Below are 55,403 nucleotides of genomic sequence, written 5' to 3'. Positions count from 1 at the left end.
CCTACGAGCCGGAGCCGGTCGAATACCCGGAGCCGGTCTCCTACGTCGAAGATCCCTATGTGTCCGACATGGATCTGTCCGTCGCTGATGACCCGGAGCTTGGTCGTGTCGATGAAGCGCCTGTCGAGGCGCGGATCGAGCCGGAGATCGCCCTTGATCTCGCCGACGAACTCGAATTCGCTGTCGCTGATGCCGATGTGCATCCGGTAGAGCATATGGCGCCTCAGCAGCCGACCCAGGCCGAGACGCCGCGGCTGCGGCTGCCGCTCGCGAATTTTTCTGCCCAGCCGGTCCGACGCCCCGAGCCTCAGCTTGCAGTCGAGCCGCCGCGCGAAACCTCAGCATTTGATCTGCCGGACTTTGATGCGCCAACCGCGCCCTCGATTTCCGTCGCGCAGGAGCCGGTGGCGCTCGATTTCGGCAAGGCAAGTTTCGACTGGGCCTCTGGCCCTGTTGAGCCCATTCCGGCAAGCGCTCCGATAGCGGAGCGGATCGAACCGGTTGTTGCTCCGGCCGTTTCTGCTGGTTTCGATGACTTTGCCTTGGAGCCCGAGCCTCGTGCAGCCCAGCCGGTCGCAGCACCTGCTCAACTACAGGCGGCTGCTGCTGTCGAGCGCGACAATGCCGAGTTCAGCTTCGATTTCCTGAACGAACTGTCGATCGACGAGGATGTAGAGGTTGCGCCCCAGGTCGCAGAGCCTGTCGCTCAGCGCGCTGCCCCTGTGGTTGCCGAGGAGGAATTCGATCCCTTCCAGGATCAGGAATTCGATCTGCAGCTCGACGATATCGAACTTGATCTTTCGGAGCTCGATGTCGCGCCGCAGAAGCCTGCGCCACAGCCTGCGCCGGTCGTAAGTTCGGCTGCATTTGCGGCTGCTGCTGCCCCAGCGGTCGCGCCGGCCCGGGTTGAGCCTGCGGTGACAACGGCACCATCATACGCTGCTGCGCCTTCGGTGCCTGCCTATGTTGCTGCACCAACCGTTTCGGCTTCCGCCTTCGCTGCGGCCGTCGCTCGTCCGGCGGTCGAAAACCAGGTTCCAACGCCAGTTCAAGCAAGCGCGCCTGTGCGCCCCGCAACGCCGGTCGACGACAGCTTTGCGTTCGATCCGTCCGAGATTTCCGAGCAGGACGATCTGCTGGAAACCCTGAGCGGCATGGATGTGCCGGACGTGCCGGTGGCTGACGCACGCCCCGCGCCGGCGACCCAGCCGGACTACGACATCGATATCGATGCGGAACTCGCAACCTTGTTCGAGGAGCCCGTGGCTCCGGCAGCACGTCAGCCGAACGCAGCGTCAGTTAGCCGCGTTGCTGCAGCAGTTGCACCGGCAACTGCCGTGGGTGCCCGCGCGCCTGCCGCGCCGCTTGACGATTTCGATGCCTTCGAGAAGGCGCTGGAGGAAGATTTCCGCACTTCGATGACTTCGTCGGGTGCTCTGGAACCTGAAAGCCGCGGCCACATCACCATTTCGGGTGAGGGCCAGGGCTTCCGTTTCCGTAACATCAAGCCCTACCTGATGGCCGGCACGGCCGTGATCGTGCTGCTCGCTGGCGCGGGTGGCCTCTATGCCTGGCTTGGAAGCGGTGCCGTCGGCACGCTGACCGGTGGTGAGCCGCAGGTGATCGCTGCCGACAAGTCGCCGGTCAAGATCGTTCCGGACGATCCGGGCGGCAAGTCCGTCCCGAACCAGGATAAGGCCGTTTATGATCGTGTGGCCGGCAATGGGGTCGAGGATCCCAAACAGCCCAGTCTGATCTCTTCGGAAGAGCAGCCTGTCGACGTGGTCCAGCGCACGCTGATCCCGGAAACGCTGCCGATGGATGGTGGAAGCGAAGCCCTGGCCACACCGGTCGGCGAAACCGAGGATCCGCGTCTTCTGCCGGACGGCCAGTCGCCGCAGGCAGCCGCGGAAGACCCGGCAACGATCACGCCGCGCAAGGTGCGCACGATGATCGTTCGTCCCGACGGTACGCTGGTTGCACAGGAAGTCCCGGTCGAATCGGCTCCGGCTCCGGTCCAGACGGCGTCCGCGCCTTCGTCTCAGCCGGCAGCCGACGCGCCGGTGCTCGCGCCGCCGAGCGTGCCGAACAGCAATGCCGGTGATACCGTCAGAACGGTCGACACCCGCCTCGTGACCCCGGATGGTGCGACCGATGCGTCGGCGACTGCGCCCGCAGCCACGGCGACCGCTGCAGCTGAACTCGCCGCCGCAACCCCGGTCGCGGCAGAGACGGTATCGGCTCCGACCGATGCGACCACGTCGCGCGCACCGGTCCCGACGACCCGCCCGGCAGACCAGCCGGTCAATGTGGTCGGCACCGTGACGGAACAGGGCAATCTTCGCACCTCTGCTCCGGCTGCGACTGCACCGGCACAGCCAGCCGCTCAGGCTGAGGTTGCTGCCGCATCTCCGGCCGCAGCAACGCCTGCACCGGCTTCGACTGCGCCGGCTGGAAGCTTCGGCGTTCAGATCGCATCCTTGCCGTCCGAAGCCGACGCACAGAAGAGCTACCGCAGCCTGTCCTCCAAGTTTGGCAACGTGTTGGGTGGCAAGCCCTGGGAAATCCGTCAGGCGGACATCCCCGGCAAGGGCACCTTCTACCGCGTCCGCATCGTCGCAGGCTCCAAGGATGAAGCTGTGGCGCTTTGCGAGCAGTATCGTGCCGCCGGTGGCAGCTGCCTCGTTTCGCGCTGAGCTCGGCCCTGATTTTCAGATCTTGAAGAGGCGGAACCGCGTGTTCCGCCTCTTTTCTTGTGTATGAGGGGCTGTGGCTCTCCTCCGGTCCCTTCGGCTTTTACGTCCCCACCGATATGGTCTTCCCATGACAGCACAGTCCCGACCCGCCAAAGCCATGATCCTCGGTTGCCTCGGCCAGCGCTTGAGCGCCGACGAGAAGGCCTTTTATCGCGATGAACAGCCTTGGGGTTTCATCCTCTTCGGTCGCAATATCGGTGAGGCCGAGCAGGTCAGGGATCTGGTTGCCGAGATGCGCGAGACCGTCGGTGGCGGAGCAGAAGTGCCGGTCCTGATCGACCAGGAAGGGGGCCGTGTGCAGCGCATCCGCGAGCCAATCGCGCCGCGTTATCCTTCCGGCGCCGATCTCGGTGCGCTTTATGACCGGGACGCTGCGAAGGGTCTTCGCGCCGCCTGGCTTATGTCGCGTCTGCATGCCTTCGATCTCTATCGCCTCGGAATCAATGTCGATTGCCTGCCCGTCCTAGACGTGCCGATCCAAGGGGCAAGCAATGTCATCGGCAATCGTGCCTATTCCAACGACCCCAATGTCGTCGCGAAGATCGGACAAGCGGCAGCAGATGGTCTCAAGGCTGGCGGCGTCCTGCCGGTTATGAAGCACATGCCGGGTCACGGTCGCGGCATGGCCGACAGCCATCACGAGCTCCCGGTCGTCACCGTACCTCGCGCCGAACTCGAGGCGCATGACTTCGTGCCCTTCAAGGCGCTGGCCCAGGAGTTGATGGGCATGAGTTGCCATGTGGTGTATACCGACATCGACCCCGATCATCCGGCCTCGACCTCGCGCATCGTCACCGAGGAGATCGTGCGCAAGGCGATCGGCTTCGAGGGGCTGCTGATGTCCGACGATATCTCGATGAATGCGCTGGAAGGCACGATCGGAGAGCGGGCAGTGCGCATCGCCGCTGCCCTCGATGTTGTCCTGCATTGCCATGGCCATATGGACGAGATGAAAGCCGTTGCGGCTGCCGTGTCCGAGCTGTCCGGCAAGGCACGGGAGCGTGCCGATGCCGTGGAAGCAGCTTTCGTCGGCCCGGACGCTTCCGACGAGCAGGCGCTGCGCGACGAATTCGCCAACCTCATGGCGGTGGCCTGATGGTGCGCGGCCCTGTCCAGCCGACGGTCCTGAACCGGCCCTCCCAGGGGGAGACGCCGGTCCCGACGCCGATGGACAGCCTCTGGCAGGACACTGCCGAGGAGAGGGCCGCGAGTGACCCCGCTTTGCTGATCGATGTCGCGGGCTTCGAAGGGCCGCTGGATCTTCTGCTCTTCCTCGCCCGCAACCAGAAGGTCGATCTTGCCCGCATTTCGGTGCTGGCATTGGCGGAGCAATATCTGCTTTTCATCGAGAGCGCCCGGCGCATCCGCATCGAGCTTGCCGCCGATTATCTGGTGATGGCCGCCTGGCTGGCTTATCTGAAATCGCGTCTTCTGATCCCCCAGCAGCCGAAGGACGATGGCCCCTCGGGGGAAGAAATGGCCCAGACGCTTGCCTTCCGCCTGAAGCGGCTGGAGGCGATGCGCGAGGCCGCGAGCCGGCTGATCAATCGCAATCGTCTCGGGCGTGACGTCCACCCGCGCGGCGCACCGGAGCATGTGCCCTCGCGCGCGGTGAGTGCCTATGAGGCATCGCTCTACGACCTGCTGACCGCCTATGCCTCACTTCGTCAGCGTCAGGCGATCACGCAGGTTACCATCGAGAAGCGCCGGGTCTGGTCGCTCTCGGATGCACGCGGTATCCTGACCCGCATGATCGGCGAGATTTCCGACTGGACGGCGCTCGACCATTTCCTGCTGCGTTATCTTCCGAGCCCTGAGGAGCGGGTGACCGCGATTGCCAGCGCCTTTGCAGCCTCGCTCGAACTGGTGCGCGAGGGACGCCTCGAAATCCGCCAGGACGGCGCCTTTCAGCCGATCTACATGCGCAGCGGCCCCAGGGCCGAGGCACTCAAGGCGGTGGAGTAAGCCCATGGCCGATGTCGAGGACCTTGATCCCGAAGAGGGCATGGAGCCGGAGGAGGGCGGTCATGCCGCCTCGCTGCGCGGCGAACTCGATCGCCGCGAGGCGTTGCGCATCGCAGAAGCCCTCGTTTTTGCATCGGCCCAGCCGGTCTCGACGACGTTCATCGAGGAGCGGCTTCCGCGCGGCATTTCCGCAACCGATATCCTTCACCAGCTGAAGGAGGACTATGCCGCGCGCGGCGTGAACCTCGTTCAGGTCGATGACCACTGGGCGTTCCGTACGGCGGCAGATCTGTCCTTTGCCATTCGTAACGACGAGGCCGAGGTCAAGAAGCTCTCGCGTGCCGCCCTCGAAGTGCTGGCGATCATTGCCTATCACCAGCCGGTGACGCGCGCTGAGATCGAGGACATCAGAGGCGTCCAGACCTCGAAGGGCACGCTCGACGTGCTGATGGAGGCGGGCTGGGTGCGGTTTCGCGGGCGGCGTCGTTCGCCGGGCCGTCCTGTTACCCTCGGCACGACCCGCGATTTTCTCGATCATTTCGGCCTGGAAGAGCTGCGCGATCTGCCGGGTCTCGAAGAGTTGAAGGGCGCAGGGCTGCTCTCTGGCCGCATCCCCGCCAACTTCAATATTCCGCTTCCCATGGCCCATGACGATCTGACCGACGAGGAAGATCCGATCACGCAGCTCGACCTCGAAGAACTCGGCCTCTTGACTCCGGGCGGTGAAGCAGAGGAATAGGGTCAGCTTTTTCAACGGTGACCGGTGATACCTGATCGTGCGGCGACATATCCGCACCGATCAGGCGTAAGCCGCGCGGACGGCAGAATGAACCCAGCGAAGATCCAGCATGGAGACGGCCAGCGCACGGCGGGCGTGACCTTTGCCGCGCGCCTGACCTTCGAGGACATTCACCACCGTTACCACGGCAAGGAGACGATCCGTGGCGTTACGCTGACTGCCGAACCCGGCGAGGTGCTTTGCCTCCTCGGTCCCTCCGGATCGGGCAAGACGACACTGCTGAGGATCGCAGCCGGCATCGAGGCGCAGGCCGCGGGCCGCGTCCTGATCAACGACCGCGAAGTGGCAGGACCGACAAGCTTCCTGCCGCCGGAGAAGCGTGGCATCGGCCTGATGTTTCAGGACTTCGCTCTCTTTCCCCATATGTGCGTGCTCGACAATGTCCGTTTCGGGCTGACCGCCTTGCCGCGCAAAGAGGCTGTGGCCGAAGCCATGGCCGCACTGGAGCGCGTGGGCCTCGCGCATTATGCCGAGAAGTTCCCCCATGCCCTTTCGGGCGGCGAGCAGCAGCGCGTGGCTCTCGCGAGAGCACTCGCACCTCGGCCAAGCGTGCTTTTGATGGACGAGCCGTTTTCCGGCCTCGATTCGCGCCTGAAAGACACCGTGCGGGCCGACACGCTTGCAATTCTTCGTGAGACCCGCGCGACTGCCGTCGTCGTCACCCATGACGCCGAGGAAGCGATGCGTATGGCAGACAGAATTGCGTTGCTGAAGAATGGTCGGCTCGTTCAGGTCGGCACTTCGGACGATCTCTATCGTCGGCCCAACGACATTTTCGCGGCTGCCTTCTTTTCTGAAATCAACGAGTTTTCCGGGAAAGTGCGTGGCGGTCGCGTCGAGACGCCCTTGGGAGCAGCCGATTCCGGAGACATCGCCGAAGGCGCTGACGTCGAAGTTGCCGTGCGGTTGTCGGGTCTGTCCGTGCGCGACAGTGGCGGTGCCATTCCGGCCCGTATCATCGCGCGCCGCTTCCTCGGGGTCGTTGAACTCCTCGATCTCGCAGTCCCTGGCACCGAGCGGCCGGTTCGCGCGCGGATCCGGGCCGACATCTTGTCCCCGGGTGTGCGCGACGTGACGATTGCGGTTGAGCCCAAAGACATTTTGGTGTTTGAAAAGACACCGGAAAGCCCCTACATCGGGGAAACAAAAATCTAAGGAGTGGCAGGCATGGGTTCGTTTAGCATTTGGCACTGGATCATCGTTCTGGCGATCGTCCTGCTTCTCTTCGGTCGCGGCAAGATCCCGGAACTGATGGGTGACGTGGCCAAGGGCATCAAGAGCTTCAAGAAGGGCATGAGCGACGAGGACGAGAACCAGACGGCCTCGAACGCACAGCCGACCACCACGAAGACGGTCGACCACAAGGCCGACGAGGTAAAGTGATCGGTTAAAGCCGATCGGACGGGCAGTTTTTCGACTTCCCGTTCTTCGTTGAAATGTTGGAAGACCGGCGCCCGGATTGAGGCGCCATTGCGTGGCATCAGGAGCCCGTTTGCATGCTGGATATTGGCTGGACCGAGCTTTTGGTGGTCGCCGTCATCCTGATCGTCGTGGTGGGCCCGAAGGATCTGCCGCCGATGATCAGGGCCTTTGGCAAGATGACCAAGCGCTTGCGTCAGACGGCGGGCGAATTCCGCGCCCAGTTCGACGAAGCCTTGCGCGAGGCCGAGCTGGATGATCTGAAGAATTCGGTCAACGACATCCGCTCGCTCAACCCTGCGAACACGATCCGCGAGACGCTCAATCCGCTGCGCCAGATGGGGCAGGAGATCAAGTCGGACCTGGAGCGTTCCACGCGCCTCGACACCAAGTCGGCTCCTCTGGATGATGGCTACGAGGACAATTCGATCCTCCCCGATGTGCCGCTCGGCCTTGGAGAACCGCCCCAGGAATTGAGGCCGGTGACGCCGCCGCCGCCGGTTGCGAACCCAGCCAACCCGTCCACGCCCGCGCCGGTTGCGGCAACGGCGCCGGCAACATCGGCCCCGGCCTCAGCGCCGGTCGTTGCGAAAAAAACCGCGGTCCGCAAGTCGGCGGCAGGCAAGACCGCATCTGCGTCCGAAACTGCAGTGCCGGCCAAATCTGCAGGCAAAACGGCCAAGCCAGCAGCACCCGCTGCCAAGGCGCCCGCCAAACTGTCTGCAGCTAAGGCCGAGGTCGCCAAGCCTGTCGCTGCGGAAAAGACGGCTGCCAAGCCGGCGCCCCGGACACGCAAGACCAAGAGTGAGGACCGCGCATGAGCGGCGATATCGACGACAAGCCCCAGCCGCTGATCGAGCATCTGATCGAGCTGCGTTCCCGACTGATCTGGGCGCTTGGCTCCTTTTTCGTCGCCTTCATCGTCTGCTTCTACTTCGCCAAGCCACTCTTCAACATGCTGGTGGTACCGTACAAGTGGGCGGTGGCCTGGGCCGGCATGGACCTGAGCAAGGCCGAGCTGATCTACACGGCGCCGCAGGAGTTCTTCTTCACCCAGGTGAAGGTTGCGGCCTTTGGCGCGATGGTCATTGCCTTCCCGGTGATCGCCTCGCAGATCTACAAGTTCGTCGCTCCCGGGCTCTACAAGAACGAGCGTGCCGCTTTCCTCCCGTTCCTGGTTGCGTCGCCGCTGCTCTTCCTGCTCGGCGCGTCGCTCGTCTATTTCTTCTTCACGCCCATGGTCATGTGGTTCTTCCTCGCCATGCAGCAGGCGCCGGGTGAGGGCGATGTGGCGATCTCGCTGCTGCCGAAGGTTTCGGAATATCTGAGCCTGATCATGACGCTGGTTTTCTCCTTCGGCCTGGTGTTCCAGCTGCCGGTCATCACCACGCTTCTGGCACGGGTCGGTATCCTCGAAAGCCAGTGGCTGGCCGACAAGCGCAAGTACTTCATCGTCGTTGCCTTTGTTGTCGCCGCCGTGCTCACACCGCCAGATCCGCTCTCCCAGATCGGTCTTGCGCTGCCGACGATCCTTCTCTACGAGGTGGCTATCTATGCAGCGCGACTCGTGGAGAAGAGCCGTGCCAAGTCGGACCAAGAGGCCGCACTTGCCAAGGCGTCTTCGCCAGACGAGGCCTGATCGGCCGACAGCGTCGGCCGCTGCATGATAACCCATTGAGACATGGGGCCGGACCTGGCCGCCGGCCAATCCGTTCCCGGTCGAAGCTCAAGACCTGGAACGACGATGCTCGATATCAAGTGGATCCGTGAAAACCCCGAGGCCCTCGATGCCGCACTCGCCAAGCGCGGTGCAGAGCCGCTCTCCGCCTCGCTGATCACGCTGGATCAGAAGCGTCGCGCCGTGGCGCAGGCGATGCAGGACATGCAGTCGCGCCGCAACAGCGCGTCCAAGGAAATCGGCGCCGCCATGGCGCAAAAGGACATGGAGCTCGCCGAGAAGCTGAAGGCCGAAGTTGCCTCGCTGAAGGACACGCTGCCGGCTGCCGAAGAAGAAGAGCGTCAGCTGACGGCGGAACTGACCGATGCCCTGTCGCGCGTCCCGAACATCCCGCATGACGACGTGCCCGTCGGCAAGGACGAGAACGATAATGTCGTCGCCCGTGTCGTTGGCGAGAAGCCGACCTGGAATCACAAGCCCTTCGAGCACTACGAAATCGGCGAAAACCTCGGCTACATGGATTTCGAGCGCGCAGCCAAGCTGTCTGGCGCCCGTTTCACTGTACTCACCAGCCAGCTTGCCCGCCTTGAACGCGCCCTTGGCCAGTTCATGCTGGATCTGCACACGTCGGAGCATGGTTACACGGAGGTGTCGTCGCCCCTTATGGTGCGTGACGATGCCATGTATGGCACGGGCCAGTTGCCGAAGTTTGCAGAGGACCTGTTCAAGACCACGGATGGCCGCTGGTTGATCCCGACGGCCGAGGTGACACTGACCAACCTCGTCTCCGGCGAAATTCTCGATCAGGAAAAGCTGCCGTTGCGCTTTACTGCGCTGACCCCGTCCTTCCGATCGGAAGCAGGCTCGGCCGGTCGCGACACCCGCGGCATGCTGCGCCAGCACCAGTTCTGGAAGTGCGAGCTCGTCTCGATCACCGACGCCGAAAGCTCGATGGAAGAGCACGAGCGCATGACGGCTTGCGCGGAAGAGGTACTGAAGCGCCTCGGCCTGCATTTCCGCACCATGACGCTCTGCACCGGCGACATGGGCTTCGGCGCCCGCAAGACCTACGACCTTGAAGTCTGGTTGCCGGGTCAGAACACCTATCGCGAAATTTCGTCCTGCTCTGTCTGCGGCGATTTCCAGGGCCGTCGCATGAATGCCCGCTACCGCAACAAGGACGGCAAGGGCACGACCTTCGTGCACACGCTGAACGGCTCGGGAACGGCCGTCGGCCGCTGCCTGATCGCGGTCATGGAAAACTACCTCAACGAGGACGGTTCGATCACCGTGCCGGACGTGCTGCTGCCCTATATGGGCGGCATCAAGAGAATCGAGAAGGCGGCCTGATCACGCCGCAACCGGAGTGGCCATGCGCATCCTGCTGACGAATGACGACGGTATCCACGCCCCGGGCCTTGCCTCTCTGGAGCGCATTGCCCGAAGCCTGTCCGACGATGTCTGGGTCGTCGCGCCCGAGACCGACCAGAGCGGGCTCGCCCATTCGCTGACGCTGTCCGAACCCTTGCGTCTACGCGAGCTCGACGACAAGAAGTTCGCGCTTCGCGGCACGCCGACCGACTGCGTGATCATGGCAATCCGCAAGGTGCTCGACCGCAAGCCCGATCTCGTCCTGTCCGGCGTCAATGCGGGTGCGAATATGGCCGACGATGTCACCTATTCGGGCACGGTTGCGGGCGCGATCGAAGGCACAGTGCACGGTGTCAGGTCCTTCGCCCTGAGCCAGGCCTACAGCTATGAGACGGGTACCCCGATCCCGTGGCATGTTGCCGAGACGCTTGCGCCCGACCTGATCCGGAAACTGTCCAAGGTCGACCTGCCGCCTGGCACTTTCCTCAACCTGAATTTTCCGAACTGCGAACCCGGCGAAGTGCAGGGAATCGACGTGACCTCGCAGGGCAAGCTGGATTTCGGCCTTTCCGTCGAAGAGCGCCAGGATGGTCGCGGCCTTCCCTATTTTTGGCTGCGCTTCGGCGACCGGAAGGGCAACTTCCGCGCCGGAACCGACATTCACGCGCTGCGCGAGAAGAAGATTTCCGTGACGCCGCTGAAGCTCGACATGACCGACTATGCGGTACAGGACAGGGTTGCGGCAGCACTGGTCGATGGGGATGCGGTGTGAGATCGGCTCTCGTCGAGCGCGAGGGATTTGCAGCTCTGGTCCTGCGGCTGAGGGCTGAAGGCATCACCGATATCGATCTGCTGACGGCCGTCGAGCAGACGCATCGCTCGAGCTTCGTTCCGCCCGAATTTGCCCAGAACGCCTATTCCAGCCGCTCCATCCCGATCGAATGCGGGCAGTTCATGGAGGGGGCTGATCTCGCCGTTCGGCTGCTTTCGCTGCTGCAGGTGAAGCCCGGGCATCGTGTGCTCGAGATTGGGACCGGCAGTGGCTTCGCAACGGCCGTGCTCGGGCGGCTCGCCGAGCGGGTGATTTCGATCGAGCGATACAAGACCCTGATTGCAAGCGCCCAGCGTCGACTGGAGCAGCTTGCGATTCGCAACGTCATACTGCGTCAGGTCGACGGCTCGAACGGGTTACCGGGCGAGGGGACCTTCGACCGGATCATCTGTACGGCGGCCTATCCCGTCATGCCCCGGTTCTTTGCCGAACAACTCGTGTCCGGCGGCATGCTGCTCGCGCCAATCATGGTGGATGAGGAGCGCTGCGTCATGGTCCGTCTGACCAAGACCGGAAGCCGGTTCGAACGGGAGGATCTGTTCGAGGTGCCCTTCCTGCCGCTGCAGCCGAAGATTGCTCAGCACCTCTGAACTGATATTTTTTGGAACTCTTGAAAACCCTTTCAACGCAGGCGCAGGAGCGCCCGAGCTTGCATAAATTATATGCGCTTCGCCGAATTCGTTCATAACGAATCCACGGGGTTAACTGACCGGTAATACTAACGCGCTTTAATGAAGCCACATCAAGTTGTGTCATATGTGGGTCGAGTCATGCGTAAAAGTGTATCGCCGAAAGCTGGATTGCCTGTCGCTCGTTTGTGCGGCGCGCTCCTCCTGGCCGGTACGGCGGCCGGGTGTAGTTCAGACGCCTCGCGCTTCAGCTCGGTCTTCTCCACCGACAGTCTGACTACGGCGTCCATCCCTCGTCAGCAGCGCAATCAGCCGCCGATCCCCACCGAGAATATCGGTGGTGGCGGAATGTATGGTCAGTCTCAGGCCATGGCGCAGCCGATGCCGGCAAACCCGGCATACGAAGCGCCGGCCTCTGCCCGGGCGGCAAGCACGCCGGCCTCCGTACAGCGTGCCGAACTGGCGGCACCGTCTGGCGCAGGCAACAATTCCGATCGTTCCGCTGCCATGGCGCAGCCTTTCCCGTCTGCGCCTCAGCCGCAGTCCGGTCAGGTTGCGGCCGTCAATCCAGGCCAGGTTCTGGTCGAGCCGACCTCGACCGGCTCTACGCCCCGTCAGGGCGGTTGGTCGACAGCGGGTGCTGCACGCGTGACCTTGCGGCCCGGCGAGACCATCGCGACGCTCGCTGATCGCTACGGTGTGCCGCAGAAGGAAATTCTGAAAGCCAACGGTCTGACCCATGTCAGTGACGCGGCTCCCGGCCAGCTTGTGATCATCCCGACCTTCGGCGGTCCGAATGCGGCCCGCGCTGCCGCCGACGCTTCCGGCCTGCCGACCGATGGCCGCAAGCCTGTGCTGCCGGGCGACCAGCAGCAGAACGTCGCTGTCCTGCCGAATGCCCCGAATTCCCGTGAGAAGCAGCAGGTCTCGGCATCGGCCGCCACCGGCAAGTCGGATGCAGGTGCGGGCGCCGGCGCCGGTTCGTACATTGTGAAGCCGGGTGATTCCCTGGCGCGCATTGCCAAGGCGAACGGCGTCACGGTCGATGATCTCAAGAAGGCGAACGGTCTGACGACCGGCAATATCCGCATCGGGCAGGCGCTCGTGGTGCCGGCCAAGAGCAGCGCGGCTCCCGCCGTCGCCCAGACTCCCGCAGCACCCGCCGCCGACCCCGTCCAGACAGCTTCCGTGCCGGCTGCAGGTCAGCCTGCCGAATACCAGGCCCCGGCCGCCAACAAGTCGGTCACGGAAGTCGCCGCCGCCAAGCCGGAAACGGCTGCTCCTGAGATGACCGGCATCGGCAAGTATCGCTGGCCGGCCCGTGGTGCCGTGATCGCCAATTTCGGCGCCAATATCGATGGTAAGCGCAGCGATGGTATCGCGATTTCCGTGCCGCAGGGCACGCCGATCAAGGCTGCCGAAAACGGTGTTGTCATCTATGCCGGCAACGGCCTCAAGGAACTCGGCAATACCGTTCTCGTCCGTCACGACGATGGCAAGGTCACCGTCTACGGCCATGCCGACAGCCTGTCCGTCCAGCGTGGCCAGAAGGTCCAGCGTGGCCAGACGATCGCGACCTCAGGCATGACCGGCAACGTCAAGCGTCCGATGCTGCACTTCGAAGTCCGGAAGGATGCAGCCCCGGTCAACCCGATCACCTACCTGGAATAGTGTGTTGCGTACCAGGTGGTGAAAAAGCCCGGAGCTCGCGCTCCGGGCTTTTCTGTTTCCAGAAGTGGCTTGTCTCAGCGGCGGTCGGTGGAGATCCGAAGGCGTCCGGCGAGATCCTGGATGTATTGCCAGGCGACGCGGCCCGAGCGTCCGCCGCGGGTGGTGGCCCATTCCAGAGCCTCGTGATGCAACTGCTCGCGGGGAAGCGGCAGTGAAAAATGCGCGGCATAGCCGTCGATCATCGTCAGATAGTCGTCCTGACTGCATTTGTGGAAACCAAGCCAGAGGCCGAAACGGTCCGAGAGCGAGACCTTCTCCTCAACGGCTTCCGACGGGTTGATCGCCGTTGATTGCTCGTTTTCCATCATGTGGCGTGGCAGCAGATGGCGCCGATTGGATGTTGCATAGAAGAGCACATTGTCCGGCCGTCCCTCGACGCCGCCGTCCAGTGCCGCCTTCAATGACTTGTAGGCGGTGTCGTCATGGTCGAAGGAGAGGTCGTCGCAGAAGACGACGATCCGGTGCGGCGCATCCTTGATGATGTCGAGCAGGCCGGGAAGCGTTGCGATATCCTCCCGATGCACTTCAACGAGCTTCAGCGCGATGCCGTTCGTCTTGACGATGTCTGCATGCACCGCCTTGACCAGCGACGACTTGCCCATGCCGCGTGCGCCCCAGAGCAATACATTGTTGGCAGGAAAGCCTTCGGCGAAGCGCAACGTGTTTTCGTGCAGGATGTCACGCACATGGTCGACGCCGCGGATGAGGCCCAGTTCCACGCGGTTCGGGCGCTTGACGGGCTGTAGGTGGAGCCGTGCCGGAGACCAGACGAAACAGTCGGCGGCCTCCCAGTCGTTCACGGCAGGTGGCGGCCCCGCGAGCCGTTCCACGGCCTCTGTGAGGCGCTTCACTTCGGCCAGAAGTGCCTTCACGCTCTGATCATCCATCGTCGTGCTCCTCGTCGTCCGGTCCGGCTGTGCAAGCCTCAGGTCGGGCGGTATCACGCAGAATTGCGGGCATAAAGGGTAGGGCGCCTGAAAATGGTACGCTTCAGCGCTGTTTCTGTTGCATTCATGGGCCCTCTCACTATATTCCGGCGACCTGACGAGGGGGCCGCGCGGCTCCTCCAATACGCTTCAATAGGGAGTCTTTCATGTTTATCACCGAGGCCTTTGCCCAGGACGCAGCCGCTGCCCCAAGCGCGATGGGATCCGGACTGGAAATGCTGCTGCTCTTTGCACCGCTGATGGTGGTCTGGTATTTCTTCCTGATCCGTCCGCAGCGGACGCAGATGAAGAAGCGTGAAGAGACCCTGTCTGCCATTCGTCGTGGCGATCAGGTGATCATGGGTGGCGGCATCGTCGCTAAGGTCACCAAGGTGATCGACGACAAGGAACTCGAACTGGAAATCGCCGATGGCGTGAAGGTTCGTGCGATGCGCCAGTATGTGGCGGAAGTCCGTGTCAAGGGCGAGCCGGTCAAGACCGAAACCGCCGCCTGATCCCGCTGGGCCGGCCTCGCGCCGGCCTTTGCCATTTTCCGATGCCCTGATTCGAGAGTTCCATGCTTTACATTTCCCGCTGGAAGACATTGTTCATCTGGTTGACCGTTGCGCTCGGCGTTCTTGTCGCCCTGCCAAATGCCTTCACGGACGAGGAACTGGAAGCTTTTCCCTCGTGGTTCCCCACGAACAAGGTGACGCTGGGCCTCGACCTCCAGGGCGGCTCACACATCATGCTGAAGCTCGAGCGTCAGGACATCGTCAAGGAACGCCTTGAGACGATCGTCGGCGACGTCCGGACCCAGCTGCGCGAAGCCGGTATCCGCTACACGGGCCTTTCCGGCGTCGGCCAGCAGATCCAGGTGCGCATCACCGATGCGGACAAGATGCCGGAAGCCATCGAGGCGCTGCGCTCGCTGACCGATCCCGTCAGCGTTGGCGGCCTGACCGGCGGCTCCGTGACGGAAGTCGCTCTCGAGCAGGCGGAAGACGGCCTGCTGCGTCTGACACTGACCAATGATGGCATCGACTACCGCGTGTCTTCGGCGCTCACACAGTCGATGGAAGTCGTGCGGCGCCGCGTCGACGAGCTCGGAACGACCGAACCGCTCATCCAGCGCCAGGGTGATGACCGCATCATCGTTCAGGTTCCCGGTCTGACCGATCCGCAGCGTCTGAAGGCGCTTCTGAATCAGACCGCCAAACTGTCGTTCCACATGGTCGACACGACGATGCCGGTCACGGAAGCGATCAATACGCGTCCGCCGGCACAGTCGGAGGTCCTTTACTCGGCCGATGACCCGGCTGTCCCTTACCTGATCGAACGTCGTGCGCTGATTTCGGGTGAAAATCTCGTCGATGCTCAGGCCGCTTTCGACCAGCGCACCAACGAGCCAGTGGTCAGCTTCCGCTTCGACAGCCGCGGCGCCCAGCGTTTTGCCCAGGCGACGCAGGAGAATGTCGGCAAGCCCTTCGCCATCGTCCTCGACCAGCAGGTCATCTCCGCACCTGTTATCCGCGAGCCGATCCTTGGTGGCTCCGGTCAGATCTCCGGCAGTTTCTCGGTCGAAGGCGCAAATGATCTCGCAGTTCTGCTGCGCGCCGGTGCGCTTCCTGCCACGCTGACCGTCGTCGAGGAACGCACCGTCGGCCCGGGCCTCGGCCAGGACTCCATCAATGCCGGCGTGACCGCCAGCATCATCGGCGGTATCGCGGTCGTCGTCTTCATGCTCGCCTTCTACGGCACCTTCGGTGTAATGGCGAACATCGCGCTTGCGGCAAACATCGCCATGATCCTTGCGGCCTTGTCGCTGATCGGGTCGACGCTGACCTTGCCGGGTATTGCCGGTATCGTGCTCACCATGGGTATGGCGGTCGACTCGAACGTTCTGATCTACGAGCGCATAAGAGAGGAAGCCCGCAACGGCCGACCATTGGTGCAGGCCATCGAAGTCGGCTTCAAGAAGGCTTTCGCGACGATTGTCGACGCCAACCTGACGACCTTGATTGCTGCCGTGGTCCTCTTCTTCCTCGGGTCCGGCCCGGTCCGCGGTTTTGCCGTCACCCTGTCGATCGGTATCGTCACGACCGTCTTCACCGCCTTCACCCTGACCTTCTGGTTGATGGCCTTCTGGTACCGTTGGAAGCGCCCGAAGCACATTCCGAAGAGCGTACGCACCGGTTTCTTCGACAACCGCAACATCCGCTTCATGGCAGCCCGCAAGTTCAACTTCGGACTGGCCATGCTTATCTCGGTTGCCTCGCTGGTCGGCTTTGCGACTGTTGGCATGAACCTCGGGATCGACTTCAAGGGCGGCTCGATCATCGAGGTGCAGGCGCGCGACGGAACCGCCGATCTCTCCGATATCCGCGACCGTCTGAGCCAGTTGAACCTCGGCGAAGTACAGGCCCAGGGCTTTGGCGACGATGCCAGCGCGCTGATCCGTCTGCAGGCGCAAGATGGCGGCGAGAATGCCGAACAATCGGCTCTGACCAAGGTGCGCGGTGAACTGGAAGCCGAATACGACTTCCGCCGTGTCGAAGTGGTCGGGCCGTCGGTCTCGAGCGACCTGACCTATTCCGCGACGATCGGCGTTGCTGCAGCCCTGTTCGGCATCCTGATCTACATCTGGTTCCGCTTCGAGTGGCAGTTCGCGCTGGGTGCTATCATCGCGACATTGCACGACGTGGTCTTCACGCTCGGCCTGTTCGTCCTGACAGGGATCGAATTCAACCTGACGAGTATCGCGGCCATCCTGACGATCATCGGTTACTCGCTGAACGATACGGTCGTCGTCTATGACCGCATGCGAGAAAACCTCAGGCGATACAAGAAGATGCCGCTCGAGGTGCTGATCGACGAGTCGATCAACCAGACGCTCTCGCGTACGGTCCTGACGGCCGGAAGTACGATCCTCGCCCTTGGCGCGCTCTATCTGTTCGGTGGCGAAGTCATTGCCTCCTTCACCTTCGCCATGCTGGCAGGCGTTCTGATCGGGACCTTCTCGTCGATCTACATCGCCGGTCCGGTTCTGATCGCCTTCAAGCTGCGTCCGGAATCCTTCCAGCAGGACGACAGCGAAGGCGAGAAGATGCCGGCCAAGGCCGGAGCCTGAACCGATGGTCTTCGGCTTCGGAGATAAGGGCGTCACCATCCGTGACGCCCATTTCCCGGGGCGGCCCGGCATCGACAGCTATGGCAATGGCGGTTTCCGCTTCGCCGACATGTCGCATCGGGGCTCGCTTCTCCTCCTTCCCTCCGGCGTCTATGGCTGGGAGCAGACCGAGGAGGAGCCGATAACCCGAGGCTCGCTTGCGCGTGTGTTCTCCGAGGCCGGCATCGAGTTCCTGCTCTTGGGCACCGGTCGGCAGTTGCGTCTGGTCGATCCCGATCTGCGGTCCGCGCTAAAGGCGAAGGGCATTGCCACCGACCCCATGGGAACCGGTGCTGCGGTACGCACGTATAACATCATGCTGGCCGAGCAACGCCCGGTCGCTGCCGCCTTGATTGCGGTCTGACCATCCTCGAAAGGTGCATCGTGAGCGAGATTCCGTCGGCCAATGAGGCGCTTTGCCTGCGGGCTCTGCAGGAGACGGATCGCGACCGCTACTTGGCAAGCCTCCTGACGCCGGCCGATCGGCGTGCCGCGATCGTTGCGCTCTATGCCTATAACGCCGAGCTCGCCCGCGTGCGCGACCTCGTGCGCGAACCCTTGCCGGGCGAAGTGCGGCTGCAATACTGGCGGGATCTGCTGGAAGGCGCCGCCCATGGCGAGACGGCGGGAAATCCTGTTGCCGCCGAGCTTCTTCTTGCTGTGCAGGACCATCGCCTGCCGGTAGCGCCGCTTGTCGCCATGGCCGATGCACGCATCTTCGACCTCTATGACGATCCGATGGAAACGACGGCGATGTTCGAAGGCTACGCCGGAGAGACGGCAGCGGCACTCATTCAGCTGTCATCGCTGGTCCTCGATGCAGAAGCTGCCGAAGCTGCCTCCGAGATCGCAGGCCATGCGGGGGTGGCACTTGCCGTTGCCGGCGCGATCCTGCTGATGCCGATCCATCGCGCCCGAGGGCAGGTTTACCTGCCCACACAGATCCTTGCCTCCGTCGGGCTCGACCGGGACGGATTCCTCGCCGGGGGCAACGACGAGCGGATGACCGCCGCCATCCAGGCCTTTGCCGGTTTCGGTCTCGATCACCTGCGCAAGGCGAGGGCGGCCGGGGCGATGCCGAAAAGCCTGCTTGCCGCCTTCCTGCCCGCGACGCTCGCAGAACCTGTGCTCAAGCGGGCGATGAAGATCGGCCATACCGCTCTCTCGACCGATATTCGTCCGCCGCAATGGCGACGGCAGATGGCGATGATGCGCCTGCTGCTGACCGGTCGGCTCTGAGACGGCGCGACTTCCCAGGCACACCACGTTCACGCAAGGCTCGCCTGTTAGCAGCCATTGCGATAGTGTGTGTGTGCGGAAGGAAGCGAGAGCAAATCATGGTGACCTGGGGTATCGTCTTTGCGCTCATCCTGGCGCTGGCCTATTTCTCCTCGCGCATGGTGCGCCAGGAGGATGACGGGTTTCAGGATGCTGGCCTCGCCATTCTCGAATTCGGCCGCGCCTTTCCGCAGGAGGCAATCCGCAGCCTGCACGCCACGGTCGACGGCAAGGCCGTCTTCGTCCGTCTGCATGACAACAAGGCGGGCTTCATGCGCAGCATGCGCAACCATTTCGCCTGCCACCTGATCGAGCCTGGTACGGTGCGTGTGAGCCCCTTGCCGAACGGCAAAGGAATTGCCGTCGAGTTTCTCGACGCATCCTTCCACAATGGCGAGTTCACCTTCGCCAATCCGGCCATCGCGGCGGAGGTGTCCCTCTGGCTGCTCGGCAACTATCTCGGCCATGCAGACCGGGAGCCGGACGCTGCCTCGGGCGCGACCGGCTGACGCTGTCTGCCGCCGTCAGGCAGCACCCAGCCAGGTCTTGCAGTGTTCGAGTGCCCGTGCGGCGATCAGCTGTCGCTTCATGATCGTCTTGTCCTTGCCGCGGAAGCGCTTGACGCCCTCAGGCTTGACAATCGAACCGGGCTCGAGCTCGGGAAACAATCCGAAATTGATGTTCATCGGCTGGAACGAGCGCTTGCCCGGCTCTTCGTCGGAGACGATGTGGCCGCCGGTGATGTGGTTGAGCAGCGAGCCGAGCGCCGTCGTCGCCGGCGGAATGCTTGGTGTCTCGCCCTTCCGCTGCGCCGCTGCGAAGCGACCGGCCAGCAGGCCGATCGAGGCGCTCTCGACATAGCCTTCGCAACCGGTGATCTGGCCGGCGAAGCGCAGCCCGGGCCGCGCTTTCAGCTGCAGGCTCTGGTCGAGAAGCGTCGGTGAATGGATATAGGTGTTGCGATGCAGGCCGCCGAGGCGGGCGAATTCGGCATTTTCCAAACCTGGAATCATCCGGAAGATCTCGGCCTGGGCGCCGTAGCGCAGTTTCGTCTGGAAACCGACCATATTGTAGAGCGTGCCAAGCGCATTGTCCTGGCGCAGCTGGACGACAGCATAAGGCTTGACGGTCGGATTGTGGGCGTTGGTGAGGCCCATCGGCTTCATCGGCCCGTGGCGCAGCGTCTCGCGACCACGCTCGGCCATCACCTCGATCGGCAGGCAACCATCGAAATAGGGCGTGCCTTCCCATTCCTTGAAGCCGACGGCGTCACCGGCGATCAGCGCATCGATGAAGGCATTGTACTGCGCTTCGTCGAGCGGGCAGTTGATATAGTCCTTGCCCGTGCCGCCAGGTCCGACCTTGTCGTAGCGCGATTGGTACCAGCAGATGTCCATGTTGATGCTGTCGGTATGCACAATCGGCGCAATAGCGTCGAAAAAAGCCAGCGCGTCCTTGCCTGTCCGTTCGCGGATGGCTTCGGCTAGCGCCGGCGAGGTGAGGGGGCCTGTCGCGATGATGGCGAGATCCCAGTCTTCCGGCGGCAGGGCGGTCACTTCCTCACGGACGACCGTGATCAGCGGATGCCGCTGGATCTCGGCTGTGACAGCCTCGGAGAAGCCATCGCGGTCGACCGCGAGCGCGCCACCGGCGGGGACCTGATGCCTGTCGGCGCAAGCCATGATCAACGAGCCGGCGAGCCGCATTTCGGCATGGATGACACCGACGGCGTTCGACGTCGCGTCATCGGAGCGGAAGGAGTTGGAGCAGACCAGCTCGGCAAGGCCGTCGGTCTTATGTGCATCCGTGCCGCGCACGCCGCGCATCTCGTGCAGCATGACCGGAACGCCGGATTGCGCGACCTGCCAGGCGGCTTCAGAGCCTGCAAGACCGCCGCCGATAATATGAATGGGGGAGAAGGTGCTGTTCGTCATGGGCGGCTCCATATCACGCCTCGCGGCGCGAGGTCCATCGTGTCTGGAGCCATGCAGCGGGCCGGGCGTTCAATTTGGTGAAGCCGGAATCAAATACGGCACCATGCGGTGCCGTTTGACAGGCTGCTTTGTGCAGGATCCGATTAACGGAACGAGCGCGAAGCGATGTTGCGGATCTCGTAGCGGGTGATGCCGATGTCGTTCAGGGTCTGCGAAGACAGGTTGCCCAGTTCGTTCATCGTGCGGCGGTAGCTGATCCAGTTCTTTGCAATGCGGATCGGGTTCATGGTCGTTTCCTCGTCGAAATTTTCGCTGATCCTGCGGTCTTTCCCGCATCGGCGATTGACCTTCTTATACGCCCGTAAAACAAGATTGTGCAGTGCAAATAATATGCGACTGCTATGCATTTGTGCATGAGGTTGCCGTGATATGCGGCAGAGCAGGTGTGCTGGCGAAAAATGCGCCACACGTTAACGACTGTTTACGGATACAGAAAAGCCCGCGATTGCGGGCTTTTCGAAGGGTGTTTTGATGGCTTGGTCGGTGATCAGACCGGCTTGATCAAAATGTGCTTCTTCTTGCCGAGCGACAGCTTGATAACGCCATCCGCCGTGACCTCTGCACTGCCCACAGACATGCGCTCATCGGAGACGCCGGCATCGTTGATCTTGACCGCACCACCCTGGACATGACGACGGGCTTCGCCGTTGGAGGCTGCAAGGCCCGCCTTGACGATCAGTCCGAGCAAGCCGATCCCAGCCTCGAGTTCCGCAGAGGCAACCTCGATGGTCGGAAGCGTATCGGCGAGCGCACCTTCCTCGAAGGTCTTGCGCGCGGTCTCGGCAGCCTGCTCGGCCGCTTCCCGGCCATGCAGCAGCGTCGTCACTTCCGTGGCGAGGATCTTCTTGGCTTCGTTGATCTCCGAGCCACCAAGTGCCGCGAGACGTGCGATCTCGTCCATCGGCAGGATGGTGAAGAGCTTGAGGAAGCGGACGACATCGGCATCCTCGGTGTTGCGCCAGTACTGCCAGAAGTCATAGACCGGCAAGAGGTCGGCGTTGAGCCAGACAGCGCCCGATGCCGACTTGCCCATCTTGGCACCCGAGGAGGTGGTGAGCAGCGGTGCGGTCAGCGCATAGAGCTGCGGCGTGCCCATGCGGTGGCCGAGATCGATGCCGTTGATGATATTGCCCCACTGATCCGAGCCGCCCATCTGCAGCCGGCAGCCGTAGCGCTGGTTGAGCTCGACGAAGTCGTAGGCCTGCAGGATCATGTAGTTGAATTCGAGGAAGGACAGCGACTGCTCGCGGTCGAGGCGCGTCTTGACGCTGTCGAAGGACAGCATGCGGTTGACCGAGAAGTGGCGGCCCACATCGCGCAGGAACTCGAGGTAATTCAGCGGGCGCAGCCATTCGGCATTGTTGATCATCAGGGCGCCGCCCTTCGGACCCTGGTCGTAGTCGAGGTAATGCGAGAAGCAGCGCTTGATCGAGGCGATGTTCTCCTCGATCGTATCGATCGTCATCAGCTTGCGGGCTTCCTCCTTGAAGGAGGGGTCGCCGACCATGCCCGTGCCGCCGCCCATCAGCGAGATCGGCTGGTGGCCGGTCTGCTGAAACCAGCGCAGCATCATGATCTGCATCAGGTGACCGACATGCAAGCTGGATGCCGTCGGATCATAGCCGATATAGGCCGTCACGCTTTCCTTGGCGAGCAGGTCGTCGAGCCCCGTTTCATCGGACATCTGATGAATGAAGCCGCGCTCGGAGAGGATGCGGAGGAAATCGGACTTGAACTTCGTCATGACGCTGTTGCTTTCGGTTTCTCTGGTCTTTCGGTGGTAATCTTGGAAATCCGCGCGGGCTTTAGCATTGTTTTTTGAATTGTGCACCCGTCTCGGTCATGAATGTCCGGCGTGAACGGCAGCCGAATCGGGTGGCAAATGGCGGAAATCAGGACGGCTATCGGGTTGATGAGCGGCACGTCGATGGACGGCATCGACGTGGCGCTGTTGCGCACCGATGGCGAGGCGGTGGTCGAGCGTGGTGGCTTCCTGTCTGTTCCCTACGAGCCGGCCTTCCGCGACCGGCTGAAGCAGGCGCTGGAAGATGCCAAGACGATCAGGCAACGCAACGAGCGGCCGGGCGAGCTCTCCCGTATGGAGAGAGACCTGACGTTACGTCATGCCGAAGCCGTCCGTCTTTTCCTGCAGCAACAGAAGCTGGAGCCAAAGGATATCGACCTCATCGGCTTTCATGGTCAGACCGTTCTGCATCGGCCCGACGAAGCGCTGACCGTGCAGCTCGGCGACGGTCAGCTCCTGGCGAGCGAAACCGGCACCGATGTCGTCTACGACCTGCGCGCCAATGATATGGCCCATGGCGGACAGGGCGCGCCGCTGGTGCCGGTCTATCATCAGGCGCTGGCGCAGCAATTGCCGGCGGATCGCTGGCCGGTCTGCTTCGTCAATATCGGCGGCATCTCGAACCTGACCTTCCTCGACCACGACGGCACGATCATCGGCTTCGACAGTGGACCGGGCAATACGCTGATCGATCAATGGGTCGAGGCTCATGCCGGCATTCCCTATGATGACGGTGGCCGGATCGCCTCGGAAGGTTCGGTGATCATGGTGCTCGCCGAGCGCTATCTGGACAATCCGTTTTTCACGGCAAGCAAGCGCCGGTCGCTGGACCGCAACGATTTTCGCCCGCCTGAGGGCCACGAGGCGGAGCTGTCCGACGGTGCGCGCACGCTGGCTTATGTCTCGGCTGCGGCGATCCTCAAATCTGCAAGGCATCTGCCGACCCCGCCGAAAACCTATGTCATCTGTGGCGGCGGCCGCCTGAACCGCACGATCATGGCCGATCTTGTGCGATTGGCCGCGGAGAGAGGAGCGGAGGTCATGAGCGCAGAACAGGCCGGCTTCGATGGCGACGCGATGGAAGCCGAGGCCTGGGCCTATCTGGCGGTACGATCGGCAAGCGGGCTGCCGCTCACCTTTCCGGGGACGACGGGTGTCAGCCAGCCGGTAAGCGGCGGTGTGCTGGCGCAATCCGCGCTTCTGCGGACGCTGCGCCTGGCGCTCACAAGGTGGTTAGATGGTGACGAAGAGCGTCTCGTCCAATTGCACGGCACGCCGGAGACCAGCGTCTATGTCGGGCATGGCAAGCCCTGGGATCGGGACTATGCAAGAGAGCGGCTGGCGGGGTGGCGTACAGGCTTTCGCCGCCAAGGCTTCTCCACCTTGAAGCTGATGACGGCCAATGGTTCGGAATTCGTGGGGCGCGCCGGAATCAGTTGGTACGAAGACGCCCAAGTTCATCAACTTGCCTATTCGATCGAGCGGTCAAAATGGGATCAAGGTTACGCGAGCGAGATCGCCAGCGCTCTGGTGGGGTGGTTCTTCGAGACGGAGGTCGGGGAACGGCTGGAAGCCATGGCGCATGTCGACAACGCGGCCTCATTACACATCCTCAAAAACACAGGCTTCCGGGAAATCGACATGCGCTCCGTGCGAGGGGAACCCTGCCGCTTCTTTCAGATGACCCGAGCCGATTATGCGGATTTTGCAAAGGCGAGGCCATCCCGCAAGCCCACTTCATAGGCATGCCGGATGCCGGCTGCGTCGCCGACGGCGAACTTGCTGACCGGAATGTCTTCACTCGGGCCGACGACGATGCGGTTGGCGACCGCCGGCGGCGTGCGGCCAAAGCGGGTCGAGAGCAGCAGCGTCTTCCAGCCTTTCGCTTCGACTTCTGAAAGCTTCATCAGGGGCGGATTGTCGACGAGGCCGCCATCGAGATAGGCCCGGCCGCGGACCCTTCCGACCGGCATGAAGGGTGGGACCGAGGAGGTCGCCATCAGTGCATCGACCAGCTCACCGGGATAGTCGACATTGTGCGTGGAGAACCAGGTCGGACGCAGTTTCATGCGAAGCCCTGCCTTGGAATGGGTGCCGTCGGTCAAAAGCTTTTCGATCTGATAGGCGCCGATCGAGCCCAGCGCCCCGAGCGCACCCGGCATCCAGTCCGGAACGCCGGAGAGCTGGATCAGCATCGGCGGTGCAGCCTTCAATGCGGCGAGTTCTGCCTCGCCGAATTCGCTGGCGAGCAATTGTCGAAACAGAGCACCGACGACCAGCGGCGATTGCCGCCGCCTCAGCGCGCGCCAGTCAATGCCACGATGCCCCTTTTCGGCGAATGCGAAGGCGGACTCGCGAACCCGATCGCCGACACCGGCAAGAAACATCGCGCCGTGATAGGCCCCGGCAGAAACGGACACATAGAAGCGCGGATTGAGCGGCTGATGCTCGCTGAAAGCCTTCAAGAAGCCGCTCTGCCAGTAGCAACGGTTTCCGCCACCTGCGAGGCCGACGGCGTCAAATGTCATGGGTGAGGTCATTCAAAGCATCACAGTCTGTAATCGAACACGACGGTCAGTCGCGACGAAGCAAGGCGAGGGCTTCCGCCTCTCTTCCCCTGCCGCGGGCGGCCATCTCCTCGAACAAGCGGTAAGCTTCGTGCTGCTTTACCATTTCCGCTGCCATTTCTGATACAAGGCGTTCAGGAGAGACACCCTTTTCCGCCGCGATCAGATCCACCTTTTCGTGAACCTCGGAACTCAGCTCAACGGTTAAAGCGTTCATGTTCAAGCCTCCGAACGGTCGCTGCGGGTGTCTCGATCTTGATATGCGGGAACCTGAGCTCCGCCTTTTCGAAATCTCGGATGTTCGACGTCACGACTATATGCGCGTTGGCCGAGATTGCCAATTCGATCAAGTGATTGTCGGCTTCATCGACGAGATTGGGCCGCCATTTGAAGTGCGCCGTGCGCCAGTGGCAGCGAGAAACGAAAATTTCCAGCAATGCTAAACGTTCATTGGCGGACAATCGTGCCTGAACAAAAGGCTCGGTCCTGGACAGAACGTCGCGGTACTCGAGTAGCAATGGACCGGACAGGAAAGGGACAAGGCGTCCGTCCAGGCACGCCTCGATCACTTTCGAGGCTGGACCGCGGCCGATACAAGCGCTGACGAGCACATTTGTATCGGCCACGATCCGGATCATCTTACCGGATCCGCTTGGCAGCCGGCTCGGGGACCAGTTCGCCGTCGAGGCGACGGTCGAGATAGTCCTCGCACTCCGCCATCAGCGTTTCCACCTGGCCGTTGAAGAAGTGGTTGGCGCCCGGCACCGTCTTATGAGTGATGAGGATGCCCTTCTGCGTCTTCAGCTTGTCGACGAGGCCGATGACGTCTTTTTCAGGTGCCACCTTGTCGCTGTCGCCATTGATGATCAGGCCGGACGATGGGCAGGGGGCGAGGAAGGAGAAGTCATAGATGTTCGGCTGCGGCGCGATCGACATGAAGCCTTCGATCTCAGGGCGACGCATCAGGAGCTGCATGCCGATCCAGGAGCCGAAGGAGTAGCCGGCAACCCAGCAGCTCTTCGAATCCGGATGCAGGCTCTGCACCCAGTCCAGGGCCGATGCGGCATCCGACAACTCGCCGGCGCCATGGTCGAACTCGCCCTGGCTGCGGCCGATGCCGCGGAAGTTGAAGCGGAGCGTGGTGAAGCCGCGCTTCTGGAACATGTAGAACAGCTGGTAGACGATCTGGTTGTTCATCGTCCCGCCGAATTGCGGATGCGGATGAAGGATGATCGCGATCGGTGCGCTCTTTTCCTTGGAGGGCTGATAACGGCCTTCGAGACGGCCGGCGGGGCCGTTGAAAATCACTTCGGGCATAAGGTTCCGGTCCCTGACATTTTTGCGGTTCGTCAACACCAAATTAGAAAGCTGACTTGACGGCGTCAGTCAGCTTTTCTAGAACGAAGTTTAGAACCGTTCGAAACTGGATGACGTCGCATCCGGGGTGAAGGTGTCATAAGGCAAGCCCGGCGGAAATTTCAAGGAAAATGCGCCGCCACGTGTATGGGAGTCTGAAGCCAGGATGGCTGTTGAGCGCATCTATCTCGACTGGAACGCCACCGCACCCCTGATGGGCGCGGCGCGCGATGCCATGGTCGAGGCGCTCGCAATGCCCGGCAACCCGTCTTCAGTGCATGCCGAAGGACGCGCGGCGCGTGCCCTCATCGAAAAGGCCCGCCGCGAGGTCGCAAGTCTCGTTGGCGCGGAAGCCTCTCATGTGACGTTTACCGCAAGCGCGACCGAAGCCGCCAATCAGGTGCTGTCGCCGGTCTATCGGATGGGCAAGTCGCGTGTTTCGCTCGGTCGGCTCTACGTTTCCGCGATCGAGCATCCGGCTGTCCGAGCCGGCGGACGCTTTGCCGCTCATCAGATCACCGAAATACCGGTGACGCGTTTGGGTGTTCTCGATCTCGATGCGCTTTCGGCGCTGCTGGCCGCGCATGATCCGGCCGACGGTTTGCCTCTTGTTGCCGTGATGATTGTCAACAATGAAACCGGCATCGTGCAGCCAATCCGGGATGTCTCCGCCATCGTAAAGAAGTTCGGTGGATTGCTTGTTGTGGATGCCGTTCAGGCGGCGGGACGTTTGCCGATCGCCATCGCTGACCTTGGAGCCGATTTCCTGATCCTCTCGGCCCACAAGCTCGGTGGCCCCAAGGGCGTTGGTGCGCTGGTGTCGCGTGGCGAGACCTTGATGCCGGAACCTCTGGTGCGTGGTGGGGGCCAGGAGAAGGGGCATCGCGCCGGTACTGAAAATCTCGCGGCGATCGCCGGCTTCGGCGCTGCTGCGCGCGAAATGGCGGCGGGCCTGGTTGAGCGGAATGCGCATGTGTCTGCACTTCGCGATCGGGCTGAGCAAGCCATGCTGTCGGTGGCGCCAGACACCATGATCTACGGCCGGGGGGGAACGCGGGTCGGCAACACCAGCTTTTTCCATCTGCCCGGACTGAAGGCTGAAACCGGTCAGATCGCCTTCGATCTGGAAGGTGTCGCATTGTCGGCGGGTGCGGCCTGCTCGTCCGGCAAGGTGGGCGCCAGCCACGTTTTGACCGCGATGGGCGAGGATGCCGCAACCGGAGCGCTGCGCCTGTCGATCGGCCCGACGACAACGGAAGCGGACATTGATCGCTTCGTTGCGACCTTTGAGAAGATTGCCGCCCGGCGAAAACCGGCTGGCCAGGCCGCATAAGCGGCAAAAAACCGGTCCGATCCTCGTTTTTCCCTTGCCAAGAGGGTGAAATGGTGGCTCGGGAACCTTAGATATGGCGGGTCACCGCCCAACGTTAACAAGCTGTCGGAATTTGGCCCGGCAAGATTGGAGAACGACCATGGCTGCTGTGCAGGAAACGATCGATCAGGTGCGCCAGATCGATGTGGATCAGTACAAGTATGGTTTTGAAACCACCATCGAAGTCGACAAGGCCCCGAAAGGCCTGTCGGAAGACATCGTCCGCTTCATCTCGGCAAAGAAGAACGAGCCGGAATGGATGCTCGAATGGCGCCTCGACGCATATCGCCGTTGGCTGACGATGGTCGAGCCCACCTGGGCGCGCGTCGACTATCCGAAGATCGATTTCAACGACATCTACTATTATGCCGCGCCGAAGACGGCTGCCGGCCCGAAGTCGCTCGACGAAGTCGATCCTGAGCTTCTGAAGGTCTATGAAAAGCTTGGCATTCCGCTGAAAGAGCAGGAAATGCTGGCGGGCGTCCAGTCTTCGAAGATCGCCGTCGACGCCGTCTTCGATTCGGTTTCGGTCGTCACCACCTTCAAGGAAGAGCTGATGAAGGCCGGCGTGATCTTCATGTCGATCTCGGAAGCGATCCGCGAATATCCCGAGCTGGTGAAGAAGTATCTCGGCTCGGTCGTTCCGGTCACCGACAACTATTATGCGACGCTGAACTGCGCCGTCTTCACCGACGGTTCCTTTGTCTACATTCCGAAGGGCGTTCGCTGCCCGATGGAATTGTCGACCTATTTCCGCATCAACGAGAAGAACACCGGCCAGTTCGAGCGCACGCTGATCGTCGCCGAAGAAGGCGCCTACGTGTCCTATCTCGAAGGCTGCACGGCACCCCAGCGCGACGAGAACCAGCTGCACGCAGCCGTGGTCGAACTCGTTGCCATGGATGACGCCGAGATCAAGTATTCGACCGTCCAGAACTGGTATCCGGGCGACAAGGACGGCAAGGGCGGCATCTACAACTTCGTCACCAAGCGTGGCGATTGCCGTGGCGACCGTTCCAAGATCTCCTGGACCCAGGTCGAGACCGGCTCGGCCATCACCTGGAAATATCCGTCCTGCATTCTGCGCGGCGATGACAGCCAGGGCGAGTTCTACTCGATCGCTGTTTCCAACGGCCATCAGCAGGTCGACAGCGGCACCAAGATGATCCATCTCGGCAAGAACACCAAGAGCCGGATCATCTCCAAGGGCATCTCAGCCGGTGTGTCGCAGAACACCTATCGCGGCCAGGTCTCGATGCATCGCAAGGCGGAAAACGCCCGCAACTTCACCAATTGCGACTCGCTCCTGATCGGCGACACCTGCGGCGCGCATACGGTGCCCTATATCGAGGTGAAGAACTCGACGGTCAAGGTGGAGCACGAGGCGACGACATCTAAGATCTCCGAGGACCAGAAGTTCTACGCCATGCAGCGCGGCATCCCGGAAGAAGAGGCCATCGCCCTGATCGTCAACGGCTTCGTCCGAGACGTCATCCAGCAGCTGCCGATGGAATTCGCGGTTGAAGCGCAGAAGCTGATCAACATCTCGCTCGAGGGAAGCGTGGGGTAATGAACGAGAAGGTCGAGAATCTCATTTTAGAGCATCTGCGCATTATGCGCACCGACCTCTCTTCTTTGAAGGAGGAAATGGTCGGTATGCGTGCAGAGATGCGGGCTGTGAAGCAATACATGGCCGGGTTCATGACCGACGAGACGAGGCAGGATGGCGAGATCGCGGAATTGAAGCTGCGTCTCGACCGGATCGAAAAACGGCTTGAGTTAAGCGAGGGCTGATAAGGCCAGTGCGCCTTGCGCAAGGTCGGTCGCCCATGTGTCCTCGGGACAAGCCCGAGGATGACGGATTGAAGAACAAGCGCCAGCGGCGCAACAGGAAACGACAGGCGGCTCTTGAACCGCCCGATGGACAGGAAGACAGACATGCTTGAAATCAGAAATCTCCATGCCCGCATCGCCGAAGACGGCACCGAAATCATCAAGGGCCTGAACCTGACGGTGAAGGCCGGCGAAGTGGCTGCCATCATGGGTCCGAACGGCTCAGGCAAGTCGACGTTGTCCTACATCCTGTCGGGTCGCGAAGACTATGAAGTCACCGAAGGCGACATCCTCTATAACGGCGAGAGCATTCTCGAACTCGACCCGGCCGAGCGCGCTGCCAAGGGCATCTTCCTTGCCTTCCAGTATCCGGTCGAAATCCCGGGCGTGGCCACCATGCAGTTCCTCAAGGTTGCAATGAACTCGCAGCGCAAGGCGCGTGGCGAAGCCGAACTGACGACGCCGGACTTCATCCGCCGCGTCAAGGAAGCCGCCGGCGAATTGAAGATCAACCCAGACATGCTGAAGCGTCCGCTCAATGTCGGTTTCTCCGGCGGTGAAAAGAAGCGCGCTGAGATCCTGCAGATGGCGCTGCTCGAGCCGAAGCTCTGCATTCTCGACGAAACCGATTCCGGCCTCGACATCGATGCGCTGAAGATCGTCGCCGATGGCGTCAACGCGTTGAAGCGTCCGGACCGCGCAACTGTTGTCATCACCCACTACCAGCGCCTGCTCGACTACATCGTGCCTGATAGCGTTCACGTTCTCTACCAAGGCCAGATCATCAAGTCGGGTGACAAGAGCCTGGCGCTGGAACTCGAAGCCAACGGCTATGCCGACATCACCGGTCAGGCAGCGTAAGCGGTTTCAAGTTTTGAAGGAGTTGCAACGATGACTTTGCAAGCGGCCAACCGGCTCACCGCAGCCGAGACCCAGCTCATCGACGCCTATACTAACCAGATCGGCAGCCTTCCGGGCGATGGCGCCGTGCTTCTGAAGCGCGACGGCCTGTTCGACGCGCTGAAGCGCCAGGGCCTTCCGACGCGCCGCGTCGAGACCTTCCACTACACCGACCTCAAGGCGCTGCTGCGTGCACTTCCGGCGGATGAGCCGCAGGCTGTTGCCAAGACGGTTGACCCCTTGGTGTCGGGCGCTCATGTGCTCAACGTCCTGCAGGGCGTGGCCCAGCGGCCGTCAGCGCTGCCGGATGGTCTGAGCATCGCACTCTACCGCGACGCGCTCTCCACGGGCGCCGCTGCCGACGGTCTGACAGCCTTCAACGCGGACGACACGATCGGCCGCCTGAACGGTGCTTTCGTGCGCGACGGCTTTACGCTCGATGTGGCAGAGGACACGGAGATCGAAGCGCCGATCGAGCTGCAGTCGGTTCACGCGGCCGGTCAGCTGCATCTGCGGTTCCCCGCCACCTTCGGCAAGGGTTCCAAGGCAACCGTTATCGAGCGTCATGTCGGCCAGAGCGGTTCGGCCGCACTCGCCTCGGTCGTCGCCGATCTGAAGCTCGGCGAGGGCGCCGAGATTACCTGGATCATCCTGCAGGGCGAAGGTGATGCCGACACCCATCTCGGCCAGATCCGCGCCGAACTGGGAACGGATGCGAAGTTCAGGCTCTTCATCGTCAATGCCGGCGGCAAGCTGGTGCGCCAGGAGGTGCATGTGAAGACCGCGGGCGAAGGCTCCGACTTCATGCTGCGCGGCGTCAACCTGCTCGGCGGCGACACGCATACCGATGTCACTATGACGCTCGGCCACGACGTGCCGAACACGACCTCGACGGAAATCATCCGCAACGTTGTCTTCGATCGTGCCCACGGCGTCTTCCAGGGCATGATCCGGGTTGCTCCGGATGCCCAGAAAACCGACGCCCGCATGGCCTGCAATACGCTGCTGATGTCGGATGATTGTGAGTTCTCGGTGAAGCCGGAACTCGAAATCTTCGCTGACGACGTGCAGTGCGCCCATGGTGCGACGGTCGCCGACATCCACAAGAGCCATCTCTACTACCTGATGTCGCGCGGCATTCCGGAAAAGAAGGCACGCGCCCTGCTGATCAATGGCTTCGTCGCCGAAATCGTCGAGGAGCTCGAAAACGAGCCGCTCGTCGAGGCCCTGGAAGAGATCATCACCGACTGGCTGGAGCATCATGGCTGACACGATCGCGGCACGGACAGGATACGACGTTGAGGCGGTGCGCCGGGATTTCCCGATCCTGTCGCGCGAAGTCTATGGCAAGCCGCTGGTTTATCTCGACAATGCGGCGTCTTCGCAAAAGCCGCAAAGAGTGATCGACGCCGTTTCACACGCCTATGCCCACGAATACGCCAATGTGCATCGTGGCCTGCATTTCCTGTCCAATGCTGCGACGGATGCCTATGAGGCGGCGCGCGAAAAGGTGCGCCGTTTCCTCAACGCCCCATCGATCGACGAGGTGATCTTCACCAAGTCCTCGACCGAAGCGATCAACACGGTCGCCTATGGCTGGGGCATGAAGCATATCGGCGAGGGCGATGAGATCGTGCTCTCGATCATGGAGCATCACTCCAACATCGTGCCCTGGCATTTCCTCAGGGAACGCAAGGGTGCCAAGCTGGTCTGGGCGCCGGTCACCGACGACGGCGCCTTCGACATGGAAGCCTTCGTGGCTTGCCTGACCGAGCGCACCAAGCTGATCGCCATCACCCATATGTCGAATGCGCTCGGTACGGTCGTGCCGATCAAGGAAGTCTGCCGCATCGCCCATGAGCGCGGCATTGCCGTGATGGTCGATGGCTCTCAGGGCGCCGTTCACATGCCGGTTGATGTGCGGGATCTCGGCTGCGACTGGTATGCCGTCACCGGCCACAAGCTCTACGGTCCCTCGGGCATCGGCGTGCTCTGGGGCAAGATGGACCGCTTGAAGGATATGGACCCCTTCATGGGCGGTGGCGAAATGATCATCGAGGTCGCTGAAGATCGCGTCACTTATAACGAGCCGCCGCATCGCTTTGAAGCCGGCACGCCGCCGATCGTCCAGGCGATCGGGCTGGGTTATGCGCTCGACTATATGGAAAGCCTCGGGCGTCCGGCAATTGCCGCCCATGAGGAAAGCCTGCGCGCCTATGCGCATGAGCGTCTCTCGGCGATCAATTCGCTGCGGATCATCGGCAATGCGCCGGGCAAGGGGGCGATTTTCTCCTTCGAACTTGCCGGCATTCATGCCCATGATGTCTCCACCATGATAGACCGTCGCGGCGTTGCAGTTCGCGCCGGAACCCATTGCGCCCAGCCGCTGCTCGCCCGTTTCGGCGTGACTTCCACTTGTCGGGCGTCGTTCGGTCTCTATAACACAAGGGAAGAAGTCGATGCGCTGGCGGACGCGCTGGATTACGCCCGCAGCTTCTTCGCCTGAGGAATGAACACCATGAGTGACACCGAAACCAAGCCCGATGTCCGCGACGGCATCATCCACACAGCGATCCCGGCGGACGAAGTCGCCCGCCTGTCGGACGATATCATCGCCGCGCTGAAGACGGTCTACGATCCGGAAATTCCCTCCGACATCTTCGAACTCGGCCTGATCTACAAGATCGACATCGAGGACGACCGCACGGTGAAGATCGTCATGACCCTGACCGCCCCGGGGTGCCCGGTTGCCGGCGAAATGCCGGGCTGGGTCGAGAACGCCGTCGGTTCGGTCGAAGGCGTGTCGGGCGTCGAAGTGGAAATGAGCTTTGACCCGCCGTGGACGCCGGACCGCATGTCCGAAGAGGCGCAGGTCGCCGTCGGCTGGTACTAAGTGAATTAGGCTATCAACGAAACGGCCCGCCTTGCGCGGGCCGTTTTGCGTTTAGGTATAGCTGTTCAGACGGTGCGATAGCCCCGGTCGAAATAGACCAGCGCCTGGCCGTCTTCGCGGGTGGTGACGTCGAGGGCTTCGCAGAACAGCACTTCATGGGTGCTGCCGTCATGCACTTCCGAGATCCGGCATTCGAATGAGACGAGCGCATCGACGAGGCGCGGCGTGCCGGTCTCTGTCGTCTCCCAGGTGGCGGCAGCGAAGCGTTCATCGACCGGCGTCTTGCCACCGAAGAGGCGGCTGACGGGTTCGTGCTCCGCGGAAAGCACGTTGACCGAAACGAACCCGTTGGCGCTGACGGCAGGATAGGCGGATGAGCCCTTGTTGAGGCAGACCAGCAGCGTCGGCGGATTGTCGGAGACGCTGGTGACGGCAGTTGCTGCGAAGCCCGCACGTCCGGCAGGGCCATCGGTGGTGACGATGGTCACGGCTGCGGCGAGGCGGGCCATGCCGTTGCGATAAGCCGCACTCACCTCCGGCGAGCTGCCTTCGGAGGCAACAGGGGCTATGGTCTTGGTGGCCAGCATGGGTGTTTCCTTCAAGCGTGTTCGAGGGTCGACAGGAAGTCGATCACCGCGCTGTTGAATGTTTGCGGATAGGTGACGTTGACGGCATGTCCACCGGCGACGGTGAGCACGAGATTTGCGTTTGGCAGGCTTTCTGCGAGGCGCAGCGACCGTGAATAGGGGACGAGCAGGTCGTCACGGGTGGCAATCACCAGAGTCGGCGTTTGGATCTCGCCGAGACGGTCGTCGACATCAAAGGCGCGCAGTGCCGCAATCCGCTGTAGGATATTGTCGCGACCCTGGAAATGGGCGAGCGCGTGCGCCTCTTCCGCGGCCATCTTCTCCGGATTGTCCGCCATGTAGATGGCTGGATAAAGAAACAGTGGCTGCGCCTTGACGAAGGCCTCGACACCGGCGTTTTCCAGGAGCGCAATGCGGACATCGAAGCAGCGGCCCGAATGCGGATCGGCCTTGCTCCAGGCATTGATCAGCACGAGGCTCTCGATCAGTTCCGGCCGGCGCAGCGCCAGATCCAGCCCGATCAGGCCACCCAGCGCATGACCCATGAAGTGGAATTTCTCGAGCTTCAGCGTCTCGACGATCTCGAGCACGTCATCGGCCATGGCGGAAATGCCGCCAACCTCTGGCACCTCGCCGCCGGTTTTCCCGCAGCCACGATGGTCGTAGGTGATGACGCGGAAGCGTGTCGACAGGGCAGGGATCTGTGGAGCCCAATAGCCGCCCGAGCCGCCGAGGCCTGACGAGAGCAGGATGGTCGGCGCATCGGGGGAGGTCAGGCCGTGAATGTCGTAATGCATGGTCTTTCCATGTGTTGCGGCGGGTTGGCACCCCCCTCTGTCCTGGCGGACATCTCCCCCACAAGGGGGGATAGCACCGAGCGGCAGCGATTTGCCCGATTCTGGGGAGCACGATGATCAAGTTTGGCGGGTTCTGGTGAGGTCCGCGGTTTGCCATCTCCCCCCGTATGGGGGAGATGGCCGGCAGGCCAGAGGGGGGTAAGCCGCCCTCCAACCTAACCGCCGCTCACTTCTTCCCGATATGCGCAACCGTCGCGATCTCGACCAGCGCATCCGGCTTCACCAACCCGCACTGCACGCAGTAACGCGCTGGTTCGTTGCTGGGGAAGTATTCCGCATAGACCTTGTTGACCGCCTGGTAATTGGCCCAGTCGGTGACGAAGATGTGGTTCATGGTGACGTCCTGCATGGTGCCGCCGGCAGTCTCGATGACGGACTTGATCGTCTCCAGCACATGGCGTGTCTGTGCGGCGGCGTCGCCGACATGCACGACGTCATTGTTCTTGTCGAAGGGAAGGGTCCCCGAGACATAGAGAATGCCATCGGCAAGCGTGCCGGGCGAGTAGGGGGCAAGCGGCTTGGATGTGCCTTCGGGGACGACGATGGTCTTGGGCATTCTCACACTCTCCTTGATTGGTGGGATGATCATTCGGCTGCATCGGCAGGCGCTGCCTGTCCGATCGCACCGCAGAAGTCGTTGACGGTCGCCACCCAGCCGAAGAATTTTTCGACATTGTAGACGGTCGCCTGTTGGATGAAGTCGGGACCGAGGTGATGGGTCGCGTCCTCGAGCATCACGCCGAAATATTCGAGGTGGAAGGCATCGCGCAGCGAGCTTTCGACGCAGACATTGGTGGCAATGCCGACAAAGACGAGGTTGCGGATGCCGCGGGCTCTGAGCACGCTGTCCATGTTGGTGTTGAAGAAGCCGGAATAGCGGCTCTTCGGTACCAGGATATCACCTGGCTTAGGCTGCAGCTCGTCGACGATCGCATAGTCCCAGGTGCCCTTGGCGAGCAGTTGCCCCTGCAACTCGGGCCGCTTGCGCATGGTTTTGAGTGCATTCGACTTGTGCCAGTTGGGTGAACCGGGGCCGCCGGCCTCGACATAGTCAGGGTCCCAGCCGTTCTGAAAATAGACGACTAGCACGCCGGCTTCGCGCGCGGCATCGAGCGTCTTCTTGATATTGGCGATCGTGCCCTTCGCGCCCGCTATGTCGAAACCGGCGAGATCGACATAGCCGCCTTCAGTCGAATAGGCATTCTGCATGTCGACCACGACGACCGCCGTTTCCGACGGCTTGAGCGTGATTGGCTCGGGGCGGGCGGGAAGCGTGACGCTCTTGGTCAGCTCCGGACGTGGCTGATAGCCGGCTACAACGGCCTCGCTCATTCCGCGGCCTCCAGCATCTGGTTCACATGAGCGCGGCTCTTCATCAGCGGCTGCACGTATTTGCCGAACTTCTCGATGCCTTCGAGGAAGTCGTCGAAGGTCAGCATAACGCCGCCGGTGCCGGGCACTTCGCTCATCTCGTCGAGCATGGCGGCGACTTCCGCATAGGAGCCGATCAGCGTGCCCATGTTGATGTTGACGGCAGAGACAGGGTTCGCCATGTGGCGGACATTGGTGTCGGAGCCCGACTTGGTGTCGATGGCACTCTGCAGGCCGAGCCATTTGATGGCTTCCTCATCGGCGCCTGCCTTGTAGTGCTCCCACTTGGCAAAGGCTTCTTCGGTGGTTTCCTCGGCGATCACCATGGTGAGCACGAAGGAGCGCACGTCGCGTCCGGTCTTCTCGGTGGCGGCAAGCAGGCGCTCATTGGTTGGCGCAAAGGCCTTGGGCGTGTTGACGCCGACGCCGAAGCAGAAGCTGTAGTCGGCAAACTGAGCCGAAAAAGCCATTCCAGAATTGGAGGAGCCGGCGCAGATCAGCTTCACATCGCCTTCCGGGATCGGCTTCATCCGGCAATCATCCATCTGGAAATGTTTGCCCTTGAGGTCCGACTGGCCCGTCGTCAGCAGGTCCTTCAAGACGGTTGTGTATTCGGTGAGGTATTCGTAGCGGTCGGAGAAATAGTCGTCGCCGGGCCAGAGGCCCATCTGGCTGTATTCGGGGCGCTGCCAGCCGGTGACCAGATTGACGCCGAAGCGGCCGTTCGAGATCGAATCGATCGTGGTTGCCATCCGCGCAACGATCGCCGGCGGCATGATCAGGGTCGCGGCGGTGCCGAAGAGCTTGATCTTCGAGGTGACGGCGGCGAGGCCTGCCATCAGCGTGAAGCTTTCCAGGTTATAGTCCCAGAACTCCGTCTTGCCGCCGAAACCGCGCAGCTTGATCATCGAAAGCGCGAAATCGAAGCCGTATTCTTCGGCCTTGAGCGTAATCGCCTTGTTGAGCTCGAAGCTCGGCTTGTATTGCGGGGCATTCTCCGACAGCAGCCAGCCATTGTTGCCGATCGGGATAAAGACGCCGATTTCCATATCTGTTCTCCGCTTCTGGAGGCGCGCCAGGCGCCTTTTTTGTTTCCCAGAGAACGAAGCAATCGCTGTGCCAGTCTGAAATATTAAGGACGAACAATGACTTGGTGTTGGTTCGGAGAATTAATTTACCGAATGGTCAAAATTTCGATCGATTTCGAAACCCTTTGCCCGAGTTTGCATCCGTTTCCGCTGTGCGCTGCAATATTTTTGATCGCCGTCGAGGAGGGGCGCATGCAAAGGCGGGTTTCAAGCTTCTGATAAAGATCACGTTTTCCGGGTGGTCCTGTCATGCCCAAGGATTGATCATCATCAAACACAGGCCTGTCCGCAACGCGCCGCTCGTGCGGCGTGTGACGGGCTTAAGCTATTGAACCGGCGAGGCGCCTCCCTTACATTGCCAGGAGAAACGCCGGACCTTGAACCCGGTTGTTGATGGAGACTGTGCCGATGGGCTTTCAGGTAATGACCATGAGCGATGCGGCTGCTGCACGCGTCAAGGCGATCGTCGAGAATTCCGGTCCCGATGCAAAGGGCATCCGCGTGGGCATTAAGAAGGGTGGCTGCGCCGGGATGGAATACACCATCGATCTGGTCACCGAACCCAATCCGAAGGATGACCGTATCGAAAAGTACGGCGCTTCCGTTTGGATCGATCCGGCCGCAGTTCTTTATCTGCTGGGCACGGAAATGGGTTTCGAGACGACCACGCTGCGGTCCGGTTTCACCTTCCACAACCCGAATCAGACCTCTGCCTGCGGCTGCGGCGAATCCGTGGAGTTAAAGGCGGCCGATCTCACCGAGCTCGCAAAGCAGCGCCAGGCCGCACCTGCCTGAGCTAGACTCGAGATGAGCCGCGCGGCTCTCGTCGTGCGGGAATTCTCTTTTTCGCCGTAATTCGAAGAATTATCTTGCGGAATATCGATTTACGCAAATAAACTGCGGTCATGGATACCAGTGACCGCAAAATTATCGATCTCTTGGCTGAAGATGCCCGCCGTTCGCTTGCGAGCATCGGGGATGTGGTAGGGCTTTCTCCCTCCGCCGTCAATGAACGCATCCGTCGTCTTGTCGCGTCGGGAGCCATCAAGCGTTTCACGCTGGAGGTGGATCCGGCAGCGCTTGGCCTGCCGATCACTGCCTTCATGCTGGTGACACTTCCGCAGGACACCGAACAGGCTGCCTTCCGCGATTACGCCGAATCCCACCCGGCCGTGCTCGAATGTCACCATGTGACGGGCAGCTGGTCCTATATGCTGAAGATCCGAACTGCCGACCTTACGGGCATCGAGACATTCCTCGCCGATCTGAAGGGCGAGCGCCTGATTGCCCGAAGCGAGACGATGATCGCGCTGTCGACGGCAAGCGAACGCAGTTATGTAATCGGCACCGATTGACATGGATGCGCTCCTCTTCGGCAAGGGCCTCGTACTTGGGGTGGCGATAGCCGCCCCACTCGGGCCGATCGGAGCGCTCTGCATCAACCGCACGCTGGAGCGTGGCTTCTGGGCCGGCGTTGCCGGAGGGTTGGGCACCGCGATCGCCGACGGCGTCTATGCGGCTCTTGCTGCGGCCGGCTTCACCGCACTCGGATCCTATCTCGGCTGGCTCGAGTTTCCCTTGCAGGTCTTAGGCGGCCTGTTCTTGATCTATCTTGGCATTGCTGGGCTGAAGCCGCGCTCAGCGGTCTCCGCAGCCAAGGTTCAGGCGCGCGGCCTGCTGTCGACGATTGCCGCGACCTTCCTGCTCACCATCGCCAATCCCGCGACGATCCTATCCTTTGCAGCGATTTTTGCCGGATTGGGGCTTGCGGCGGGCGAGGGCGGTTGGGCCGGCGTGCTGCTGGTGGCGGGTGTCTTCCTCGGCTCGCTTGCCTGGTGGTTCTTCCTGAGCGGCGCCGTGACCGTGGTGCGAACACGGCTCCCCGAGGGTTTTGCGACGCTGGTCAGCCGGATCTCTGCGGGCATTCTGATCGCCTTCGGCATCTTTGCCCTGTTGCATGCCGTGTTAAACGCCATCTGAACCGGGTCAAAGCGCGTCGGCGAACGCTATCGCTTTGCTGGGAGGTCCCGCGGGACTGCAACATTAACCTTCGCCAATACCCTTGGAAATCCAATGTTAATCGGATCGGCCGGTCGCGGGCTGTGCTAGAAGTCACAGATGTGATGACTGGCTATCTTGAGGGTGCGGATGTCAGACAGGCAGGCGACAGCCAATGCGATGTTCGATTTTATCACCGAGTCGTCGCGCGCGCGCGACAATGACGAAGTGCTTGCCTGCCTTGGCAAGGTGGCGGGGGCCTTCGGCATGGATTGCTATGCGGTGTCCGGCATCCCGCTCCCGGGTGAGCGAATCGATCCCTATTTCATGCTGAATGCCTGGCCGGAAGGCTGGTTCGAGCGTTACGTGGAAGAAAATTACGTGCATGTCGATCCGGTGATCTACCGGACCAAGATGTCGAACGAGGCCTTCGTCTGGTCGGAAGCGCTGGCCGACAAGCCGCTCAGTCGCTCCGCCAAGCGCGTCATGAACGAGGCCACCGAGTTCGGAATGCTGGATGGTTACAGTGTGCCGCTCCATTCCGTCGGCGGCTTTCAGGCGATCGTCACCTTCGGTGCGCGCAAGGTCGAGCTGTCCAGCGAGCAGCGCGGTGCGCTGCACATCGTTTCAATTTACGCGCACAACCGGTTGCGTGCCTTCCTCGTCGATAGCAGCGAGCGCAGCGCGGCTGTTGCGGCCAAGGTCACGCCGCGCGAACGCGAGGTTATTCTCTGGTGCGCGGCCGGCAAGACCAATTGGGAGATTGGCCAAATTCTTGGAATCTCGGAGAAAACGGTTCAGCACGAAATCGCGGCGGCGAGCCGCAAGTTGAATTCCGTGAACCGTGCGCAACTGATCGCCGAATCGATTCGGCTCGGAATAATCCGATAAATAGGCAGAACGGCCTATATTGAATTCAGGCGGCATCCCGCAATCTTGACCCTGGATTTTCTGGGGGTCTGGATGCTTGCGACGATACTGGGCGCGAACACGCACGACTATGCCGACATCATGGAGCAGGTCTGGGCCTTTCGCCATCGCCAGTTCGTCGAGCGATTGGGATGGGAAGCCTGCCGTCGTGCCGACCAACGGGAGATCGACCAGTTTGACGGTGATGAGGCCATCCATCTGCCGCTCATCGTCGGCGGTGACGTGGTCGGATACAGCCGCCTCCTTCCGACCCTGAAGCCGCATCTTCTGTCGGATGTCTATCCGCATCTGATGGACGGAGCGGAGTGGCCGCGTGGGCCTCGCGTCTATGAATGGACCCGGTGCATTGCCGAAGTGTCCGACAGGTCGATCGCCGGCGTCCCGATTTCCAACATCCTGATGACTGGGGTCATGGAATATTGCCTCGTGGCTGGCATCGGCACGCTGGTTGTCGAGACGCATCCCAAGCTCGTCAACCTGCTTCTGACGACCGGTTGGGATGTGATGCCGCTGGCGGCACCGAGCATGCTCGACGGATCACTGATCGTTCCGATCACGGCCAAACCCTCCATGGCAGGGCTGCTGCGGCATCACGAACTCTACGGGGTTACCGGCAGCGTCCTCGATCTCGAGCGCGCACCGGGCAATCCCTTCGCGCCAGTGCCTCTTCAACGTCTGGCCTTCGCCGAAGAACTTCACGGACATATTGAATATGCAAGAATTGCAGGAGAATGACATGCCGGATGGCCAACTTCCATCCTCTGAAATCTACGTTCGCTCGATCGTCGAAGAGCAGGTTCGTAGCCTTCGGGAGATCATCAAGGGCGTTTCGCAGAAGGCTCCGCTGAGCGACGATGCGCTCTTCCTCGATCATCTCCTGCAGATGGTCTCACTGGCTGCCGCCGACGGTCTCGATCGCCGTCGCGCTGGCGGTGGACGAAAGCGCAGTGCGTCAGAACCCGACAGCGGACTGACGGACATCCGCCTCGATGTCGCAAAGATGGAGTTCGTCTCGCAGCGCCTCGATCGCACCCAATAGATAGTCGCGAAGCTTCACCGGGTCCGTCGATCCGGTGTCGAGCTGTCCTAGAGCCTCGGTGATCTGAAACAGACAGTCCTCGACATAATCATTCGTGTGGACAGATGTAAGCGCTTGGTCGAGACGCTGTTCGACCAGACGGCGCAAACCGACGGCGTCCTCGACCTCTGCGCAAAGGATCTGGGTCTTCAGGTAGTTGAGTGCGTCGTTATACATGCCATCCTCGATGCAACCGTATGCAACTCCCGACTGTGTCTGGATGCCCGGCTCTTTGCAATCGGAGAATTCGGTCCGTTTGGTGCTTTTGCCTCACGGAGTGGCCGTTGGCCCAAAAAAGTCAGTGCTATCCGAGCGTTGCGGAGACTGGTTGTGACGAGACGCGTCTTCACGTCACCGTCTTTTAGACGGTAAGCCGCGTGCATGCCGTGGCGAAGAATCAGTCGCGCTTGATCCTGAGCAGGACGTCCCAGATGTCCGCGCCGGTTTCCCAGACCGCGGCATTCGCCTTGAAGCCGATCTCGGCTTCGACAAGCGACAGCATTTCCGAAGCGAGGTCGACATTCGACGTGTCATCGAGGACAGGGCCACCCGACGGCGAAACCGTGGCGGAAACGCCGCCCTGCGCGCGGCTGGTAAAGTCGGTTTCGAGCCGATCATAGGCGGGGGTCATGGCATTGGCGACATTATTCGAGGTTGCGGCAAGACGCGTTTGCTGCGCCTGCATGCCCGAAAACGAAATGCCCATGATCGCCGAGATGCTCATTGTATGTCCTGCCGTCACGGTGGTCCTTCGCGCAGGATAGTGGGCAAGGGTTAGAATTTCCCGAACGGTCACGGTTTCCAGCTGATGACGGCTGCGCAACGATGTGCGTGATAATGGGACACCAACAAGGGACGGCGTGTGGTGATCATAAAAAAGAGAACCCGGCCTGAGCCGGGTTCCGATGGTCTGACCTGCGATGGGGTCACTCGATGATCTGGATGATCTCGCGGGTCTGCGGATCGACGATCACGCGGCGCTCGTTGACCACGGTGTAGGAATAGTTCTCGTAACCTTCGACCGGGTAAAGTTCGACGGGATCCTCGATCACGCGACCGATCACAACGTCGCCTTCATAAGGCACGGAACGCACTTCGCGCTGCAGGACATAGGTTTCGATCGGGGCCGGCACGACGATTGTCGACTGCGTGGCAACCGGGGCCTGCTGGATGATGACAGTTTCCTGCGCATTGGCCGACGCCGAGAGCGTCATCAGTGCCGCTGCACCAGCGAGGATGAGAGTATTGCGCATATCTGTTCTCCTGTGTTGGACAGCGGAGAGAACGGACGGCAACGTATTCCGTTCCATCACAGGGTTTTTCGACTTGTCACGACAAATGAAAAACGCCGCCTCAAGGGCGGCGTTCCTGTGGCGATACTGAGGCCGTTACTCGGCAGCTTCCGCGTAGGCTTCCATCGGCGGGCAGGTGCAGACGAGGTTGCGGTCGCCATAGACATTGTCGACGCGGTTGACCGAGGACCAGTATTTGTCGACCCGGAAGGCACCCGGCGGGTAGCAGGCCTGTTCGCGGCTATAGGGACGTGTCCATTCTCCGACCAGGTCTTCCACCGTATGCGGTGCGTTCTTCAGCGGGTTGTTGGTCTTGTCCATCCGGCCTTCTTCGATGTCGCGGGCTTCCTCGCGGATCGCCAGCATGGCATCGCAGAAACGGTCAATCTCGGCCTTGGTTTCCGATTCCGTCGGCTCGATCATCAGCGTGCCGGCAACCGGCCAGCTCATGGTCGGCGCGTGGAAGCCGCAGTCGATCAGGCGCTTGGCGACGTCGTCGACACTCACACCGGCAGAAGCCTGCAGAGGACGGGTGTCGATGATGCATTCATGCGCCACGCGGCCGGCTGCCGAGGTGTAGAGCACGTCGTAAGCGCCCTTCAGCCGCGCCGCGATGTAGTTGGCGTTGAGGATCGCGACCTTGGTCGCCTGAGTCAGGCCTTCGCCACCCATCATCAGGCAGTAGGACCAGCTGATCGGCAGGATCGACGGCGAGCCGTAAGGACCGGCCGAGACGGCACCCGGACGACCATCGGTCACGACATGGCCCGGCAGGTAGGGCGCCAGATGCGCCTTGACGCCGATCGGCCCCATGCCCGGACCACCGCCGCCATGCGGGATGCAGAAGGTCTTGTGCAGGTTGAGGTGGGATACGTCGGAGCCGATGTCACCGGGGCGGGCAACGCCGACCATGGCGTTCATGTTGGCGCCGTCGAGATAGACCTGCCCACCGAACTGGTGGGTGATCTCGCAGATCTCGCGCACCGTCTCCTCGAACACGCCATGCGTCGAGGGATAGGTGATCATGCAGCAGGAGAGATTGGCCGCATGCTCTTCCGCCTTGGCGCGGAAGTCGTCGAGATCGACGTCGCCATTGTCCTTCGACTTGACCGGCACGACCGTCATGCCGACCATCTGGGCGGAAGCCGGGTTGGTGCCATGCGCAGACGTCGGGATCAGGCAGACCGTGCGATGCGCATCACCCCGGGCGAGGTGATAGGCGCGGATCGTCAAGAGACCCGCATATTCCCCTTGAGCACCCGAGTTTGGCTGCATCGAGATCGCATCGTAACCGGTGACCGCGCAGAGCTTTTCCGAGAGGTCGTCGATCATTTCCTTGTAACCCAGCGCCTGATCGGCCGGCACGAAGGGATGGATGTCGGAGAATTCCGGCCAGGTGATCGGCAGCATTTCGGCTGTCGCGTTCAGCTTCATCGTGCAGGAGCCGAGCGGAATCATCGCTCGGTCGAGCGCCAGATCGCGGTCCGAGAGACGGCGGATGTAGCGGGTCATCTCGCTTTCCGCGCGGTTCATGTGGAAGATCGGATGCGTCAGGTACTCGCTGGTGCGCAGCAGATCCGTCGGCAGACGGTAGTCGGCCTCGAATTCCGAGACCTTGTACTTGCCGCCAAACGCGCGCCAGACGGCTTCGAGCGTCGCCGGCCGCGTGCGTTCGTCGAGCGCGATGCCGACCTTGGTTTCGCCGACCTTACGCAGGTTGACGCCCTCGGCAACGGCTGCCCGCGTCACGAGGCCCTGCATGTGGCCGACCTCGACGGTGATCGTGTCGAAGAAGGTTTCAGGCTCGACCTTGTAACCGAGCTTTTCCAGGCCCTTGGCGAGCAGAACCGTCTTGCGATGCACCTGCTGGGCAATCGCCTTCAAGCCCTGGGGCCCGTGGAAAACGGCATACATTGAGGCCATGACGGCGAGCAGAACCTGTGCGGTACAGATGTTCGACGTCGCCTTTTCGCGGCGGATATGCTGTTCGCGTGTCTGCAGCGACAGGCGATAGGCGCGGTTGCCGCGCGCATCGACGGAGACGCCGACAAGACGGCCGGGCATGGAGCGCTTGATCGCATCCTTGACCGCCATATAGGCCGCATGCGGGCCACCGTAACCCATGGGAACGCCGAAGCGCTGGGTCGAGCCGATGGCGATATCGGCACCCATTTCGCCAGGCGACTTGAGAAGCAGCAGCGACAGGATGTCGGCGGCGACGGCGGCGAGAGCGCCGGTCTGGTGCAGACGGGCGATCAGGCCGGAGAAGTCACGCACATGGCCGTGCGTGCCCGGGTACTGGAAGATCGCGCCGAAGACTTCCGTCGGATCGAGATCGGTGAAGGGATCGCCGACGATAACGTTCCAGCCGAGCGGCTCGGCACGCGTCTGAATGACGGCGATGGTCTGCGGATGGCAGTCCTTGTCGACGAAGAAGCCGGTCGCCTTGGTCTTGGCGCTGCGCTGGCAGAGCGCCATGGCTTCGGCGGCAGCGGTGGCTTCATCGAGCAGCGAGGCGTTGGCAACGTCGAGACCTGTGAGGTCGGTCACCATGGTCTGGTAGTTCAGAAGCGCCTCGAGACGGCCCTGGGAGATCTCCGGCTGGTAGGGCGTATAGGCCGTGTACCAGGCCGGATTTTCCAGGATGTTGCGCTGGATGACCGGCGGCGTAATCGTACCGTAATAGCCCTGACCGATCAGCGAGGTCAGAACCTTGTTCTTATTGGCTGTCTCGCGAAGCTTGTCGAGTGCCTCGCGCTCGGTCATCGCCGCACCCCAGGTGAGCGGCACCTTCTGGCGGATCGAGCCGGGGACGGTGGCATCGATCAGCTCATCGAGCGAGTGATAGCCGATGACCTTCAGCATCTCGGTCATCTCGGTGGGCGAAGGGCCGATATGGCGCCGGTTGGCGAAATCGTAGGGATCGTAATCCGTGAACTGGAATTCTGTCGTCATCAGGCGATCAGCTCCTTGTAGGCTGCTTCGTCGAGAAGCGCATCGGCATCGGACGGATTGGCAAGCTTCAGCTTAAAGAACCAGGCAGCACCTTCCGGATCGGAATTGACCAGCGAGGGATCGTCGACGATCGCCTGGTTGATTTCGACGACTTCTCCATCGAGCGGGCAGTAGACGTCGGAGGCGGCCTTGACGCTCTCAACGGTCGCAGCGGTGCCGTCCTTCTTGAAGCTCGACCCTTCTTCCGGCAGTTCGACGAAGACGAGATCGCCGAGCTGGCCGGCGGCATGGGTGGTAATGCCGACGGTGGCAACATCACCCTCGATCTTCAGCCATTCGTGTTCAGCGGTGAATTTCAACATGGTTCTCTCCGGAGATTTTTTCAGCGTTTATAGGTGGGGGTGATGAAGGGAAGGGCGGAGACGGTGAGCGGCATCAGCTTGCCACGCACTTCCGCGAAAACCTGGGTGCCAGGGGCGGCCATTGCGGTCGGCACGTAACCCATGGCGATAGGGCTCTCGACGCTTGGGCCGAAGCCGCCCGACGAGACCTGGCCGATCTCGGTCTTGCCCTCGGCATCGGCAAACAGCCTGGCCGGCGGGCGCACTGGGGCCTTGCCCTCGGGCTTCAACCCAACACGGCGGCGGGAGACGCCATTATCAAGCTCAGCGAGTATCCGTTCGGCACCCGGAAAGCCGCCTTGGCGGGCACCACCGTTCCGGCGCACCTTCTGGATACCCCATTCGATCGAGGCTTCCACAGGCGATGTCGTCGTGTCGATGTCGTTTCCGTAGAGGCAGAGGCCGGCTTCGAGACGCAGCGAATCGCGGGCACCGAGACCGATGGGCTGACAATTGGGTTGGTCGAGCAGCGTCTTGGCGAAATCGGCGGCGCGGTCTGCGGGGACCGAGATCTCATAGCCGTCTTCGCCGGAATAGCCGGTGCGGGAGACGAGGGCAGGGATGTCGCCCAGAGACAGTTCACGCACATCCATGAACTTCATGGCTGCGACGTCAGAATTGAGCGCCGCAAGCACGGCCTCTGCCTTTGGGCCCTGGAGGGCGAGAAGCGCCCGGCCATCATGCACGAGAACCTGAACGCCATCAGGCAGCTTCGCCCGCATGTGCGCGATATCGGCATCCTTGCAGCCGGCGTTGACGACGACGAGCAGGCGTTCGCCCAGCCGCGAAATCATCAGGTCGTCGAGGATGCCGCCATTGTCGTCGGTAAAGAAGCCGTAACGCTGACGCCCATCCTTGAGGCCGAGGATATCAACGGGAACGAGTGTTTCCAGCGCCTTGGCCGCATCATCATAGGTGCCGGAGGCGGCGACGAGCTCGACCTGTCCCATGTGCGAGACATCGAAAAGGCCGGCGGCAGCGCGGGTGTGAAGATGCTCTTTCAGCACGCCCGCAGGGTATTGCACCGGCATGTCATAGCCGGCAAAGGGAACCATCTTGGCCCCGAGCGACACGTGGAAATCATAAAGGGGGGTGCGTTTCAGTTGGGTCTGATCTTCCAAGACGTCGCCTCCGGGTTTGAGCGCTCGCGCGCTTGCTCAATTCTGGGCACGGTTGTGCCGGTTCATGAGCCCCCTCTGTCCTTGTGCCTGAGATTGTTATCCCTTCGGCTTGGTCCGCTTTGGAAACGGGCCTCTCTCCAGAGTGCAGTCGACGCCTTGTGGTCCTTTTGCCTGAGAGTTTCCGGGGCGGTTGCTCCTTCGGCTCCGGATCAAACCGGTATCTCCCAACAAGGTGTTCAAGGCATTATCCGGCAGCGTGGCAGCTTGGCAAGGGGCTGCGTCGCTGCCGAACAAATAATTGTCGCTCAGACCTCGTGTTTGCGGGGGTGCGAACATCCTGGCGTTTGATCCGCGGACGCGGCATCTCGCCACTTGGCTTGTCCCCGGCATCGCGATAAAGGATCAGGTGAAACGGGGGCAAAGATGAAACCGAATGTCAGACCAGCGACGATCCTATTGCGCATCTTCTGCGCGATCGTCTTCCTGTCTGTTGGTTTCGGCCACCGGGCACCCGCCGCGCTTGCCAACGATATTCAGTCGGTCGCCTACATGCTGCCGGACGGATCGTTTGCCGATCTTTGCACTGCCGATGCGGGCCAGAAGCATGCAAGCCCTGTCGCGGACTGCGAGGCCTGCCGTCTCGCTGGCGCCATCCTGCTGCCGGAACCTTCCGACCAGTCCTGGCTGGTCGACCGGTTCCCGAGCCTGGGTGAGATTGCCCCGGTCGATTCGACCGTCCGCCCCAGCCATCTCCTCGATCGTCCACGCCTGCGCGGTCCGCCGCTCTCCGTCTGATTGCCCTCATTCAATCGACGAAGACTTTAGACTGCCGACGGCCAAGAAGGACCGCGGCAAGGAGAGACACCCATGAAGACCAATCTCATTCTTGCAACCACAATTACCACGCTCGCATCGACCACGGCTGTGTTTGCCCACGCGACCTTTGCCAACCAGCCCGCCAAGGTCGGCTCCTATGTCGCCGCTACTCTGCAGGTGCCGCATGGTTGCGACGGCAAGGCGACCAACGAGGTCCAGATCAAGCTTCCGGAAGGCTTCATTTCCGCCAAGCCGATGCCGAAGGCTGGCTGGGAAGTCGAGGTCATCACCGGCGACTACCAGAATAGCTACGACAATCACGGCAAGCAGGTGAAATCCGGCCCGGTTGAGATTCGCTTCAAGAATGGTGACCTGCCGGACAATTTCTACGACACCTTCGTCGTTTACGGGAAGATCGCGGCTGGCGACCCGGCGGTCGGTCTGGCCTTCCCAACCGTTCAACTCTGCGGCGCTGACGCCAAGGTCGCCTGGGATCAGATCGCAGCACCCGGACAGGATCCGCACGACCTCGATGGTCCGGCACCGGTTCTCAAGCTCGTCGCCGCTGAAGGCGGTGACCATGGCCATGGGGCGCATGGTGCACACGGTGCTCATGATGCCCATGCGGGACACGGAGCACCCGCTGAGCAGGCTGCAGCGGATGGCCACGGCGCGCACGGCGCCCACGGTGACCATTCCGGTCACGGCGATCACATGGCGGCCACCGATCCCGGCGGGTTTGAGACGGTGACCGCAGGCGAACTGGAACTGACCGCCGGCTTCACAAGGGCAATGCTGCCCGGCCAGCCGGTCGGCGGTGGTTTCATCACCATCGTCAACAAGGGCGGCGAAGACGACAAGCTGGTGTCTGCGACATCCGCTCAGGCCGGCGAGGTCCAGCTGCACGAGATGGCGATGGAAGGTGACGTTATGAAGATGCGCCAGCTCAATGACGGAATCGCCATTCCGGCGGGCGAGACGGTCGAGCTGAAGCCCGGCGGCCTGCACCTGATGTTCTACAAGGTGGCCGAGCCTTTCCAGGAAGGCGCGACGGTCAATGTTACGCTGACCTTCGAACAGGCCGGTGCCGTGGACGTGGCCCTGCCGGTCGGTCCGGCGCGGGGCAAGTGACCCTGATCCCAATGCTCTGAAATGCGAAACCGCGACCGTCACCGGTCGCGGTTTTTTATTGCCCACATGAGTCTTGGCAGATCAGGCGACCGAGCTCTTGTAGGCCTCGATCGTTTCCTTCAGCGTCGCCTGCTCGAATTGTTGCTGCGACGAGGTGAGGAAGTAGAGGGCGAGCGCCGGAGGCTGCACGACGTTGACGAGCGCCCGGAGCCGCAGATCTTCGCTCTGTGCCGCCTGCTGTGCCAGCATTCGCGTGTGCTCTTCCACGTAGGACGCACGGGAGGCGCGTTGCGGCGGCTTCACCGGTTCCATCGCGTAGGCTGCGGTATGCGCAGAGACTGTGACAACCTGTGTCATGGGCGTTTCCCAGATAATACATAACGACATTAGCATAAGCCACGGTTATCTATGCATCTTTAAGTCGAATGAGCGGTTTTGAATAAAAGTGTAATGGTTGCGCCAGCCTCTGCGGATGTCCCGCTTTGCGCCAGATCAAGGCGTCATCCGTGTCCTTGCAGCACAGTGATTGCGTCATCAGAGGAGGACTAGAGACATGATCATTCTTGTCGGCTATGCGACGGTTGAGGGGCAGACACGCAAGGTGGTCGAAGCTGTCGCTACGGCGATTGAAGCAGCGGGCGACCGGGCCTTGCTGTTCGACGTCTCCTCGGGCGGCGAATACGCGGTCGCTCATCCGGAAGCGGCAATCCTCTGCGCGCCGGTTCACGCGGCGCGCTATCCGGCAGCTTTCACCGCCTTCGCCAAGCAGGAGGCGGCCTGGCTGAACACTGTGCCGACAGCCCTCATCTCTCTATCGCTGTTGATCCGCAGTGAATTCGAGGAAGAGCGCGAGGAGGCCGCCCATTATCCTGATACGCTTCTCGAGACCAGCGGCTGGAAGCCCGGCATGATCCATCACGCAGCCGGAGCACTCCGATATACCGAATATGACTTCTTCAAGCGCTGGATCATCCGGCGCATGGCAGAGCATGAAAACGCTCCGACGGATGTCAGCCGCGACCACGAATTCACTGATTGGAAAGCGCTGTCGGCTTTCGTGGCGGAATTCCTGGCTTCGGCCAAGGCTTGACGTATCGACCGGGACCGGCTTGAACGGCATGCGCAAGAGCCGATCAAGCCGGAGGCATCTATGTTCAACATCCTGCTCGTCGCGGTCGGCGGTGCGATCGGATCGGTTGCCCGTTATCTGACAGCACTCGCGATGACGCGGCTGCTCGGGCCCGCATTTCCCTGGGGCACGATCACGGTCAATATCGTCGGCTCCTTCGTGATCGGTCTTCTGACCGAGCTTGTCGCGCGAAAGTTTTCGGCGCCGATGGAAATGCGCCTGTTGCTCGTCGTCGGATTTCTTGGCGGTTTCACCACATTTTCATCCTTCTCCCTCGACACCATGGCTCTCGTGGAACGAGGGCCTGTCTGGATCGCATTCAGCTATGTCCTGGCCAGTGTGATGCTGTCTCTCACGGCCGCTTTCGGCGGTCTTGCCTTGGGACGCAGCCTGTTCTGAGGTTCTCTCCTGCATTTCCGCTTTCCCTTTCCGCCCGAAATCTACTAAAGGCACGGGATAAGTGGGTGGAGAACCCGAGCGAGAAAGTACCCTGATGGCAGGCATCGAACATATCACCGTGGAAGCCGACGAGGCTGGCATGCGGCTCGACCGCTGGTTCAAGATCCATTATCCGGGTCTGGGCTTTGGCGCGCTGCAGAAGCTCCTGCGCTCCGGACAGGTGCGCGTTGACGGCGGTCGCGTAAAGACCGACGCCCGCGTCCAGCCGGGCCAGGTTGTGCGCGTTCCCCCCATGGACGTCGACGCCAAGAAGACCGGCCCGATTGCCAGCCACGACCTGAAGCATGGCGACGACCACGAACTGCTGTCGCGCATGTTGTTGCATGAAGACGAGAAGGTCTTCGTGCTCAACAAGCCCGCCGGCCTTGCCGTGCAGGGTGGTTCCGGGCTCAACCGTCACATCGACAAGATGCTGGAAGCCTGGACGAGCCGGAAGGGCGAAAAGCCGCGCCTCGTCCATCGCCTCGACCGCGACACCTCCGGCGTACTCGTCGTTGCCCGTACGCGCGGCGCCGCCCAGAAGCTGACGGCCGCGTTCCGCGAGCGCGATACCAAGAAGATCTATTGGTCGCTGGTGAAGGGCGTGCCGCGCAAGCACGAGGACAAGATCTCGACCTGGCTCACCAAGGACCAGACCGACGAAGGCGACCGCATGCGCGTCTGCAGACATGGGGAGGACGGCGCCGATCACGCCGTGACCTATTACCGTGTGATCGACACCGCAGCACAGAACCTCGCCTGGCTGGAGATGGAGCCCTATACGGGCCGCACCCACCAGTTGCGTGTCCACGCGCTGCATATCGGCCATCCGATCATCGGCGACCCCAAATACTTCGTCGACGACCACAATTGGGACTTCCCCGGCGGCGTCCAGAAGCGGCTGCATCTGCATGCCCGCTCCATCGACCTGCCGCATCCGAATGGCGGTCGCCTGAAGGTGACGGCACCGCTGCCGCCGCATATGGTCCAGACCTGGAACCTGCTCGGCCTCGATCAGCGCGATGGTGACAAGGACGGCGAATGAAGCTTGTTCTCCTCGATTGCGACGGCACGCTGGTCGACAGCGCCGGCCTGATCCATGAAGTCATGCGCCACACCTTCATCGGCTTCGGCAAGCAGGAGCCAGCACTTGAGACCACCAAGTCGATTATCGGGTTGACGCTCGACATCGCGATCGCCCGCATGGACGGCAAACCCCATGCCGATGACGAAGCGGTCTCCATGGCTGCCCATTACAAGACGATTTTCGCCGATGTCCGCCGTGACTCTGGTTTCGGCGAAACCATGTTCGACGGGATCCGCGAAGTTCTGGACGCGCTGATTGCCCGTGAGGATATCTGGCTCGGCGCCGTCACCGGCAAGTCGCGACGCGGGCTCGAAACCATCCTTGAAGGCCATGGGCTGAAGCCCCATTTCCTTTTCTGCCGGACGGCCGACGACTGCCCGTCCAAGCCGCATCCGGCCATGGTAACGGAATGCTGTGACGAGGCGGGCATAGCGCCGCGCGAGACCATCGTCATTGGCGACGCGATCTACGACATGCAGATGGCGAAGGCCGCCGGTGCCACCGCGATCGGTGTCGCCTGGGGTTATGCCAAGGCAGACGATCTCTGGAAGGCGGGTGCGGATGCCGTGGTCGAGCGTCCGGCCGACCTCTTGGCCTATATCCATTAGGAGCTTTTGATGCGCGACGAACTCAGCCAGGACATTTTCGGGACCTTCATTCCGGAGCCCAGCCATGAGGATCCGGTGCGCCGGGCGCAGATCCAGATGAAGCGGCCGCTACCGAAGCGTTTTTATGAGAGCGTCGGGATCGAGACCCGCGATGACGGATTCTCGATTACGCTCGATGGCAAGCCGGTCAAGACGCCTTCGAAGAACCTCCTGACGCTGCCGAACCGTGAGGCAGCGGACCTCGTGGTCGCCGAATGGGCGGGGCAGGGCGAGTTCATCGACCCCGCGACCATGCCGATCACCAAACTCGTGAATACCGCCATCGATGCCGTTTCAAACAGCCTGGATGCAGTGTTCGACGAGATCGTGCGGTTCGCCGGCACGGATCTTCTCTGCTATCGTGCGGACGGTCCGAGAGAACTGATTGACCGTCAGTCGGCTCGCTGGGACCCTTTGCTTGCCTGGATATCGACTGCGCACGGCGCCCGCTTCATCCTTGTCGAGGGCGTGATGCATCAGGAGCAACCGAAGGAAGCCATTGCTGCTTACGCGCGCGCTCTCGAGCGTTACCGCGATCCTTTCCAGATCTCCTGCCTCAACGTGGTGACGACGCTGACGGGCTCGGCTGTGCTGACGCTTGCCTTTGCCGAGGGCGCCTTCGATCTGGACGAAGTCTGGTCGCTTGCCCATCTCGATGAGGACTGGACGATCGAACATTGGGGCTCGGATGCCGAGGCCGAAGCACGGCGTGAGACCCGTTACGGCGAGTTCGCCTCGGCAGCGTCACTCTTCGCGGCCATTCAGACAGCAAGTTAACTCTACACTAACCATAAATGGCGAATTCTCGGACAGGTTCAGAATCACCTGTCCGGGGTCGTCATGTTCGCTCGCAGCCTTCGCATCGCCGTCGCCATGGGCGTAACCCTGCTGCTCGCATCCTGCTCTGTCTTATTCGGGCGCAGCATTGACCGCCCATTGGTCTATTACGTCCGCAATGTGACGGTCATGGCCGATGCCCGCATTCCACTCGAGCTGATCGAAAATGTCGACCGTCGTGTGTCGGCAGCCATTGCAACGACCCGCGCGCCCCAGGGGGCGGAACGGGTGGTGCTCCTGGTCAAGATAGACCGTCTCGGCTTCGGGGAGGGCGCCCGTCGGCGTCTTGCTCAGGCTGACTTCACCGTCACTGCCGTTTCAGTCGAAACCGGCGAGCCGGTTGCCAAGGGAAGCTTCCGGGTGAACGGCCCGACCGACGACCCGCGCTGGGCCCGCCAGGCCCTGGCCGAAGAGGTCGCAGCCCGGATACGATTCGCCTTTTCTCTGACCACGCCGCGTGTCCGCAAGACCCTGCCGCCGCGAACCATTTCCACGCGGCTCGCTTCGGAGCCGCCGCCGGTGATCGTGCCAAATGTCCGGGCGGCACCGCCACGCGCTGCCTTGGTCGCGCCTCAGGCAGCACCGCAAAAGCCTGCCGCTCCAACTACCCAGAATAAGGTAGCTCCTCCGCCACCGCGTGAAATGGCGGCACCACCCGTGGCCGAGGTTCAGCCGCCGCGGCCCGCAGCCCCGGCACAACCTGCACGTCGCGCCGCCGATATCGGCAAGGGCACGCCGGTCGAGCAAGGCGCCGTCGGCACCATTCGCCTGCGGCCGGATTGCGACCCTGCCGTTACGGCGGACTGTTCCGCAAGCCCTTGACCGACCCTTGGGCGCAATGACGCAGGTCTGCGCCGCAGCTGTGATTGACTTGGCTTCGACCTCGGCCTAATCCTCGTGATGGATGGTTTCCGGACGGCAGAGATGTTGTCCGGAGAGCAAAAGGGAATGCGAAGGCGTGGACCCCAACCGGGCACGCGGAACGCAGCCGACCCCGCGACTGTATTGCAGCGAGGGTTATCCATCCGCTCTGCCGGGATTGGTGGCGACGGGTCGCAGGGTGCGACCGGCCTCTGAAGAACGGCAGGACGGAAAAGCCACTGGGGTGGCAACACGATCAGCCGGGGCAGGACGCCTCTTTTTCTACGAATCGTCCGCTCTTTCGTGTTGCTGACAAACCCTGGGAAGGCGAGGAGAACCCGACGGTCTTTCGAGGACCACGACCTGCGAGCCAGGAGACCTGCCATCCACGGGCATGGTGCCCATACTGGGGAGGTCTCCCCGTTGCCAGCACGGAGGTTGTCGTGGCGACGTTTTGCATCCGCGGGTCCTTGTTGGCCCGACGGTGCCGGTCCGTCTTTTCGGGCCGGGCACCGTTTGATTTTTTGTGCATGCTGCAGGCATGCGCCAAAGACCGTCTGCGCGCGGTCGAAGGTCATGGGGCACCATGACCACATCCCATTCCCGATCCATCCTGGTTCTTGGCGGCGCCCGCTCGGGAAAATCCCGCTTTGCCGAGGGAATGGCGCGCGAGACGGGCCTCGACAGGTTTTATCTCGCCACTGGCCGCGCCTGGGACGACGAGATGCACGCGCGCATCGCGACCCACAAAGCCGACCGAGCCGATGACGGCTGGACGACGCATGAGGAGCCGCTGGATCTCGTCGGATCGCTGAAGTCGCTCGACAAGCCCGAGCGGGTGATCCTCGTCGACTGCCTGACGCTTTGGGTCACCAATCTGATGATGGAAGAGGGCCGTGAGGTCGACGCCGAAGGTGCGGCACTCGCCGCCAGTCTTGGGGAACTCCAGGCCACCGTCATCTTCGTCTCCAATGAAGTCGGCCTCGGCATCGTGCCTGAGAACAAGATGGCCCGCGCCTTCCGCGACCATGCCGGCCGTCTCCACCAAGCCATCGCCGCCGAGGCGGCCGAAGTCTATTTTATCGCGGCAGGTTTGCCGTTGAAAATGAAGGGTTGAACCATGTTGCAGCAAAAGATCCCCGCCACCGTCATCACCGGCTTTCTCGGCGCGGGCAAGACCACCATCATCCGCAACATGCTGATGAATGCTGGCGGCAAGAAGATTGCGCTGATCATCAATGAATTCGGCGATCTCGGCGTCGATGGCGACGTGCTGAAGGGCTGCGGCGCTGACAACTGCACCGAAGACGACATCATCGAACTCACCAATGGCTGCATCTGCTGCACGGTTGCCGACGACTTCGTGCCGACCATGCAGAAGCTGCTTGAGCGGGACGTGAAGCCGGACCATATCGTCATCGAGACCTCGGGTCTCGCCTTGCCGCAGCCGCTGGTCGCCGCCTTCAACTGGCCGGATATCCGCACCCGCGTCACCGTCGATGGTGTC

At 61.9% G+C, this 55,403-nt stretch carries 60 protein-coding genes, 1 pseudogene and 2 riboswitches (2 of these 63 only partly in view); of the genes and pseudogenes, 42 read left to right on the top strand and 19 right to left on the bottom strand.

Annotated features, from left to right (window positions below):
• The 12 genes from QWE_RS22995 to QWE_RS22940 form a co-directional block, all read left to right on the top strand.
• On the top strand, positions 1–2,696 hold the 3' portion of the coding sequence (locus tag QWE_RS22995; protein ID WP_006728584.1) for an SPOR domain-containing protein. Its footprint begins 370 nt before the window's first position; only the last 2,696 of its 3,066 coding nucleotides appear in the window; its start codon lies beyond the left edge, outside the window; it ends in the stop codon at positions 2,694–2,696.
• Positions 2,697–2,823: 127 nt separating this feature from the next.
• On the top strand, positions 2,824–3,852 hold the full coding sequence (nagZ, locus tag QWE_RS22990) for a beta-N-acetylhexosaminidase (RefSeq protein ID WP_040300889.1): 1,029 nt from the start codon (positions 2,824–2,826) through the stop codon (positions 3,850–3,852).
• Between the two features lie 71 nt (positions 3,853–3,923).
• On the top strand, positions 3,924–4,721 hold the full coding sequence (locus tag QWE_RS22985; protein ID WP_052018261.1) for a segregation and condensation protein A: 798 nt from the start codon (positions 3,924–3,926) through the stop codon (positions 4,719–4,721).
• A 4-nt stretch (positions 4,722–4,725) separates the two neighbouring features.
• Positions 4,726–5,460, top strand: a complete 735-nt coding sequence (gene scpB / locus QWE_RS22980) for an SMC-Scp complex subunit ScpB (protein WP_006728581.1) — start codon at positions 4,726–4,728, stop codon at positions 5,458–5,460.
• An 87-nt stretch (positions 5,461–5,547) separates the two neighbouring features.
• Entirely contained in the window at positions 5,548–6,675 is a 1,128-nt protein-coding gene (locus QWE_RS22975) for an ABC transporter ATP-binding protein (protein ID WP_006728580.1), read from the top strand.
• A gap of 12 nt (positions 6,676–6,687) precedes the next feature.
• Complete coding sequence (locus QWE_RS22970) at positions 6,688–6,903, top strand: twin-arginine translocase TatA/TatE family subunit (RefSeq protein WP_006728579.1); 216 nt, start codon at positions 6,688–6,690, stop codon at positions 6,901–6,903.
• A gap of 113 nt (positions 6,904–7,016) precedes the next feature.
• Positions 7,017–7,760 (top strand): Sec-independent protein translocase protein TatB, encoded by a 744-nt coding sequence (tatB, locus tag QWE_RS22965; RefSeq protein WP_006728578.1) that lies wholly within the window; start codon positions 7,017–7,019, stop codon positions 7,758–7,760.
• Positions 7,757–8,578: a twin-arginine translocase subunit TatC gene (gene tatC, locus QWE_RS22960; protein WP_006728577.1), complete on the top strand. Its 822-nt coding sequence runs from the start codon at positions 7,757–7,759 to the stop codon at positions 8,576–8,578. The genes tatB and tatC overlap by 4 nt, the downstream gene beginning before the upstream one ends.
• A gap of 105 nt (positions 8,579–8,683) precedes the next feature.
• Complete coding sequence (serS, locus tag QWE_RS22955) at positions 8,684–9,967, top strand: serine--tRNA ligase (protein WP_006728576.1); 1,284 nt, start codon at positions 8,684–8,686, stop codon at positions 9,965–9,967.
• Positions 9,968–9,989: 22 nt separating this feature from the next.
• Positions 9,990–10,760, top strand: coding sequence for a 5'/3'-nucleotidase SurE (surE, locus tag QWE_RS22950; protein WP_006728575.1), 771 nt, complete (start codon positions 9,990–9,992; stop codon positions 10,758–10,760).
• Complete coding sequence (locus QWE_RS22945) at positions 10,757–11,410, top strand: protein-L-isoaspartate(D-aspartate) O-methyltransferase (protein ID WP_006728574.1); 654 nt, start codon at positions 10,757–10,759, stop codon at positions 11,408–11,410. The genes surE and QWE_RS22945 overlap by 4 nt, the downstream gene beginning before the upstream one ends.
• Before the next feature lie 180 nt (positions 11,411–11,590).
• Positions 11,591–13,120, top strand: coding sequence for a peptidoglycan DD-metalloendopeptidase family protein (locus tag QWE_RS22940; RefSeq protein ID WP_040300888.1), 1,530 nt, complete (start codon positions 11,591–11,593; stop codon positions 13,118–13,120).
• A 74-nt stretch (positions 13,121–13,194) separates the two neighbouring features.
• Here the strand turns inward: QWE_RS22940 and QWE_RS22935 are convergent, their stop codons facing one another.
• Complete coding sequence (locus QWE_RS22935; protein ID WP_006728572.1) at positions 13,195–14,067, bottom strand: ATP-binding protein; 873 nt, start codon at positions 14,065–14,067, stop codon at positions 13,195–13,197.
• A 206-nt stretch (positions 14,068–14,273) separates the two neighbouring features.
• Between QWE_RS22935 and yajC the strand changes: the two genes are divergently transcribed.
• From yajC to QWE_RS22910, 5 genes are all read left to right on the top strand, one after another.
• Positions 14,274–14,621, top strand: coding sequence for a preprotein translocase subunit YajC (gene yajC, locus QWE_RS22930; protein ID WP_006728570.1), 348 nt, complete (start codon positions 14,274–14,276; stop codon positions 14,619–14,621).
• A gap of 62 nt (positions 14,622–14,683) precedes the next feature.
• Positions 14,684–17,236 (top strand): protein translocase subunit SecDF, encoded by a 2,553-nt coding sequence (secDF, locus tag QWE_RS22925; RefSeq protein ID WP_006728569.1) that lies wholly within the window; start codon positions 14,684–14,686, stop codon positions 17,234–17,236.
• 4 nt (positions 17,237–17,240) lie between these two features.
• The gene (locus tag QWE_RS22920; protein ID WP_006728568.1) at positions 17,241–17,639 is read left to right on the top strand and encodes an Mth938-like domain-containing protein; all 399 of its coding nucleotides are present in this window, start codon (positions 17,241–17,243) and stop codon (positions 17,637–17,639) included.
• A 20-nt stretch (positions 17,640–17,659) separates the two neighbouring features.
• Positions 17,660–18,514 (top strand): phytoene/squalene synthase family protein, encoded by an 855-nt coding sequence (locus QWE_RS22915; protein WP_006728567.1) that lies wholly within the window; start codon positions 17,660–17,662, stop codon positions 18,512–18,514.
• A 98-nt stretch (positions 18,515–18,612) separates the two neighbouring features.
• Positions 18,613–19,062 (top strand): hypothetical protein, encoded by a 450-nt coding sequence (locus tag QWE_RS22910; RefSeq protein ID WP_006728566.1) that lies wholly within the window; start codon positions 18,613–18,615, stop codon positions 19,060–19,062.
• A gap of 15 nt (positions 19,063–19,077) precedes the next feature.
• Here the strand turns inward: QWE_RS22910 and trmFO are convergent, their stop codons facing one another.
• From trmFO to tyrS, 3 genes are all read right to left on the bottom strand, one after another.
• Positions 19,078–20,487: a methylenetetrahydrofolate--tRNA-(uracil(54)-C(5))-methyltransferase (FADH(2)-oxidizing) TrmFO gene (gene trmFO / locus QWE_RS22905; RefSeq protein WP_006728565.1), complete on the bottom strand. Its 1,410-nt coding sequence runs from the start codon at positions 20,485–20,487 to the stop codon at positions 19,078–19,080.
• A 143-nt stretch (positions 20,488–20,630) separates the two neighbouring features.
• Positions 20,631–20,774: a DUF1127 domain-containing protein gene (locus QWE_RS24905; protein ID WP_006728564.1), complete on the bottom strand. Its 144-nt coding sequence runs from the start codon at positions 20,772–20,774 to the stop codon at positions 20,631–20,633.
• 260 nt (positions 20,775–21,034) lie between these two features.
• Entirely contained in the window at positions 21,035–22,291 is a 1,257-nt protein-coding gene (gene tyrS / locus QWE_RS22900; protein WP_006728563.1) for a tyrosine--tRNA ligase, read from the bottom strand.
• A gap of 138 nt (positions 22,292–22,429) precedes the next feature.
• Here tyrS and QWE_RS22895 point away from each other — a divergent pair.
• Positions 22,430–23,542, top strand: a pseudogene (locus tag QWE_RS22895) (anhydro-N-acetylmuramic acid kinase); the annotation flags it as partial.
• Positions 23,531–24,094 carry a GNAT family N-acetyltransferase gene (locus QWE_RS25855; RefSeq protein ID WP_240532608.1) on the top strand — a complete coding sequence of 188 codons (564 nt, stop codon included), beginning with the start codon at positions 23,531–23,533 and terminating at the stop codon, positions 24,092–24,094. The pseudogene QWE_RS22895 and the gene QWE_RS25855, both read left to right, overlap by 12 nt.
• Here the strand turns inward: QWE_RS25855 and QWE_RS22890 are convergent.
• The 4 genes from QWE_RS22890 to QWE_RS22875 are packed head-to-tail and all read right to left on the bottom strand — an operon-like array spanning position 24,046 to position 26,235.
• Positions 24,046–24,879: a patatin-like phospholipase family protein gene (locus QWE_RS22890; RefSeq protein WP_006728561.1), complete on the bottom strand. Its 834-nt coding sequence runs from the start codon at positions 24,877–24,879 to the stop codon at positions 24,046–24,048. The two genes, QWE_RS25855 and QWE_RS22890, sit on opposite strands and share 49 nt — an antisense overlap.
• Positions 24,880–24,925: 46 nt before the next feature.
• A complete protein-coding gene (locus QWE_RS22885) occupies positions 24,926–25,135 on the bottom strand; it encodes a hypothetical protein (RefSeq protein WP_006728560.1) in 210 nt (69 codons plus the stop codon).
• The gene (locus QWE_RS22880; protein ID WP_006728559.1) at positions 25,116–25,556 is read right to left on the bottom strand and encodes a putative toxin-antitoxin system toxin component, PIN family; all 441 of its coding nucleotides are present in this window, start codon (positions 25,554–25,556) and stop codon (positions 25,116–25,118) included. Before QWE_RS22880 ends, QWE_RS22885 begins: the two co-directional genes overlap by 20 nt.
• 1 nt (position 25,557) lies before the next feature.
• On the bottom strand, positions 25,558–26,235 hold the full coding sequence (locus tag QWE_RS22875; RefSeq protein WP_006728558.1) for an alpha/beta hydrolase: 678 nt from the start codon (positions 26,233–26,235) through the stop codon (positions 25,558–25,560).
• Positions 26,236–26,440: 205 nt separating this feature from the next.
• Between QWE_RS22875 and QWE_RS22870 the strand changes: the two genes are divergently transcribed.
• From QWE_RS22870 to QWE_RS22840, 7 genes are all read left to right on the top strand, one after another.
• Positions 26,441–27,607 (top strand): cysteine desulfurase family protein, encoded by a 1,167-nt coding sequence (locus QWE_RS22870; protein ID WP_006728557.1) that lies wholly within the window; start codon positions 26,441–26,443, stop codon positions 27,605–27,607.
• A 139-nt stretch (positions 27,608–27,746) separates the two neighbouring features.
• Entirely contained in the window at positions 27,747–29,216 is a 1,470-nt protein-coding gene (gene sufB, locus QWE_RS22865) for a Fe-S cluster assembly protein SufB (RefSeq protein WP_006728556.1), read from the top strand.
• Complete coding sequence (locus QWE_RS22860; protein ID WP_006728555.1) at positions 29,216–29,440, top strand: hypothetical protein; 225 nt, start codon at positions 29,216–29,218, stop codon at positions 29,438–29,440. The genes sufB and QWE_RS22860 overlap by 1 nt, the downstream gene beginning before the upstream one ends.
• 144 nt (positions 29,441–29,584) lie before the next feature.
• Positions 29,585–30,340, top strand: a complete 756-nt coding sequence (gene sufC, locus QWE_RS22855) for a Fe-S cluster assembly ATPase SufC (protein ID WP_006728554.1) — start codon at positions 29,585–29,587, stop codon at positions 30,338–30,340.
• Positions 30,341–30,370: 30 nt separating this feature from the next.
• Positions 30,371–31,648 (top strand): Fe-S cluster assembly protein SufD, encoded by a 1,278-nt coding sequence (gene sufD / locus QWE_RS22850; RefSeq protein ID WP_006728553.1) that lies wholly within the window; start codon positions 30,371–30,373, stop codon positions 31,646–31,648.
• On the top strand, positions 31,641–32,885 hold the full coding sequence (locus tag QWE_RS22845) for a cysteine desulfurase (protein ID WP_006728552.1): 1,245 nt from the start codon (positions 31,641–31,643) through the stop codon (positions 32,883–32,885). Before sufD ends, QWE_RS22845 begins: the two co-directional genes overlap by 8 nt.
• Before the next feature lie 12 nt (positions 32,886–32,897).
• Positions 32,898–33,272: an SUF system Fe-S cluster assembly protein gene (locus tag QWE_RS22840; RefSeq protein WP_006728551.1), complete on the top strand. Its 375-nt coding sequence runs from the start codon at positions 32,898–32,900 to the stop codon at positions 33,270–33,272.
• Between the two features lie 65 nt (positions 33,273–33,337).
• On the opposite strand, the gene QWE_RS22835 is transcribed toward QWE_RS22840, so the two are convergent.
• The 5 genes from QWE_RS22835 to rutA all read right to left on the bottom strand — a co-directional run bounded on the left by QWE_RS22835 (position 33,338) and on the right by rutA (position 37,136).
• Positions 33,338–33,859: a flavin reductase gene (locus QWE_RS22835; RefSeq protein WP_006728550.1), complete on the bottom strand. Its 522-nt coding sequence runs from the start codon at positions 33,857–33,859 to the stop codon at positions 33,338–33,340.
• A gap of 11 nt (positions 33,860–33,870) precedes the next feature.
• The gene (rutD, locus tag QWE_RS22830) at positions 33,871–34,656 is read right to left on the bottom strand and encodes a pyrimidine utilization protein D (RefSeq protein WP_006728549.1); all 786 of its coding nucleotides are present in this window, start codon (positions 34,654–34,656) and stop codon (positions 33,871–33,873) included.
• A 226-nt stretch (positions 34,657–34,882) separates the two neighbouring features.
• Complete coding sequence (gene rutC / locus QWE_RS22825; RefSeq protein ID WP_006728548.1) at positions 34,883–35,272, bottom strand: pyrimidine utilization protein C; 390 nt, start codon at positions 35,270–35,272, stop codon at positions 34,883–34,885.
• A gap of 29 nt (positions 35,273–35,301) precedes the next feature.
• A complete protein-coding gene (gene rutB, locus QWE_RS22820) occupies positions 35,302–36,048 on the bottom strand; it encodes a pyrimidine utilization protein B (RefSeq protein WP_006728547.1) in 747 nt (248 codons plus the stop codon).
• On the bottom strand, positions 36,045–37,136 hold the full coding sequence (gene rutA / locus QWE_RS22815) for a pyrimidine utilization protein A (RefSeq protein WP_006728546.1): 1,092 nt from the start codon (positions 37,134–37,136) through the stop codon (positions 36,045–36,047). The genes rutB and rutA overlap by 4 nt, the downstream gene beginning before the upstream one ends.
• Before the next feature lie 447 nt (positions 37,137–37,583).
• Between rutA and sufA the strand changes: the two genes are divergently transcribed.
• From sufA to QWE_RS22785, 6 genes are all read left to right on the top strand, one after another.
• Entirely contained in the window at positions 37,584–37,970 is a 387-nt protein-coding gene (sufA, locus tag QWE_RS22810; RefSeq protein ID WP_006728545.1) for a Fe-S cluster assembly scaffold SufA, read from the top strand.
• A gap of 110 nt (positions 37,971–38,080) precedes the next feature.
• A complete protein-coding gene (locus QWE_RS22805; protein ID WP_006728544.1) occupies positions 38,081–38,530 on the top strand; it encodes an Lrp/AsnC family transcriptional regulator in 450 nt (149 codons plus the stop codon).
• 1 nt (position 38,531) lies between these two features.
• Complete coding sequence (locus QWE_RS22800; RefSeq protein ID WP_006728543.1) at positions 38,532–39,155, top strand: LysE family translocator; 624 nt, start codon at positions 38,532–38,534, stop codon at positions 39,153–39,155.
• 168 nt (positions 39,156–39,323) lie between these two features.
• The gene (locus tag QWE_RS22795; protein ID WP_006728542.1) at positions 39,324–40,064 is read left to right on the top strand and encodes a helix-turn-helix transcriptional regulator; all 741 of its coding nucleotides are present in this window, start codon (positions 39,324–39,326) and stop codon (positions 40,062–40,064) included.
• A 72-nt stretch (positions 40,065–40,136) separates the two neighbouring features.
• Positions 40,137–40,838 (top strand): acyl-homoserine-lactone synthase, encoded by a 702-nt coding sequence (locus tag QWE_RS22790; protein WP_006728541.1) that lies wholly within the window; start codon positions 40,137–40,139, stop codon positions 40,836–40,838.
• 1 nt (position 40,839) lies between these two features.
• Complete coding sequence (locus QWE_RS22785; RefSeq protein WP_006728540.1) at positions 40,840–41,142, top strand: hypothetical protein; 303 nt, start codon at positions 40,840–40,842, stop codon at positions 41,140–41,142.
• 436 nt (positions 41,143–41,578) lie between these two features.
• Here QWE_RS22785 and QWE_RS22780 read toward each other — a convergent pair whose 3' ends face one another.
• The 5 genes from QWE_RS22780 to gcvT all read right to left on the bottom strand — a co-directional run bounded on the left by QWE_RS22780 (position 41,579) and on the right by gcvT (position 46,950).
• A complete protein-coding gene (locus tag QWE_RS22780; RefSeq protein ID WP_006728538.1) occupies positions 41,579–41,905 on the bottom strand; it encodes a flagellar basal body protein in 327 nt (108 codons plus the stop codon).
• A 202-nt stretch (positions 41,906–42,107) separates the two neighbouring features.
• Entirely contained in the window at positions 42,108–42,434 is a 327-nt protein-coding gene (locus QWE_RS22775; RefSeq protein ID WP_006728537.1) for a DUF1236 domain-containing protein, read from the bottom strand.
• Positions 42,435–42,569: 135 nt separating this feature from the next.
• The gene (gcvP, locus tag QWE_RS22770) at positions 42,570–45,428 is read right to left on the bottom strand and encodes an aminomethyl-transferring glycine dehydrogenase (RefSeq protein ID WP_006728536.1); all 2,859 of its coding nucleotides are present in this window, start codon (positions 45,426–45,428) and stop codon (positions 42,570–42,572) included.
• The gene (gcvH, locus tag QWE_RS22765; protein ID WP_006728535.1) at positions 45,428–45,790 is read right to left on the bottom strand and encodes a glycine cleavage system protein GcvH; all 363 of its coding nucleotides are present in this window, start codon (positions 45,788–45,790) and stop codon (positions 45,428–45,430) included. Before gcvH ends, gcvP begins: the two co-directional genes overlap by 1 nt.
• Before the next feature lie 20 nt (positions 45,791–45,810).
• The gene (gcvT, locus tag QWE_RS22760; protein ID WP_006728534.1) at positions 45,811–46,950 is read right to left on the bottom strand and encodes a glycine cleavage system aminomethyltransferase GcvT; all 1,140 of its coding nucleotides are present in this window, start codon (positions 46,948–46,950) and stop codon (positions 45,811–45,813) included.
• A 149-nt stretch (positions 46,951–47,099) separates the two neighbouring features.
• Positions 47,100–47,188: riboswitch (glycine riboswitch) on the bottom strand.
• 185 nt (positions 47,189–47,373) lie between these two features.
• On the opposite strand from gcvT, the gene QWE_RS22755 reads away from it, so the two are divergent.
• The gene (locus tag QWE_RS22755; protein ID WP_006728533.1) at positions 47,374–47,745 is read left to right on the top strand and encodes a hypothetical protein; all 372 of its coding nucleotides are present in this window, start codon (positions 47,374–47,376) and stop codon (positions 47,743–47,745) included.
• A 72-nt stretch (positions 47,746–47,817) separates the two neighbouring features.
• The gene (locus tag QWE_RS22750) at positions 47,818–48,897 is read left to right on the top strand and encodes a copper chaperone PCu(A)C domain-containing protein (protein ID WP_006728532.1); all 1,080 of its coding nucleotides are present in this window, start codon (positions 47,818–47,820) and stop codon (positions 48,895–48,897) included.
• An 81-nt stretch (positions 48,898–48,978) separates the two neighbouring features.
• On the opposite strand, the gene QWE_RS22745 is transcribed toward QWE_RS22750, so the two are convergent.
• On the bottom strand, positions 48,979–49,254 hold the full coding sequence (locus QWE_RS22745) for a hypothetical protein (protein WP_006728531.1): 276 nt from the start codon (positions 49,252–49,254) through the stop codon (positions 48,979–48,981).
• Positions 49,255–49,450: 196 nt separating this feature from the next.
• Here QWE_RS22745 and QWE_RS22740 point away from each other — a divergent pair, with 196 nt between their 5' ends.
• From QWE_RS22740 to cobW, 8 genes are all read left to right on the top strand, one after another.
• Positions 49,451–49,987 (top strand): flavodoxin domain-containing protein, encoded by a 537-nt coding sequence (locus tag QWE_RS22740; RefSeq protein ID WP_006728530.1) that lies wholly within the window; start codon positions 49,451–49,453, stop codon positions 49,985–49,987.
• Positions 49,988–50,047: 60 nt separating this feature from the next.
• Entirely contained in the window at positions 50,048–50,425 is a 378-nt protein-coding gene (gene crcB, locus QWE_RS22735) for a fluoride efflux transporter CrcB (protein WP_006728529.1), read from the top strand.
• A gap of 94 nt (positions 50,426–50,519) precedes the next feature.
• A complete protein-coding gene (locus QWE_RS22730) occupies positions 50,520–51,509 on the top strand; it encodes an RluA family pseudouridine synthase (protein WP_006728528.1) in 990 nt (329 codons plus the stop codon).
• Complete coding sequence (locus QWE_RS22725; RefSeq protein ID WP_006728527.1) at positions 51,506–52,159, top strand: HAD-IA family hydrolase; 654 nt, start codon at positions 51,506–51,508, stop codon at positions 52,157–52,159. The genes QWE_RS22730 and QWE_RS22725 overlap by 4 nt, the downstream gene beginning before the upstream one ends.
• A 9-nt stretch (positions 52,160–52,168) precedes the next feature.
• Complete coding sequence (locus QWE_RS22720; protein WP_006728526.1) at positions 52,169–52,975, top strand: ATP12 family chaperone protein; 807 nt, start codon at positions 52,169–52,171, stop codon at positions 52,973–52,975.
• A gap of 63 nt (positions 52,976–53,038) precedes the next feature.
• Positions 53,039–53,857: a hypothetical protein gene (locus QWE_RS22715; RefSeq protein WP_006728525.1), complete on the top strand. Its 819-nt coding sequence runs from the start codon at positions 53,039–53,041 to the stop codon at positions 53,855–53,857.
• 66 nt (positions 53,858–53,923) lie between these two features.
• Positions 53,924–54,297: riboswitch (cobalamin riboswitch) on the top strand.
• Positions 54,298–54,482: 185 nt separating this feature from the next.
• Positions 54,483–55,013, top strand: a complete 531-nt coding sequence (cobU, locus tag QWE_RS22710) for a bifunctional adenosylcobinamide kinase/adenosylcobinamide-phosphate guanylyltransferase (RefSeq protein WP_040300885.1) — start codon at positions 54,483–54,485, stop codon at positions 55,011–55,013.
• 3 nt (positions 55,014–55,016) lie between these two features.
• On the top strand, positions 55,017–55,403 hold the 5' portion of the coding sequence (cobW, locus tag QWE_RS22705) for a cobalamin biosynthesis protein CobW (RefSeq protein WP_006728523.1). The gene runs 690 nt beyond the window's last position; 387 of the gene's 1,077 nt are visible here — the first part of the coding sequence; its start codon is at positions 55,017–55,019; its stop codon lies beyond the right edge, outside the window.

The organism is Agrobacterium albertimagni AOL15 (assembly GCF_000300855.1).
Taxonomy (GTDB): domain Bacteria; phylum Pseudomonadota; class Alphaproteobacteria; order Rhizobiales; family Rhizobiaceae; genus Allorhizobium; species Allorhizobium albertimagni.
The sequence above is the reverse complement of the archived record's forward strand: the minus strand, read 5'-3'. Positions and strand labels throughout refer to the sequence as shown.

Coding starts and splice junctions, on each gene's coding strand:
- nagZ (WP_040300889.1), top strand. CDS start 2,824: ATGACAGCACAGTCCCGACCCGCCAAAGCCATGATCCTCGGTTGCCTC.
- QWE_RS22985 (WP_052018261.1), top strand. CDS start 3,924: ATGGACAGCCTCTGGCAGGACACTGCCGAGGAGAGGGCCGCGAGTGAC.
- scpB (WP_006728581.1), top strand. CDS start 4,726: ATGGCCGATGTCGAGGACCTTGATCCCGAAGAGGGCATGGAGCCGGAG.
- QWE_RS22975 (WP_006728580.1), top strand. CDS start 5,548: ATGAACCCAGCGAAGATCCAGCATGGAGACGGCCAGCGCACGGCGGGC.
- QWE_RS22970 (WP_006728579.1), top strand. CDS start 6,688: ATGGGTTCGTTTAGCATTTGGCACTGGATCATCGTTCTGGCGATCGTC.
- tatB (WP_006728578.1), top strand. CDS start 7,017: ATGCTGGATATTGGCTGGACCGAGCTTTTGGTGGTCGCCGTCATCCTG.
- tatC (WP_006728577.1), top strand. CDS start 7,757: ATGAGCGGCGATATCGACGACAAGCCCCAGCCGCTGATCGAGCATCTG.
- serS (WP_006728576.1), top strand. CDS start 8,684: ATGCTCGATATCAAGTGGATCCGTGAAAACCCCGAGGCCCTCGATGCC.
- surE (WP_006728575.1), top strand. CDS start 9,990: ATGCGCATCCTGCTGACGAATGACGACGGTATCCACGCCCCGGGCCTT.
- QWE_RS22940 (WP_040300888.1), top strand. CDS start 11,591: ATGCGTAAAAGTGTATCGCCGAAAGCTGGATTGCCTGTCGCTCGTTTG.
- QWE_RS22935 (WP_006728572.1), bottom strand. CDS start 14,067: ATGGATGATCAGAGCGTGAAGGCACTTCTGGCCGAAGTGAAGCGCCTC.
- yajC (WP_006728570.1), top strand. CDS start 14,274: ATGTTTATCACCGAGGCCTTTGCCCAGGACGCAGCCGCTGCCCCAAGC.
- secDF (WP_006728569.1), top strand. CDS start 14,684: ATGCTTTACATTTCCCGCTGGAAGACATTGTTCATCTGGTTGACCGTT.
- QWE_RS22920 (WP_006728568.1), top strand. CDS start 17,241: ATGGTCTTCGGCTTCGGAGATAAGGGCGTCACCATCCGTGACGCCCAT.
- QWE_RS22910 (WP_006728566.1), top strand. CDS start 18,613: ATGGTGACCTGGGGTATCGTCTTTGCGCTCATCCTGGCGCTGGCCTAT.
- trmFO (WP_006728565.1), bottom strand. CDS start 20,487: ATGACGAACAGCACCTTCTCCCCCATTCATATTATCGGCGGCGGTCTT.
- QWE_RS24905 (WP_006728564.1), bottom strand. CDS start 20,774: ATGAACCCGATCCGCATTGCAAAGAACTGGATCAGCTACCGCCGCACG.
- tyrS (WP_006728563.1), bottom strand. CDS start 22,291: ATGACGAAGTTCAAGTCCGATTTCCTCCGCATCCTCTCCGAGCGCGGC.
- QWE_RS22890 (WP_006728561.1), bottom strand. CDS start 24,879: ATGACATTTGACGCCGTCGGCCTCGCAGGTGGCGGAAACCGTTGCTAC.
- QWE_RS22885 (WP_006728560.1), bottom strand. CDS start 25,135: ATGAACGCTTTAACCGTTGAGCTGAGTTCCGAGGTTCACGAAAAGGTG.
- QWE_RS22880 (WP_006728559.1), bottom strand. CDS start 25,556: ATGATCCGGATCGTGGCCGATACAAATGTGCTCGTCAGCGCTTGTATC.
- QWE_RS22875 (WP_006728558.1), bottom strand. CDS start 26,235: ATGCCCGAAGTGATTTTCAACGGCCCCGCCGGCCGTCTCGAAGGCCGT.
- QWE_RS22870 (WP_006728557.1), top strand. CDS start 26,441: ATGGCTGTTGAGCGCATCTATCTCGACTGGAACGCCACCGCACCCCTG.
- sufB (WP_006728556.1), top strand. CDS start 27,747: ATGGCTGCTGTGCAGGAAACGATCGATCAGGTGCGCCAGATCGATGTG.
- QWE_RS22860 (WP_006728555.1), top strand. CDS start 29,216: ATGAACGAGAAGGTCGAGAATCTCATTTTAGAGCATCTGCGCATTATG.
- sufC (WP_006728554.1), top strand. CDS start 29,585: ATGCTTGAAATCAGAAATCTCCATGCCCGCATCGCCGAAGACGGCACC.
- sufD (WP_006728553.1), top strand. CDS start 30,371: ATGACTTTGCAAGCGGCCAACCGGCTCACCGCAGCCGAGACCCAGCTC.
- QWE_RS22845 (WP_006728552.1), top strand. CDS start 31,641: ATGGCTGACACGATCGCGGCACGGACAGGATACGACGTTGAGGCGGTG.
- QWE_RS22840 (WP_006728551.1), top strand. CDS start 32,898: ATGAGTGACACCGAAACCAAGCCCGATGTCCGCGACGGCATCATCCAC.
- QWE_RS22835 (WP_006728550.1), bottom strand. CDS start 33,859: ATGCTGGCCACCAAGACCATAGCCCCTGTTGCCTCCGAAGGCAGCTCG.
- rutD (WP_006728549.1), bottom strand. CDS start 34,656: ATGCATTACGACATTCACGGCCTGACCTCCCCCGATGCGCCGACCATC.
- rutC (WP_006728548.1), bottom strand. CDS start 35,272: ATGCCCAAGACCATCGTCGTCCCCGAAGGCACATCCAAGCCGCTTGCC.
- rutB (WP_006728547.1), bottom strand. CDS start 36,048: ATGAGCGAGGCCGTTGTAGCCGGCTATCAGCCACGTCCGGAGCTGACC.
- rutA (WP_006728546.1), bottom strand. CDS start 37,136: ATGGAAATCGGCGTCTTTATCCCGATCGGCAACAATGGCTGGCTGCTG.
- sufA (WP_006728545.1), top strand. CDS start 37,584: ATGGGCTTTCAGGTAATGACCATGAGCGATGCGGCTGCTGCACGCGTC.
- QWE_RS22805 (WP_006728544.1), top strand. CDS start 38,081: ATGGATACCAGTGACCGCAAAATTATCGATCTCTTGGCTGAAGATGCC.
- QWE_RS22800 (WP_006728543.1), top strand. CDS start 38,532: ATGGATGCGCTCCTCTTCGGCAAGGGCCTCGTACTTGGGGTGGCGATA.
- QWE_RS22795 (WP_006728542.1), top strand. CDS start 39,324: ATGTCAGACAGGCAGGCGACAGCCAATGCGATGTTCGATTTTATCACC.
- QWE_RS22790 (WP_006728541.1), top strand. CDS start 40,137: ATGCTTGCGACGATACTGGGCGCGAACACGCACGACTATGCCGACATC.
- QWE_RS22785 (WP_006728540.1), top strand. CDS start 40,840: ATGCCGGATGGCCAACTTCCATCCTCTGAAATCTACGTTCGCTCGATC.
- QWE_RS22780 (WP_006728538.1), bottom strand. CDS start 41,905: ATGAGCATCTCGGCGATCATGGGCATTTCGTTTTCGGGCATGCAGGCG.
- QWE_RS22775 (WP_006728537.1), bottom strand. CDS start 42,434: ATGCGCAATACTCTCATCCTCGCTGGTGCAGCGGCACTGATGACGCTC.
- gcvP (WP_006728536.1), bottom strand. CDS start 45,428: ATGACGACAGAATTCCAGTTCACGGATTACGATCCCTACGATTTCGCC.
- gcvH (WP_006728535.1), bottom strand. CDS start 45,790: ATGTTGAAATTCACCGCTGAACACGAATGGCTGAAGATCGAGGGTGAT.
- QWE_RS22755 (WP_006728533.1), top strand. CDS start 47,374: ATGAAACCGAATGTCAGACCAGCGACGATCCTATTGCGCATCTTCTGC.
- QWE_RS22750 (WP_006728532.1), top strand. CDS start 47,818: ATGAAGACCAATCTCATTCTTGCAACCACAATTACCACGCTCGCATCG.
- QWE_RS22745 (WP_006728531.1), bottom strand. CDS start 49,254: ATGACACAGGTTGTCACAGTCTCTGCGCATACCGCAGCCTACGCGATG.
- QWE_RS22740 (WP_006728530.1), top strand. CDS start 49,451: ATGATCATTCTTGTCGGCTATGCGACGGTTGAGGGGCAGACACGCAAG.
- crcB (WP_006728529.1), top strand. CDS start 50,048: ATGTTCAACATCCTGCTCGTCGCGGTCGGCGGTGCGATCGGATCGGTT.
- QWE_RS22730 (WP_006728528.1), top strand. CDS start 50,520: ATGGCAGGCATCGAACATATCACCGTGGAAGCCGACGAGGCTGGCATG.
- QWE_RS22725 (WP_006728527.1), top strand. CDS start 51,506: ATGAAGCTTGTTCTCCTCGATTGCGACGGCACGCTGGTCGACAGCGCC.
- QWE_RS22720 (WP_006728526.1), top strand. CDS start 52,169: ATGCGCGACGAACTCAGCCAGGACATTTTCGGGACCTTCATTCCGGAG.
- QWE_RS22715 (WP_006728525.1), top strand. CDS start 53,039: ATGTTCGCTCGCAGCCTTCGCATCGCCGTCGCCATGGGCGTAACCCTG.
- cobU (WP_040300885.1), top strand. CDS start 54,483: ATGACCACATCCCATTCCCGATCCATCCTGGTTCTTGGCGGCGCCCGC.